Source organism: Mesorhizobium sp. M0496 (genome assembly GCF_040321205.1).
Lineage (GTDB): Bacteria > Pseudomonadota > Alphaproteobacteria > Rhizobiales > Rhizobiaceae > Mesorhizobium.
Genome location: NZ_JAMYRC010000019.1, coordinates 60,001 through 107,623 on the forward strand (window position 1 = coordinate 60,001; position 47,623 = coordinate 107,623).

At 62.7% G+C, this 47,623-nt stretch carries 41 protein-coding genes, 1 tRNA gene, 2 rRNA genes and 1 pseudogene (1 of these 45 cut by a window edge); 28 read left to right on the forward strand and 17 right to left on the reverse strand.

The window, feature by feature from the left end; genetic code table 11:
• The 12 genes from NKI73_RS17530 to NKI73_RS17585 all read left to right on the forward strand — a co-directional run.
• Window positions 1-2,751 (forward strand): 23S ribosomal RNA (locus NKI73_RS17530); it begins 70 nt to the left of the window's first position.
• 276 nt (window positions 2,752-3,027) lie between these two features.
• Window positions 3,028-3,142, forward strand: a 5S ribosomal RNA gene (gene rrf / locus NKI73_RS17535).
• 167 nt (window positions 3,143-3,309) lie between these two features.
• Window positions 3,310-3,386: transfer RNA gene (locus NKI73_RS17540), tRNA-Met, on the forward strand.
• A 563-nt stretch (window positions 3,387-3,949) separates the two neighbouring features.
• Complete coding sequence (locus NKI73_RS17545; RefSeq protein WP_352631779.1) at window positions 3,950-4,981, forward strand: substrate-binding domain-containing protein; 1,032 nt, start codon at window positions 3,950-3,952, stop codon at window positions 4,979-4,981.
• 98 nt (window positions 4,982-5,079) lie between these two features.
• Complete coding sequence (locus NKI73_RS17550; protein ID WP_352631781.1) at window positions 5,080-6,615, forward strand: sugar ABC transporter ATP-binding protein; 1,536 nt, start codon at window positions 5,080-5,082, stop codon at window positions 6,613-6,615.
• A gap of 76 nt (window positions 6,616-6,691) precedes the next feature.
• Window positions 6,692-7,615 carry an ABC transporter permease gene (locus NKI73_RS17555; RefSeq protein ID WP_352631858.1) on the forward strand — a complete coding sequence of 308 codons (924 nt, stop codon included), beginning with the start codon at window positions 6,692-6,694 and terminating at the stop codon, window positions 7,613-7,615.
• 24 nt (window positions 7,616-7,639) lie between these two features.
• Window positions 7,640-8,620 (forward strand): sugar-binding transcriptional regulator, encoded by a 981-nt coding sequence (locus NKI73_RS17560; RefSeq protein WP_352631783.1) that lies wholly within the window; start codon window positions 7,640-7,642, stop codon window positions 8,618-8,620.
• The gene (locus NKI73_RS17565) at window positions 8,617-9,612 is read left to right on the forward strand and encodes an aldo/keto reductase (RefSeq protein WP_352631785.1); all 996 of its coding nucleotides are present in this window, start codon (window positions 8,617-8,619) and stop codon (window positions 9,610-9,612) included. Before NKI73_RS17560 ends, NKI73_RS17565 begins: the two co-directional genes overlap by 4 nt.
• Before the next feature lie 19 nt (window positions 9,613-9,631).
• Complete coding sequence (locus NKI73_RS17570; protein ID WP_352631787.1) at window positions 9,632-11,329, forward strand: glycerol-3-phosphate dehydrogenase/oxidase; 1,698 nt, start codon at window positions 9,632-9,634, stop codon at window positions 11,327-11,329.
• On the forward strand, window positions 11,320-12,162 hold the full coding sequence (locus NKI73_RS17575; protein ID WP_352631789.1) for a class I fructose-bisphosphate aldolase: 843 nt from the start codon (window positions 11,320-11,322) through the stop codon (window positions 12,160-12,162). Before NKI73_RS17570 ends, NKI73_RS17575 begins: the two co-directional genes overlap by 10 nt.
• 19 nt (window positions 12,163-12,181) lie before the next feature.
• Window positions 12,182-13,696: an FGGY-family carbohydrate kinase gene (locus NKI73_RS17580; protein WP_352631791.1), complete on the forward strand. Its 1,515-nt coding sequence runs from the start codon at window positions 12,182-12,184 to the stop codon at window positions 13,694-13,696.
• The gene (locus NKI73_RS17585; RefSeq protein ID WP_352631793.1) at window positions 13,693-15,309 is read left to right on the forward strand and encodes a GMC family oxidoreductase; all 1,617 of its coding nucleotides are present in this window, start codon (window positions 13,693-13,695) and stop codon (window positions 15,307-15,309) included. The genes NKI73_RS17580 and NKI73_RS17585 overlap by 4 nt, the downstream gene beginning before the upstream one ends.
• Window positions 15,310-15,314: 5 nt before the next feature.
• On the opposite strand, the gene NKI73_RS17590 is transcribed toward NKI73_RS17585, so the two are convergent.
• A complete protein-coding gene (locus NKI73_RS17590) occupies window positions 15,315-16,232 on the reverse strand; it encodes a LysR family transcriptional regulator (RefSeq protein WP_352631795.1) in 918 nt (305 codons plus the stop codon).
• A 159-nt stretch (window positions 16,233-16,391) separates the two neighbouring features.
• Here NKI73_RS17590 and NKI73_RS17595 point away from each other — a divergent pair, with 159 nt between their 5' ends.
• Window positions 16,392-17,030, forward strand: coding sequence for a DsbA family protein (locus tag NKI73_RS17595; protein WP_352631797.1), 639 nt, complete (start codon window positions 16,392-16,394; stop codon window positions 17,028-17,030).
• Window positions 17,031-17,065: 35 nt separating this feature from the next.
• Window positions 17,066-17,677 (forward strand): NAD(P)-dependent oxidoreductase, encoded by a 612-nt coding sequence (locus NKI73_RS17600; protein ID WP_352631799.1) that lies wholly within the window; start codon window positions 17,066-17,068, stop codon window positions 17,675-17,677.
• Between the two features lie 267 nt (window positions 17,678-17,944).
• Here the strand turns inward: NKI73_RS17600 and NKI73_RS17605 are convergent, their stop codons facing one another.
• From NKI73_RS17605 to NKI73_RS17630, 6 genes are all read right to left on the reverse strand, one after another.
• On the reverse strand, window positions 17,945-18,451 hold the full coding sequence (locus NKI73_RS17605) for an L-2-amino-thiazoline-4-carboxylic acid hydrolase (RefSeq protein WP_352631801.1): 507 nt from the start codon (window positions 18,449-18,451) through the stop codon (window positions 17,945-17,947).
• Window positions 18,448-19,233 carry an ABC transporter ATP-binding protein gene (locus NKI73_RS17610; protein ID WP_352631803.1) on the reverse strand — a complete coding sequence of 262 codons (786 nt, stop codon included), beginning with the start codon at window positions 19,231-19,233 and terminating at the stop codon, window positions 18,448-18,450. Before NKI73_RS17610 ends, NKI73_RS17605 begins: the two co-directional genes overlap by 4 nt.
• A complete protein-coding gene (locus NKI73_RS17615) occupies window positions 19,230-20,249 on the reverse strand; it encodes an ABC transporter ATP-binding protein (protein ID WP_352631805.1) in 1,020 nt (339 codons plus the stop codon). The genes NKI73_RS17610 and NKI73_RS17615 overlap by 4 nt, the downstream gene beginning before the upstream one ends.
• Window positions 20,246-21,076 (reverse strand): ABC transporter permease, encoded by an 831-nt coding sequence (locus NKI73_RS17620; protein ID WP_352631807.1) that lies wholly within the window; start codon window positions 21,074-21,076, stop codon window positions 20,246-20,248. Before NKI73_RS17620 ends, NKI73_RS17615 begins: the two co-directional genes overlap by 4 nt.
• Entirely contained in the window at window positions 21,073-22,059 is a 987-nt protein-coding gene (locus NKI73_RS17625) for an ABC transporter permease (protein WP_352631809.1), read from the reverse strand. The genes NKI73_RS17620 and NKI73_RS17625 overlap by 4 nt, the downstream gene beginning before the upstream one ends.
• A gap of 135 nt (window positions 22,060-22,194) precedes the next feature.
• A complete protein-coding gene (locus NKI73_RS17630) occupies window positions 22,195-23,805 on the reverse strand; it encodes an ABC transporter substrate-binding protein (RefSeq protein WP_352631811.1) in 1,611 nt (536 codons plus the stop codon).
• Window positions 23,806-24,175: 370 nt separating this feature from the next.
• On the opposite strand from NKI73_RS17630, the gene NKI73_RS17635 reads away from it, so the two are divergent.
• Together NKI73_RS17635 and NKI73_RS17640 are read left to right on the forward strand one after the other, a co-directional pair.
• A complete protein-coding gene (locus tag NKI73_RS17635) occupies window positions 24,176-25,363 on the forward strand; it encodes a M24 family metallopeptidase (protein WP_352631813.1) in 1,188 nt (395 codons plus the stop codon).
• Window positions 25,364-25,398: 35 nt separating this feature from the next.
• The gene (locus tag NKI73_RS17640; RefSeq protein WP_352631815.1) at window positions 25,399-26,076 is read left to right on the forward strand and encodes a DUF4304 domain-containing protein; all 678 of its coding nucleotides are present in this window, start codon (window positions 25,399-25,401) and stop codon (window positions 26,074-26,076) included.
• A 2-nt stretch (window positions 26,077-26,078) separates the two neighbouring features.
• On the opposite strand, the gene NKI73_RS17645 is transcribed toward NKI73_RS17640, so the two are convergent.
• The 3 genes from NKI73_RS17645 to NKI73_RS17655 are packed head-to-tail and all read right to left on the reverse strand — an operon-like array spanning window position 26,079 to window position 28,574.
• The gene (locus tag NKI73_RS17645) at window positions 26,079-26,498 is read right to left on the reverse strand and encodes a cupin domain-containing protein (protein WP_352631817.1); all 420 of its coding nucleotides are present in this window, start codon (window positions 26,496-26,498) and stop codon (window positions 26,079-26,081) included.
• Window positions 26,495-27,367: a phosphoenolpyruvate hydrolase family protein gene (locus tag NKI73_RS17650; protein WP_352631819.1), complete on the reverse strand. Its 873-nt coding sequence runs from the start codon at window positions 27,365-27,367 to the stop codon at window positions 26,495-26,497. Before NKI73_RS17650 ends, NKI73_RS17645 begins: the two co-directional genes overlap by 4 nt.
• Before the next feature lie 10 nt (window positions 27,368-27,377).
• The gene (locus tag NKI73_RS17655) at window positions 27,378-28,574 is read right to left on the reverse strand and encodes a Tm-1-like ATP-binding domain-containing protein (protein WP_352631821.1); all 1,197 of its coding nucleotides are present in this window, start codon (window positions 28,572-28,574) and stop codon (window positions 27,378-27,380) included.
• Window positions 28,575-28,657: 83 nt separating this feature from the next.
• On the opposite strand from NKI73_RS17655, the gene NKI73_RS17660 reads away from it, so the two are divergent.
• The 7 genes from NKI73_RS17660 (at window position 28,658) to NKI73_RS17690 (ending at window position 35,383) form a co-directional block, all read left to right on the forward strand.
• Entirely contained in the window at window positions 28,658-29,347 is a 690-nt protein-coding gene (locus tag NKI73_RS17660) for a TetR/AcrR family transcriptional regulator (protein WP_352631860.1), read from the forward strand.
• Window positions 29,348-29,710: 363 nt separating this feature from the next.
• Window positions 29,711-31,027 (forward strand): ABC transporter substrate-binding protein, encoded by a 1,317-nt coding sequence (locus tag NKI73_RS17665; protein ID WP_352631823.1) that lies wholly within the window; start codon window positions 29,711-29,713, stop codon window positions 31,025-31,027.
• Between the two features lie 68 nt (window positions 31,028-31,095).
• Window positions 31,096-32,001 (forward strand): carbohydrate ABC transporter permease, encoded by a 906-nt coding sequence (locus tag NKI73_RS17670; protein WP_352631825.1) that lies wholly within the window; start codon window positions 31,096-31,098, stop codon window positions 31,999-32,001.
• 1 nt (window position 32,002) lies between these two features.
• Window positions 32,003-32,962: a carbohydrate ABC transporter permease gene (locus NKI73_RS17675; RefSeq protein ID WP_352631827.1), complete on the forward strand. Its 960-nt coding sequence runs from the start codon at window positions 32,003-32,005 to the stop codon at window positions 32,960-32,962.
• A complete protein-coding gene (locus NKI73_RS17680; RefSeq protein ID WP_352631829.1) occupies window positions 32,959-33,180 on the forward strand; it encodes a hypothetical protein in 222 nt (73 codons plus the stop codon). The genes NKI73_RS17675 and NKI73_RS17680 overlap by 4 nt, the downstream gene beginning before the upstream one ends.
• Window positions 33,177-34,280, forward strand: coding sequence for an ABC transporter ATP-binding protein (locus NKI73_RS17685; protein WP_352631831.1), 1,104 nt, complete (start codon window positions 33,177-33,179; stop codon window positions 34,278-34,280). Before NKI73_RS17680 ends, NKI73_RS17685 begins: the two co-directional genes overlap by 4 nt.
• Window positions 34,280-35,383, forward strand: coding sequence for an ABC transporter ATP-binding protein (locus NKI73_RS17690; protein ID WP_352631833.1), 1,104 nt, complete (start codon window positions 34,280-34,282; stop codon window positions 35,381-35,383). Before NKI73_RS17685 ends, NKI73_RS17690 begins: the two co-directional genes overlap by 1 nt.
• A 46-nt stretch (window positions 35,384-35,429) precedes the next feature.
• Here the strand turns inward: NKI73_RS17690 and NKI73_RS17695 are convergent, their stop codons facing one another.
• Window positions 35,430-36,413 (reverse strand): AraC family transcriptional regulator, encoded by a 984-nt coding sequence (locus NKI73_RS17695; protein ID WP_352631835.1) that lies wholly within the window; start codon window positions 36,411-36,413, stop codon window positions 35,430-35,432.
• A 91-nt stretch (window positions 36,414-36,504) separates the two neighbouring features.
• Between NKI73_RS17695 and NKI73_RS17700 the strand changes: the two are divergent.
• Window positions 36,505-37,718 (forward strand): annotated as a pseudogene (locus tag NKI73_RS17700) (MFS transporter).
• Between the two features lie 130 nt (window positions 37,719-37,848).
• On the opposite strand, the gene NKI73_RS17705 reads toward NKI73_RS17700, so the two are convergent.
• Complete coding sequence (locus NKI73_RS17705) at window positions 37,849-38,196, reverse strand: GFA family protein (protein WP_352631862.1); 348 nt, start codon at window positions 38,194-38,196, stop codon at window positions 37,849-37,851.
• Between the two features lie 106 nt (window positions 38,197-38,302).
• Here NKI73_RS17705 and NKI73_RS17710 point away from each other — a divergent pair, with 106 nt between their 5' ends.
• The gene (locus NKI73_RS17710; RefSeq protein WP_352631838.1) at window positions 38,303-39,598 is read left to right on the forward strand and encodes an amidase; all 1,296 of its coding nucleotides are present in this window, start codon (window positions 38,303-38,305) and stop codon (window positions 39,596-39,598) included.
• An 18-nt stretch (window positions 39,599-39,616) separates the two neighbouring features.
• Here the strand turns inward: NKI73_RS17710 and NKI73_RS17715 are convergent, their stop codons facing one another.
• The 5 genes from NKI73_RS17715 to NKI73_RS17735 are packed head-to-tail and all read right to left on the reverse strand — an operon-like array spanning window position 39,617 to window position 43,871.
• Complete coding sequence (locus tag NKI73_RS17715) at window positions 39,617-40,006, reverse strand: hypothetical protein (protein ID WP_352631840.1); 390 nt, start codon at window positions 40,004-40,006, stop codon at window positions 39,617-39,619.
• Window positions 40,007-40,048: 42 nt separating this feature from the next.
• Window positions 40,049-41,029 (reverse strand): hydroxyacid dehydrogenase, encoded by a 981-nt coding sequence (locus tag NKI73_RS17720; protein ID WP_352631842.1) that lies wholly within the window; start codon window positions 41,027-41,029, stop codon window positions 40,049-40,051.
• A gap of 5 nt (window positions 41,030-41,034) precedes the next feature.
• On the reverse strand, window positions 41,035-41,751 hold the full coding sequence (locus NKI73_RS17725; RefSeq protein ID WP_352631844.1) for a FadR/GntR family transcriptional regulator: 717 nt from the start codon (window positions 41,749-41,751) through the stop codon (window positions 41,035-41,037).
• Window positions 41,752-41,753: 2 nt separating this feature from the next.
• Complete coding sequence (locus NKI73_RS17730) at window positions 41,754-42,923, reverse strand: mandelate racemase/muconate lactonizing enzyme family protein (RefSeq protein WP_352631846.1); 1,170 nt, start codon at window positions 42,921-42,923, stop codon at window positions 41,754-41,756.
• Window positions 42,924-42,983: 60 nt separating this feature from the next.
• Complete coding sequence (locus tag NKI73_RS17735) at window positions 42,984-43,871, reverse strand: sugar phosphate isomerase/epimerase family protein (RefSeq protein ID WP_352631864.1); 888 nt, start codon at window positions 43,869-43,871, stop codon at window positions 42,984-42,986.
• Between the two features lie 388 nt (window positions 43,872-44,259).
• On the opposite strand from NKI73_RS17735, the gene NKI73_RS17740 reads away from it, so the two are divergent.
• From NKI73_RS17740 to NKI73_RS17750, 3 genes are all read left to right on the forward strand, one after another.
• On the forward strand, window positions 44,260-45,315 hold the full coding sequence (locus tag NKI73_RS17740; protein ID WP_352631848.1) for a sugar phosphate isomerase/epimerase family protein: 1,056 nt from the start codon (window positions 44,260-44,262) through the stop codon (window positions 45,313-45,315).
• 152 nt (window positions 45,316-45,467) lie between these two features.
• Window positions 45,468-46,655, forward strand: a complete 1,188-nt coding sequence (locus tag NKI73_RS17745) for a Gfo/Idh/MocA family protein (RefSeq protein ID WP_352631850.1) — start codon at window positions 45,468-45,470, stop codon at window positions 46,653-46,655.
• A 36-nt stretch (window positions 46,656-46,691) separates the two neighbouring features.
• Window positions 46,692-47,543 (forward strand): sugar phosphate isomerase/epimerase family protein, encoded by an 852-nt coding sequence (locus tag NKI73_RS17750; RefSeq protein WP_352631852.1) that lies wholly within the window; start codon window positions 46,692-46,694, stop codon window positions 47,541-47,543.
• The last annotated feature ends 80 nt before the right edge of the window (window positions 47,544-47,623 follow it).

The following is a 47,623-nucleotide window of genomic DNA, read 5'->3' on the forward strand; positions in this document are numbered from 1 at the left end:
GATAAGCTACGGGGAGGTGCGAATACCCTTTGATCCGTAGATTTCCGAATGGGGAAACCCACCTAAGGTACTTGGAAAATCAGAGCAGCCAGAGGTCGCAAGGCCGACTTGCTGCTGTGGTTTCCAAGTATCGATAATAGGTAACTTACCCTGAATACATAGGGGTAAAGTGGCGAACGCGGGGAACTGAAACATCTAAGTACCCGTAGGAAAGGACATCAACCGAGACTCCGGAAGTAGTGGCGAGCGAACCCGGACCAGGCCAGTGGCGATTGAGAGACAAGCGGAACCTTCTGGAAAGTAGGGCCATAGTGGGTGACAGCCCCGTACGCGTAATGCAATCAATCGTCCTCGAGTAAGGCGGGACACGTGAAATCCTGTCTGAAATTGGGGGGACCACCCTCCAAGCCTAAGTACTCGTGCATGACCGATAGCGAACTAGTACCGTGAGGGAAAGGTGAAAAGCACCCCGACAAGGGGAGTGAAAGAGTACCTGAAACCGATTGCCTACAAACAGTGGAAGCCCAAGGTTCGTCCTGGGTGACCACGTACCTTTTGTATAATGGGTCAGCGACTTAGTGTGACGAGCAAGCTTAAACCGCTAGGTGTAGGCGCAGCGAAAGCGAGTCTGAATAGGGCGTTCAGTTCGTCGCATTAGACCCGAAACCGAGTGATCTAGCCATGAGCAGGTTGAAGGTAAGGTAACACTTACTGGAGGACCGAACCCATAACTGTTGCAATAGTTCGGGATGACTTGTGGCTAGGGGTGAAAGGCCAATCAAACTCGGAAATAGCTGGTTCTCCGCGAAATCTATTTAGGTAGAGCGTCGACCGAATACCCCAGGGGGTAGAGCACTGGATGGGCTAGGGGTCCTCACCGGATTACCAAACCTAACCAAACTCCGAATACCTGGGAGTACTAGTCGGCAGACACACGGCGGGTGCTAACGTCCGTCGTGAAAAGGGAAACAACCCTGACCTACAGCTAAGGTCCCCAAGTTATGGCTAAGTGGGAAAGGATGTGAGGATCCCAAAACAACCAGGATGTTGGCTTAGAAGCAGCCATCATTTAAAGAAAGCGTAACAGCTCACTGGTCTAAATAAGGGTCTTTGCGCCGAAAATGTAACGGGGCTAAAGCCATACACCGAAGCTTAGGGTTTGGTCCGCAAGGGCCAAGCGGTAGCGGAGCGTTCTGTAAGCTGATGAAGCCATACCCGTGAGGGGTGGTGGAGGTATCAGAAGTGCGAATGCTGACATGAGTAACGTAAGGGGAGTGAGAGACTCCCCCGCCGAAAGACCAAGGGTTCCTGCTTAAAGCTAATCTGAGCAGGGTTAGCCGGCCCCTAAGACGAGGCGGAAACGCGTAGTCGATGGGAACCACGTTAATATTCGTGGGCTTGGAGGTAGTGACGGATCATTGAGGTAGTCCAATCTTATCGGATTGAACGGGCTGCTGCGTGGTTCCAGGAAATAGCTCCTCCTTATAAACCGTACCCGAAACCGACACTGGTGGTCTGGTAGAGTATACCAAGGCGCTTGAGAGAACTATGCTGAAGGAACTCGGCAAATTGCACGCGTAACTTCGGAAGAAGCGTGACCCTTTTCTACGCAAGTAGAGGAGGGTGGCACAGACCAGGGGGTAGCGACTGTTTATCAAAAACACAGGGCTCTGCGAAGTCGCAAGACGACGTATAGGGTCTGACGCCTGCCCGGTGCTGGAAGGTTAAGAGGAGGGGTGCAAGCTCTGAATCGAAGCCCCAGTAAACGGCGGCCGTAACTATAACGGTCCTAAGGTAGCGAAATTCCTTGTCGGGTAAGTTCCGACCTGCACGAATGGCGTAACGACTTCCCCGCTGTCTCCAGCATAGACTCAGTGAAATTGAATTCCCCGTGAAGATGCGGGGTTCCTGCGGTTAGACGGAAAGACCCCGTGCACCTTTACTATAGCTTTACATTGGCATTCGTAGTGGCATGTGTAGGATAGGTGGTAGGCTTTGAAACCTGGGCGCCAGCTCAGGTGGAGCCACCCTTGAAATACCACCCTTATTACTATGGATGTCTAACCGCGGCCCGTTATCCGGGTCCGGGACAATGTATGGTGGGTAGTTTGACTGGGGCGGTCGCCTCCTAAAGAGTAACGGAGGCGCGCGATGGTGGGCTCAGAACGGTCGGAAATCGTTCGCTGAGTGCAATGGCATAAGCCTGCCTGACTGCGAGACTGACAAGTCGAGCAGAGACGAAAGTCGGTCATAGTGATCCGGTGGTCCCGCGTGGAAGGGCCATCGCTCAACGGATAAAAGGTACGCCGGGGATAACAGGCTGATGACCCCCAAGAGTCCATATCGACGGGGTTGTTTGGCACCTCGATGTCGACTCATCGCATCCTGGGGCTGGAGCAGGTCCCAAGGGTATGGCTGTTCGCCATTTAAAGCGGTACGTGAGTTGGGTTCAGAACGTCGTGAGACAGTTCGGTCCCTATCTGCCGTGGGTGTAGGAATATTGAAAGGATCTGTCCCTAGTACGAGAGGACCGGGATGGACGGATCTCTGGTGGACCTGTTGTGGCGCCAGCCGCATAGCAGGGTAGCTATATCCGGACGGGATAACCGCTGAAGGCATCTAAGCGGGAAACCCACCTTAAAACGAGTATTCCCTGAGAACCGTGGAAGACGACCACGTTGATAGGCCGGGTGTGGAAGAGCGGCAACGCTTGAAGCTTACCGGTACTAATAGTTCGATCGGCTTGATCGTTCTCATTCCTTATGCCCATTTGACGAAGTCAAATGGTCCTATCAGCGCTTACGCATGAGCGGCCCTAACGGGCCTATGCTCCGCGAGGGCGCCGGAAAACCGGCGACGCGCAGTCGCGCTTGCGGGCTTATGCCCGAAGCGTCCTGTAGAAAACGTCGCCTTGGCACGGAAAGACGGGCAAATGGCGCAGGCCTATAGCGAGCGGGTATCCCCTACTCACTATTCCCTACTGCCTAATCCCTAACCCAGCTTCTCGAACAACGTGCGTTTTGCCGACCTGGTGGTTATGGCGGAGCGGCTGCACCCGATCCCATTCCGAACTCGGCCGTGAAACGCTCCAGCGCTGATGGTACTTCGTCTCAAGACGCGGGAGAGTAGGTCGCTGCCAGGTCTGCTAAACGCACGTTGATCTCACATCGGATGTGAGAGAAATCTTCTCTTTATGATTAGGCCCGCCAACGGGAACCACGGGCCGCGTAAGCGGCCCTTTCAGTTGGTGAGCCATCTACCTATTTGTAAGCCATGCTATTTGTAAGCCTCGGCTTATACCAAAGGTAACGCGGGGTGGAGCAGCCCGGTAGCTCGTCAGGCTCATAACCTGAAGGTCACAGGTTCAAATCCTGTCCCCGCAACCAACATCACAATCAGCCCGCCAGGCAAAATGCCGGCGGGCTGTTTGCGTTCGGGGGCGTCTCGGAACGAGCCGGCCGGAAAGCCTTCATGATCAATTCCCATGTCGCTGACCGGAAGCGGCTTTTGCTCGTCCGTGCGTCGCCCTGCCGCCCAACGCAGGATTCCTAACGACAGGGAGAGAGCGTCAAGCTCCAAGCCGAGCAGACGCCACCAACACTCGACCGGACGCCAGACTATGAAGGCGCTGCCGGCGATCGGCTCACCGCGAACGTCCCTCCAACATTCCATCTCCGCTTCGCCGTCAAGCGAGAAGGCCTTGCCAAAAAAGTGCGAGACCTTGGCCCCAACCGCGACCGGCCTCATCGAACCAGAACGTGTGGTGTCTTGTAGCGCGTATGGTGTGAAATATATTTCAATATGTGAATTATATTGACAGTACGAAACGGCGCTGTAATGTCCCGATCGTCGGCTTTCGGAGGAAGGTCGGCGTCATCAAATCCATACGGCAGCGCTCATTGAGCGCCTGCGACGGTCATTGAGGATGGCTTCGGCCAAGGGAGGAAACTTGCGCAAATTTCTGAGCACGCTCGCAATCGCGGCGGCTGCATCGACCTGCTTTGGGTCGATGCAAGCACGCGCCGAAACCCCCAACCCGTTCAAATGCGAGCCGGGTGAAAAATACGTCATGAACGTCATGGTCTCGGGCGTCGAATACTGGTTCCCGGTCTATGAAATGTTCAAGCAGGCCGGCCAGCAGTTCGGCTGCGAGACCGCCTATACGGGTACGCCCGAATACGACGTCAACAAGCAGATCGCGACCTTCGACCAGGCGCTGGCTCAGAAGCCGGCCGGCATACTGGTGCACCCGATGAACTCCGATCCGTTCATCGAGCCGATCAACCGCGCAATCGAGCAGGGCACAGCGGTGGTGACCTTCGCCGCCGACTCGCCGAATTCCAAGCGCGTCTCCTACATCACCTCCGATAACAATGCCGAAGGCACCTATGCCGCCGACGCCGTTGCCAAGGCGATGGACGGCAAGGGCGAATATGCGGTGCTGGAAAATCCCGGTCAGGACAATCACGACAAGCGCGTCAACGCTTTCGTTGCCCGCATGGAAGCCAAATGGCCTGACATGAAGCTGGTCGGCCGCGCCGCTTCGAACCAGGATCCGACCAAGGCCTATCAGGCGGTTCTGAGCCTGGCCCAGGCGCATCCCGATCTCGGCGCCGTGTTCATGCCGGAGGCCAATTCGGCCATCGGTGCTGCCCAGGCGGCCAAGGAAGGCGGCGGCAAGATCCGCGTCATGCTCGCCGACGTCAATGCCAAGATTCTCGACATGATCAAGGCCGGCGAGATCTTCGGCTCGGTCAATCCCAATCAGGGCATGCAAGGCTATATGGGCTTCATGCTGTTGTGGATGGCCAAGCATCCTGGCCTGATCGATCCGATGAACGACGCCCAGCGTTCGGGCTTCAACCCGATGAGCGTGCCCTTCGTCGACAATGGTTTCTCCATCGTCTCCAAGGACAATGCGGACGACTTCTACTGGGACAAGTATCTCAAGCGTCGCGGCACCAAGGGCATCGAGGAATAGTCTCGATCTTTCGTTCCCGACCCTTGCAGAGTCGGACCAAATCGGAAGGAGGCTTCGGCCTCCTTCCTCCTCAGCAATCGCCTTCGCAGGAGCATGGCGTGACCCTGGCGCCCATTCTTGAAATCCGTGGCCTGTCCAAGGCGTTCGGCCCGGTCAAGGCGCTGAGCGACGTGAAGTTCGAGCTGCGGCGCGGCGAAATCCATGCGCTGTGCGGCGAGAACGGCGCCGGCAAGTCGACGTTGATGAACATGATCGCCGGTGTGCTGCAGCCCGACGAGGGCGACATCCTGATCGACGGCGAGCCGCTCTCGATCCTCTCACCCGCGGCCGCCCAACGTCTCGGCATCGCGCTCGTCCACCAGGAGATCGCGCTCTGCCAGGATGCGACGGTCGCCGAAAACATCTACATGGCCGCGATCAACAGCCGGCGCGCGCCGCTGATGAATTTCCAGAAGCTCTATGCCGATGCCCAGAAGGTCATGAACCTGCTCGCGCCCATTCCGGTGCGCACCAGGGTCGCCGACCTTTCCATTTCCAACCAGCAGCTCGTCGAGATCGTCAAGGCGCTGACGCTCGACTGCAAGGTGCTGATGCTCGACGAGCCGACCGCGGCGCTCACCGAAAGCGAAGCGCAGCGCCTGTTTTCGATCGTGCGCGGGCTCAAGCACCGCAGCATCTCGGTGGTCTATATCAGCCATCGCATGGCCGAGATCTTCTCACTGTGCGACCGCGTCACCGTCTTCCGCGATGGCCGCTACGTGGCGACCGATGCGATTGCCGCCGTTTCCCCCGATGACGTCGTGCGCAAGATGGTCGGCCGCGAAATCACTCAGCTCTACCCCGACAAGCTGGCGCCGCAAGAGCCCGGGCGCCTGCTCCTCTCGGTGGAGGGGCTTTCCGACGGCCGTCGTTTCGCCGGCGTCGATCTTCAGCTCCGCGCCGGTGAAATTCTGGGCATAGGCGGCCTGATCGGCGCCGGCCGCAGCGAGATCGCGCAAACGGTCTGCGGTCTCAGGCCAATGACGTCAGGAACCGTTGCACTCGACGGAAAGCAGCTGCGGCTGCGCGGCTATGGCGATGCGGTCAAGGCGGGGCTGGTCTACCTTTCGGAAGACCGCAAAGGCTCCGGCGTGTTCCTCGATCTGCCGATCGCGGCGAACATCTCGGCGCTTGACCTTGGCAGGGTGACCGGGCCACTCGGCCTGCTCGATCGCAAGGCCGAGGATCGTCAGGCGAGGGAACTGACCGGCAGGCTCGGCGTGCGCATGGCCGGCATCGAGGCTGCCGTCTCGACGCTGAGCGGCGGCAACCAGCAGAAGGTCGCCATAGCCAAGCAGCTGTCCGTCAGCCCCAAGGTCATCATCATGGACGAACCGACACGCGGCATCGATGTCGGCGCCAAGGTGGAGATCCATCGGCTGCTGCGCCAGCTTGCCGGCAGCGGTGTCGGCGTCGTCGTCATCTCGTCGGAACTGCCGGAACTGATCGGCTTGTGCGACCGCGTCCTGGTGGTGCGCGAAGGCAGGATCGCCGGCGAACTCACAGCCGGCGAGCTCGGCGAGGAAGCCATCATCATGCTCGCCTCGGGCGTTCAGGACAGTTCAACTCAAAGGCAGGCTCAGAATGTCGCCTAGGGAATCAGGAGAAGCGCTCGTGCACGCCGAGATCAAGGCCGCCGGGCGGCGCATCAATTTCGCTCAGCTCGCATCGATGCGCGAGGCCGGGCTGATCGTCATCATCCTGGCGCTGTGCATCGCCATGAGCTTCGCCTCGCCGCATTTCCTGACATGGGGCAATTTCCGCGCCATGATGATGAGCTTTTCCATCGAAGGCATCGTTGTCGTCGGCATGACCATCCTGCTCATTGTCGGCGGCATCGACCTTTCCGTCGGCTCGGTCGTGTGTTTCTCAATGGTCGTCTCCGGCGCGCTGTTCCTCGCCGGCCTCGATCCCTGGACGGCAAGCCTGATCGGCATTGGCGTTAGTGCACTGATCGGCGCGGCGATGGGCTTCTTCGTCACGGTGATAGGCCTCAATCATTTCATCACGTCGCTGGCGGCCATGGTCATCGTGCGCGGCATGTGCCTGGTCGTCACCAAGGGCACGCCGCTTTCGCTGTTCACCCTGCCGCCGGCCTTCAAGGCCATCGGTCAGGGCAGCTTCAACAACATCCCCTATGTCATCCTGATCTTCGTTGTGGTGGTGGCGATCTTCGACTACCTGCTGCGCCGCGCCACGGCCTTCCGCAAGGTTTTCTACACCGGCTCCAACGAGAAGGCCGCGCAGTTCTCCGGCATCAGAACCAATCAGGTGAAGTTCTGGGTCACGGTGCTGTGCTCGACCCTCGCCGGACTGGCCGGCGTCATCTACATGGCGCGCTTCGGCGCGGCGACGCCGACCTTCGGCGCCGGCATGGAACTCAACATCATTGCCGCGGCCGTCATCGGCGGCGCCTCGCTGAATGGCGGCTCGGGCACCATCTTCGGAGCGATCCTCGGCATGGCGCTGCTCTCGGTGGTGACGAGTTCGCTTATCCTGCTCGATATCTCAGTCTATTGGCAGGACATGATCAAGGGATGCATCCTGCTGGCAGCCGTATCGATCGATCACTTCCTGCACCGCAAGAAGTCCTGAACTCCAAAGGCACCGAACAAGGCCATGGCCCCACCCAACACCCGCGACGACATTGCCGCTGTCCGCCAGATGCACCAGGCGCTTGTCCTGCATTATGTCGAAGGCAAAACCCAGGCCGAGATCGCCGGGGAACTCGGCATCTCGCATGCCACCGTCAACCGGCTGATCAAGCGCGGCCACCAGCTCGGCCTCGTCGAGATCAAGATCAAGTCACCGATCGACCACCTGGTCGACCTCGAAGCGCGGCTGGTGGCGCTTGGCGGTATCGAGCGGGCGGTGGTCGTGCCGTCGGTCTCCGAAAACCCTCACACAGCCCTGCAGCGGGTCGGCGAGGCGGCGGCGCGACTGCTGCTCGATACCATCAAGGATGGCGACACCATCTCGATCACCGGCGGCAAGGGCGTCAGCGCGCTGGTAGCCGGCCTCAAGCCGGGACGCCGATACGATGTCGAGATCATCCCGGCCACCGGGCTGGTGCAGGGCAAGCACTATACCGACGTCAATCACGTTGCCTCGCTTATGGCCGACAAGCTCGGCGGCCGCGCCTATCAGATCCATGCGCCGCTGTTTGCCGATACCGCGCAGCAGCGCGAGATGCTGATGGGGATCAGCTCCGTCGCAGACGTGTTTCGCAAGGCGCGCGAGGCCGACGTCGCGGTGGTGGGCGTCGGCTCCATCCTGACCGACGATTCCAGCTACTACGATCTGCATCCGTCCTCGAACGCCGATCGCCAGGCGATCGAGAAGTCCGGGGCGACAGGCGAACTACTCGCTCATCTCATCGATCGCCAGGGCAAGCTCTGCAACTACTCGCTCAACCGTTCGCTGGTCTCGCTGACGCTTGACGAGTTCGCGACCATCCCACGCTCGATCGGCATCGCCAGCGGCCCCAGCAAGGTCGCGCCGATCCTGAGCGCCATGCGCGGAAATCATCTCGACACCATCGTCACGGACGAGGCCACCGGGCTCCAGATCCTCGAGCTGGCCGAACAGGAGGCAGCATGAATTCTCGACAGATCCAGCGACAGATCGGCAAGTCCGGCATATCGGCGTCGGCTGTAGGCCTGGGCACGTGGGCGATTGGCGGCTGGATGTGGGGCGGCACCGACGAGAAGGAGTCCGTGCGGGCGATAGAGGCCTCGATCGACGCCGGCCTCAGCCTGATCGACACCGCACCGGCCTACGGCCTTGGCCGCAGCGAGGCGATCGTCGGTACCGCCATCAAGGGCAAGCGCGACAAAGTGGTGATCGCGACCAAATGCGGGCTGAACTGGCATTCGGGCAAGGGCGGCTATTTCTTCGACCAGGACGACAAGCCGGTGCATCGCTATCTCGGCGCCGACGGCATTGCCTATGAGGTCGAGCAGAGCCTGCGGCGTCTCGGCACCGATCATATCGACCTCTACATCACCCATTGGCAGGACCCGACGACGCCTATCGCCGAGACGATGGCGGTGCTGGAAAGACTGAAGACGGCCGGTAAGATCCGCGCCATCGGCGCCAGCAATATCAGCGCCGAGGATCTCGGCCATTATATCGATGCCGGCCAGCTCGATGCGATCCAGGAACGCTATTCGATGATTGACCGCGACATCGAGAACAGCCTGCTGCCGATCACCCGCCGCCATGACATCGCCACCCTCAGCTACTCCTCCCTGGCGCTCGGCCTGCTCACCGGCACGGTCGACCCCGGCCGCACATTCGGCGGCGACGACCAGCGCAAGGACAATCCGCGCTTCTCCACAGCCAACCGGCAGAAGGTCGCAAAGCTGAAGCAGGCCATCGCCCCGATTGCCGCCCACCACCAGGCCTCGATGGCTCAGATCGTCATTGCCTGGACGCTGGCCCAGCCGGGCATCACTTTCGCCCTGTGCGGCGCGCGCAATCCCGAACAGGCGCTCGACAATGCACGGGCCGGCGCGATCACGCTTGCGGCAAGCGAGCTTGCGGCGATCGACGCGGCGGCAGCCGCGCATCTCACGGCGATGGTTGCCTGAGCAAAAAGGCAACAGTCCAATGAACCGTAGCCAAACAACAGCCGCTCTGCGCGACCGGCCGGACATTGCCGTGCTCGTCATCGGCGGCGGCATCAACGGCATCAGCGTCTTTCGCGAACTGGCCTTGCAAGGGGTCGATGTCGTGCTGGCGGAAAAGGGCGATTTTTGCGGCGGTGCCAGTGCCGCGCTTTCGCGCATGGTGCATGGCGGCCTGCGCTACCTCGAAAACGGCGAATTCAAACTGGTGCGCGAATCGCTGCTCGAACGCGACCGCCTGCTGAGGAATGCGCCGCACTATGTGGCCCCGTTGCCAACGACGGTGCCGATCTTCGATATGTTTTCGGGTCTTGCCAACGGCGCGGTGCGTTTCCTCGGGCTGACGCGGCGGCCCAGCCGGCGCGGCGCGCTGGTCATCAAGACCGGCCTTGCCATGTATGATCTGTTCACCTCCGCGCGGCGATTGATGCCGACGCACAGGTTCAGGGGGCGAGCCGAGACCCTGAAGACATGGCCGGCGATCAATCCGGCGATCCGCAACTCGGCGACCTACTACGACGCCTGGGTGAGCCGGCCCGAACGCCTCGGCCTGGAGATGCTGCTGGATGCCACGGCAAGCGGGGCGAACGCGCGCGCCTTGAACTATGCGTTGGTGTCGTCGACGGGCGCCGGCCTTGCCATTACCGACACGCTGACCGGCGAAGAACTGCCGGTGCGGGCGCAACTGGTCATCAACGCCACAGGCGGCTGGATCGACCTGACCAACAAGGCCATCGGGGCCGCGGCCCCAAAGATGATGGGCGGCACCAAGGGCTCGCATCTCATCGTCGACAATGCAGAACTCTACACCGCACTCGGCGGCCACATGGTCTATTACGAGAACGAGGACGGCCGCATCTGCATCCTGTTTCCCTATCTAGGCAAGGTGCTGATCGGCTCGACCGACATCCGGGTCGATGATCCGGACCTAGTCCGCTGCGAGGAGGACGAGCAGCGCTACATCCTGCAGTCGCTCGCTTTCGTCTTCCCCTCGATCAAGGTTACCGACGACCAGATCGTGTTCCGCTTCGCGGGGGTACGTCCCTTGCCCGCCAGCGAAGACAGTTTTACGAGCCGCATACCGCGCGATCATTTTTGCGAGTTCGTCGAAGCGAGCGGGCATCTGCCGGCGACGCTTTGTATGATCGGCGGCAAGTGGACCACTTTCCGTTCATTTGGAGCGCTGGCAGCCGATATGGCGTTGAAGCGATTGGGGCTCGCGCGCAGCAAGGAAACGCAGGACATGGCTGTCGGTGGCGGCCGTGACTTTCCGGCCGACCCGGAGGCCTGGTGCGCGTCATTCGCCGCCGAGCACGGCCTGCAGGTCGAGCGCGCGCACACGCTTCTGCAGCGCTACGGCACCTCGGCCAGCGACTTCGTTTCGCACCCGGCGGGCGAACAGATGCTGCCGCAGTCGGACTATTCGGCAAGCGAGATCGGGCACATCATCGAGCGTGAGCATGTCGAGTGCCTTGCCGATCTGTTCCTGCGCCGCACCACCATTGCCATTTCGGGCGGCCTCAGCTTCGACCTCGTCAACGCCGTTCTCGACATGCTAGCGGCGCACAAAGGCTGGAATGCCGACCAGGCTGCCGCCGAATGCTCGACCTTCCTCGCCTTGCTGGCCGACCGGCACGGCATCGATCTCCAGACGCACCAAAGGAGCGCCCTATGCGCGTGAACAAGAAAGTCCGCATGAACCGGCTGTTCGGCGGTGGCCGCTGCCTCGACGTGGCTATCGATCATGGCGTCTGCAACGAACCGAGCTTCCTGGCCGGTCTCGAAGACATGGCTGGGGTCGTCAATCAGCTGGTCAAGGCCGGCCCCGACGCCATTCAGATGAACTACGGCCAGGCCGATCTGCTGCAGTCCGTACCAGGCAAGGATAAGCCGGCGCTGGTCATGCGCATCGACATGGGCAATCCTTACAACAGGATACGCCACCGGGCGATGTGGGCGGTGTTGCAGAACGAGGCCGAGCCCTTGCTTGGCGCCATCGAAATGGATGCGGCTTGCGTCGTCGTCAATCTGTTCATGCTGCCCGACGAGCCCGACCTGTTCCGGCAATGCGTGCAGAACATTGCCCGTGTGCGTGCCGACTGCGAGAAATACGGCCTGCCGCTGATGATCGAGCCGCTGGCCATGCTGCCGGTTGCCGAACATGGCGGCTACATGGTCGACGGCGACGCCGAAAAGATCGTCACCTTGACCCGGCTTGCCCGCGAGATGGGCGCCGATATCATCAAGGCCGATCCGACCACCGACCCCAACGATTTCCACCGTGTCGTCGAGGCCGCGCGCTGCCCGGTACTGGTGCGCGGCGGCGGTAAGGAGGATCTGCGCGCCGTGTTCGACAAGTCGGCTGCCTTGATGGCACAGGGTGCGCTTGGCATGGTCTATGGCCGCAACATCTACCAACATGCCGATCCGAGCGCGGTCGTGCGGGGGCTGATGGCGATCATCCACGATGATGCCGATGGTGCCGTCGCCTGGGACCTGTACAAGCAGGCATAGGCGGCGTCGGGAGGAGCCAATGGGTAAGTATATTCTCGGCCTCGATGCCGGCAACACCGTCATCAAGGCCGTCCTCTTCGACCTGTCGGGACGCGAGCTGGCGCTTGCCGCCCGCGACGGCCGCTCGTCCATGCCAAAGCCCGGACATGTCGAGCGCGACCTCGACGAACTCTGGCGCAACGCGGTTTCGGTCATTGGTCAATGTATCGCTGAAGCCGGCATCGACGCCGGCGAGATCGTCGCCATCGGCTGCGCCGGCCATGGCAACGGGCTCTACGCGCTCGATCGTGAGGGTGCGCCGCTGATCGGCATTCAGTCGCTCGACACGCGCGCGGTCGGCATCGTTGCCGAATGGGCCGAACAAAATGTCGGCGACCGCACCTATGCACACTGCCTGCAACGGCCGTGGGCGGCGCAGACGCCAACCCTGCTTGCCTGGCTCAAGCGCTTCTCTCCGGCCCTGTTCGCCAAAATAGGCACGGTTTTCCTGTGCAAGGATTTCGTCGTCAACCGCCTGACAGGCGCGCGCAGCAGCGATACATCAGACATGTCAGGTTGCGGCCTGCTGCAGATGCGGGACCGGCGCTACGAGCCGGATCTGCTTGCCGCCTATGGGCTCGATGATTGCATGGATCTGCTGCCGCCGGTGCTGGAATCGGCCGACATTGCCGGCCATGTCAGCAAGGAGGTGGCGACCCTGACGGGACTGCGCGCCGGCACGCCGGTAATCGCCGGGCTGTTCGACGTCGTCGCCAGCGCGGTCGGCTCGGGCGTGACCAGAACCGGTGCCGCCTCGGTCATCGCCGGAACCTGGAGCATCAACCAGGTGATCACCGACGAACCGATCCGCGACCCTTCGATTTTCATGCTGTCGACTTTCGATCGCCAGCGCTATCTGGCGATCGAATCCAGCGCGACCTCGGCCGCCAACCTCGAATGGATCGTTCGCGAATTCCTCGAGCATGGCGGCGAAGCCGGCAAGTCGCCGTTCGAATTGTGCAGCGAACTCGTCGCTTCCGTCGATCCGAACAGCGACATCCCGATCTATCATCCCTTCCTCTACGGCTCGCAGCAGAATGGCCATGCGCGCGCCGGCTTCTACGGTATCGCCGGCTGGCACAGCCGGGCCCATCTGCTGCGCGCGCTGTTCGAGGGCGTCGCCTTCGAGCACAAGCGCCATGTCGAGACCTTGCACAAAGCGGGCGCCGACTTCGACGCGGTGGTGCTGTCCGGCGGCGGCTCGCGCAGCACGGTCTGGCCGCAGATATTCGCCGATGTGCTCGGCGTACCCGTTACCGTGGCGCGCAGCCGCGAGACCGGCGCCCTGGGAGCGGCAATTGCGGCGGGCACCGGCGTCGGTATCTTCGCCGACTACAGCACGGGCGCCGCGGCCATGACGGCCGCCGCCCGGCACCTTGTACCCAACGAGGCGGTTGCCGACGCATACGCACGGCGGTATCGACTGTACGGCGAGATCAACCAGGCGATGACCCCGATGTGGGAGCGCATCGCCGCACAGCAGGCACGCACGTGAGCGAACCTTCACCGTCCCCGTTCGGCGACTACGACTATGTCATTGTCGGCGCCGGCTCCGCCGGCTGCGTGCTCGCCAACCGGCTCTCCGCCGATCCGCGCAACAGTGTGCTGCTTCTAGAAGCCGGCGGCAGCGACCGTTATCACTGGGTCGATATCCCGATCGGCTACCTCTTCTGCATGGGCAACCCGCGCACCGACTGGATGATGAAGACCGAGCCGGAAGCCGGTCTCAACGGGCGCAGCCTCAACTATCCGCGCGGCAAGGTTCTTGGCGGCTGTTCATCGATCAACGGCATGATCTACATGCGCGGCCAGGCAGCCGACTATGACGGCTGGCGGCAGGCCGGCAATGCCGGCTGGGGCTGGGACGATGTCTTGCCTTATTTCCTCAAATCGGAAGATTATCACGGCGGCAAGGGCGCCATGCACGGAAGCGGCGGCGAGTGGCGGGTCGAACGGCAGCGATTGTCATGGCCGATCCTCGACGCCTTCCGGGACGCGGCCGAGGAACTCGGCATTCCGCGCACCGACGACTTCAACACCGGCACCAATGAAGGCTCCGGCTATTTCGAGGTCAACCAGAGGAAGGGCGTGCGCTGGAACACCTCGAAGGCGTTCCTGCGCGGTATTGCGGCGCGCGAGAACCTGCGCGTGGTGCTCGGCGCGGAGACGGAACGGCTCGAATTCGACGGCCGGCGCGCAACCGGACTGGTGTTCCGAAAAGACGGTGGCCTGCACAGCGTGTCAGCCGGCCAGACCATTCTCGCTGCCGGCGCCATCAACTCGCCGAAGCTGCTCGAACTGTCGGGGGTGGGCCGCCCGGACCTGCTTTCGAGCCTTGGCGTGGATGTCCGCCACGCCTTGCCGGGCGTTGGTGAAAATCTGCAGGACCATCTGCAGATCCGCACCGTCTTCAAGGTCGCCAACACCGCGACGCTCAACCAGCGCTATCACAATCTGTTCAGCCGTGCGTCGATGGGGCTCGAATACGCGCTCAGGCGCAGCGGGCCGCTGTCGATGGCGCCGAGCCAGCTCGGCATCTTCGCCAGGAGCGATCCACGCCTCGAAACACCTGATCTCGAATACCATGTGCAACCGCTGAGCACCGACCGCCTGGGCGAGCCGCTGCATCGGTTTCCAGCAGTGACGGTATCGGTCTGCAATCTGCGCCCGGAAAGCCGAGGTACCGTGCATATAGGATCGTCCGACCCGCATGAGGCGGCGAAAATCCGGCCGAACTATCTTTCCACCGAGGGAGACCGCAGCGTGGCCATCGCTTCGCTGCGCCATGTCCGCCGTTTGATGAAGGCCCGGGCCGTGGCGCGCTTTGCGCCGGAAGAGATGCTGCCCGGCGCGCAGTACGACAGCGACGAAGACCTCATCCGCAAGGCCGGCGATATCGGCACGACGATCTTCCACCCCGTCGGTACCTGCAAGATGGGTTCGGACCCGATGGCGGTGGTCGACGACGGCCTGCGTGTTCACGGGCTTGCTGACCTGCGCGTGGTCGATGCCTCGATCATGCCGACAATCGTTTCGGGCAACACCAACTCTCCGGTCGTCATGATCGCGGAGAAGGCAGCCGAGATGATCCTGCAAGAGGCCCGCTGACGGCGTCACGCCATGGCGACGCCGCGCGATCGCCTCTTCTCGGCAGCCGCGAGCAGGTCGACGAAGGCGCGCACCTTGGCGGGCCGGAACCGGGCTGGTGGAAACACGGCATGGATGCCGCCGGTCGGCAAGGTCCAGTCGGCAAACACCGGCACCAGCCGTCCCTCAGTGATATCGTCGCTGACGCTGTAATCCGGAAACACGCCGAGCCCGATGCCGGCAAGCACGCAAGCCAGGGCAGCCGGGCTCTTGTCGCACATGATGACCGGGTTGAGCTCGGTCAGCACCGTTTCACCATCCCTAGAAAACAGCCATTGGCCGATGCCGCGCAGCTGGGCGTTGCCGACCCAGGCCAGGGATCTTGCCTGGCGCGGCGTCACGTCGGGCGGCAGGCTTGCCGCGAAGCCAGGGCTCGCCACCACGACCTGCCGTATCGTGCCCAGGCGCCGCGCCTGGTTCGAGGAATCCGTGAGCCAGCCGACACGGATGCCGAGATCGATCTGCTCGTCCACCAGATTGCTCACCGCGTCGTCGAAGATCGCCTCGACGCGCATATGCGGATAGGCCCTGAGATAGGCCGCCATGACCGGGGCCACCATCTTGGTGCCGTAGTCGAGCGGTGCGGTCAATCTCAGCGTTCCACTCGGTTCGACGGTTCCGCGCGAGATTTCGCCATAGGCCGCCTCCGCTTCCCGCAAGATGATCATCGCGCGGTCATAGAACAGGCGGCCCTCTTCGGTCGGCGTGACACGCCGTGTCGTGCGCTGCAGCAGCGTTGCGCCCAGTTCCTCCTCAAGCTTGCCGATCTGATGGCTGACCACAGCCTTGGCGACGCCAAGCCGGTCGGCCGCGGCGGTGAACGAGCCGGTCTCCATTACCGTGGTGAAGTAGGCGAGCCGATTGAGGTTCAGAAGTTCGGCCAAGGCGGCACCATTTGTATGATTGGATCAGACAGTTTGTATTATTGAGTGCTATTTTTCGCAAGAACGCCATTTGCCATATATCGGCCAACACGCTGGACAGGCGCAGCAGCCCAATATCCCGAACCAAGCCGGTGTCCCACACCAAGGATGGCAGCGATCATGAGCAATTCAGAAGTGACCTATCTTTTCGATCCGCTCTGCGGCTGGTGCTATGGCGCCACCCCGATGCTCGACAGACTGTTGGCCAGCGGCCTGCGCGTCGAGCTGCTGCCGACCGGCCTGTTCTCCGGCGCCGGCGCGCGTCCGATGGATGAGGGGTTTGCCGCCCATGCCTGGGCGAACGACCAGCGCATCGAGCGCCTGACCGGACAAGTGTTCACACCGGCCTACCGGCACAATGTCCTTGGCGTCCGCGGAACCCTGCTCGATTCGCATGCCGCCACGCTCGGTATCAGTGCCGCCGGTCTGGAAGATCCCAGCCGCCGGCTTGCCGCGCTGAAGACGATCCAACGGGCGCGCTACGTGGATGGACGCGATGTCGTGACGATCGGCGGTGTGGCCGAGGTGCTCGCCGCCGCCGGCATGGCGGACGCCGCCGAGATGCTCAAGGCGCCGACCGAAACATTGCTGACGGCCCACCGCGAGCTGGTCGGCCGTGGCCGCTCGCTGTTCCAGCGCCTGCAGGCCGATGGCGTGCCTTCGCTGGCGGTCATCCGCAACGACGCGCCCCGGCTCATCGGTTCGAACGCACTGTTCGGCAGCTTCGACAATCTCGTCGCCCATATCGCGGCGGCGTGATCCCCAGAAAATCTTCAACAAGGGAACTGAAAGACATGGCAAAAGTCGCTCTCATTGGTGCATCCGGCGCAGTTGGTTCGCGCCTTCTCAAAGAACTCTCCGATCGCGGCCACACCGTCACCGGCATTGCGCGCAACCCGGAAAAGATCGCGGCGCTGCCACGCGTGACGGCCAGGAAGGGCGACGTCTTCGACGAGCAGGGTCTTGCCGATCTGATCCGCGGCCATGATGTGGTGATCAGCACGGTGCATTTTCTGGACAGCGACGCCGACACGCTGATTGCCGCTGTGCGGGCCTCCGGCGTGAAGCGCTATCTCATCGTTGGCGGCGCCGGCAGTCTCGAAGTCGCGCCCGGCAAGCGGCTGGTCGATACCCCCGAATTCCCTGATATCTACAAGGCCGAAGCGCAGAAAGGCGCCGACTTCCTGGACAAGTTGAAGACGGTCGGCGACCTCGATTGGACGTTCCTGTCGCCATCCGCCATGTTCGTCCCGGGCGAGCGCACCGGAAAATTCCGCCTCGGCAAGGACACGCTTCTCGCCTCGGACAAGGGCAGCAGCATTTCGTTCGAGGACTACGCCATCGTCATGGTCGACGAGATCGAGAAGCCTGCCCATATCCGGCAGCGCTTCACCGTCGGCTATTGATCGAACAGGCGTCGGCCGGGTGTCAAAAGAGGCCGGCCCGCGCCCCGCGCGCCAAGGCTTCGCGGACGCCGACGCGCCGGTAGGTCTCGGTGACGAGGCCGTCTTGTCTCAGCGCCTCGCGGCGGCGTTCAACGAAGGCGCGTTCCTCGCTGGTCAGGTCGTGCTCGCGCTTGCGGAGCCACTCCTGATAGGACGGATCGACTTCCTTGACCGGCTTAGCCGCCGTCGAAACCGAAGCCGGCCGTTGTCGGTATGGCGAGTACTGAGCTATCCGGCATCCTGGTCTGTCAATGCGATGTGACAGCAGCCGGAGCCGTGGCCTGGTGTCCAGGTGACATTGTCGAAACGCACGCCGGTCGCCTCGAACAGGCCGCGGTCGAAGGCGCCGGCAATACGGCAGAGCGTTGCGAGTTTTTCGTCATTAAGCCCAGCCTCGACCCAGGCATCTTTCAGCGGGCAGCGTTTCACCTTGAAGGCGATGCGATCATCGCTGCGTTCGACATCGGTCGGGTACATCAGGCCGCCATCCGGGCTGACGGCCAGGAAGGCCTCGCCGATCGCGCGTGCGTCATTGGGGCCGAAGCCGGCGAAGGCGGCTGCGGCCACTTCCTTGCCGCGCTGTTCGATGGCGCGGGTCATGACCGCTTCGGCCCTTTCAGCGCCCAGTTCTCCGGTCAGTTCCTCGAGGAACAGGCGGTACAGATCGGCTCGGTTGCGAAAGGCGGAATCGAGTTCGCGCGACAGCTTCTCGGCTCTGGCTTCGGGATCGGTCATGATGCGTCCTGTGTGGTCCGGTTCAATCTCGGTGCGGCCGCCACCAGCGCCTTGCCGACGGCCGATTGCGGTGCGCCGATGACGGTTCGGGCATCGCCGCTCTCGGCAATCCGCCCGGCGTCGAGAAGGACGACGCGGTGGGCGATGGCGCTGATAACGCCGAGATCATGTGAAATGAAGAGATAGGCAATCTGTTCCTGGCGTTGCAGGTCAAGCAACAGGTCGAGGATCTGTCCGCGCACGGAAACGTCGAGCGCCGACACCGCTTCGTCGAGCACGATCAGCGACGGTTTCGTCGCGATGGCGCGCGCGATGGCGACGCGCTGCCGCTGGCCACCGGAGATTTCATGGATGGCGCGGGTGGCGAGGTCGGCCGTCAGCCCGACACGCTCCAGCAAGGCGGCGATGCGGCGCGGGCGCTCGGCGCGGGAGGCGATGCCATGGATGCGCAAGGGATCGTCGAGGACACGTGCCACCGTGGCGCGCGGATTGAAGGCGGCCAACGGGTCCTGGAACACCATTTGCAGGCGTGCGCGACGCGCTCGCAGCGCAGCCCCGCTCAAGGCCAGAAAATCATTGCCTTCGAAGTCGATGCGGCCAGCGTCCGGCTCGTTCAGCCGCAGCACCAGCCGCGCGATGGTCGACTTGCCGCTGCCGGAGGGCCCGGCCAACGCCAGCGTCTCGCCGGGGTCGATGTGAAAGGAGACATCGTCGATGGCAGCGATGGCCTTTTTGTCGCGACGGTAGCGTTTGGTGAGGTTGGATACGGTCAGCAGGCTCATGCGTGGAGCTCGGCTCGGTTCAGCAACGGCTTGGCGTCGAGGCCGATATGGGCGTCGAGCAGCGCGCGTGTGTAGGCCTGGCCAGGTGCATTGATGATCTGCGCCGTCGTGCCAAGCTCGACCAGCTGGCCATAACGGAAAACGGCGATGCGCTCGGCAAGCTCGGCCGCCAGCGCGATGTCGTGGCTGATGAACAGCAGTGTCATGCCGTCCTCGGCCACCAGGCGCCGGATCAAGGCGACGATCTCGGCCTGCACGATGGTATCGAGCGCGCTGGTCGCCTCGTCGGCGATCAGCAATTTCGGACCGGCCGCAATGGCCGCAGCGATCGCTACACGCTGCTTCTGGCCGCCGGAGAGCTGATGCGGGAAGGCGCGCAAGGCGGCATCCGGATCGGGCAGGCGGACACGCTCCAGCAAGTTTTTTGCTTTCGCATACGCCTCTGCCCATGTGAGGCCGAGATGGGTGCGCGCGACTTCGGCGATTTGTTTGCCGACCGTCATGACGGGGTCGAGGCTGGCTGAGGGATCCTGGAAGACGAAGCCGATGTCGCGGCCGAGGACGGGCGTGCAGCTGGGCGCGGTGTTGAATTTGAGAGGCTGGCGTTCCGTCACACCCCCCTCTGTCCTGCCGGACATCTCCCCCGCAAGGGGGGAGATTACGCCATCATCTCCGCTTTCGCCAATCATTGAGATCGCACGCAAGGAGCCACCCGCGACACCGCCAATCTCCCCCCTTGCGGGGGAGATGTCCGGCAGGACAGAGGGGGGTGCCTTGGCGCCCAACCTTGGCGGCGGTCGGAAGAACCAATCGATGCGCCCATCAACCCTGGACGCAGCCGGCAGCAGCCCGGCAATGGCCAGTGCCAGCGTGCTCTTGCCCGAGCCGCTTTCGCCGATGATGGCGAGGCGTTCGCCAGCGGCGATGTCGAGGCTGACGCTCTTCAGTGCCGCCACCTCGCTGCCGTCGCGGCGGTAAGTCACCGTCAGGTCGCGGATCGTAGCCAGGGCGGTCACGAAAGGCCTCTCCTGACTGCCGTCGTCTCGACGATGCCTTCACCAGCGAGATAGACGCCGAGCACGGTCAGAACCAACGCTATGCCCGGAACGATCGACAGGAAGGGTGCGGTGCGCAAAACAGTGCGGCCTTCGGCGATCATGCCGCCCCAGGTGACCCGGTTGGGGTCGCCCAAGCCGAGGAAGGACAAGGCCGCTTCGGTGAGGATCGCGGCGGCGACGATCACCGACGACATCGCCAGCACCGGCGGCAAGGCGTTGGGCAGCACCTCGCGAAAGGCGATCGCCAGCGGGTGCATGCCGATGACCCTGGCCCCGGCGACATAATCGCGTTCGCGGATGGAGAGGACTTCCGCGCGGGCCACTCTGGCAGGTCCGGTCCAGGTGCCGAGCGCGATGGCAATCGCGACGACGCCGAGCGACGGTCCGACGACGCTGACGAAGGCCAACGCCAGCAGGAAGCTCGGGACGGTCTGAAAGGCGTCGGTGACGCGCATCAGCACCTCGTCGACGAGGCCGCCGGCAAAACCGGCCAATGTGCCGACCACCGCGCCGACGACAAGTGCCGCCGCCGCGGCCGCGAGCCCGACGGCCAGCGACGTGCGGGCGCCATGAAAAAGCTCGGCCAGCACGTCGCGGCCAAGCCGGTCGGTGCCGAGCGGCAGCGACCAGTCCTGGAACGGCGGCAGCAGTGCGGGGCCAGCGATGGCTTGGGGATCGCCTGGGAACAGCAGCGACGCCGACAGCGCCATGGCAATCAGCGCCGCGAGGAGGATGGCACCGGCAACCGCCTCAGGCGCGCGCAGAAAGCGGCGGAGCGGGCTCATGCGCGGGCCTCGCTCGCGCCGACGCGCGGATCGAGGAAGGCATAGGCGATGTCGACGAGAAGGTTGATGACAATGACCAGGACGGCGCTGGTGAGGATAATGCCAAGCAGAAGCGGCGTGTCGCGGGAGGCGACTGCCTCCTGCGCCAGCCGGCCGAGGCCGGGTACGGAAAAGACGCTCTCGATGACGACGCTGCCGCCGAGCATCTGCGCCGATTGCAGGCCGAGCATGGTGACCAGCGGCAGTAGTGCGTTGCGGGCGACGTGGGCGAGAACGATGCGCCGGCGGGATAGCCCCTTGGCGCGGGCGGCCAGGACGAAATCTTGCCGCCAGACCTCGGCCATGCCGGCGCGCATCATGCGCAGATAAAGCGCCAGATAGATGAAGCCGAGGGCAGAAACCGGCAAGACGAGATGGATGGCGATGTCGGCTGCACGGTCGAGCCCTGTCCTGTCCGAGGCCAGGGTTTCGATGCCGCCGATCGGCAGCCAGCGCAGGTCGACGGCAAAGACGACGATCAGCACCAGGCCGAGCCAGAAACCCGGCACGGCATAGAGCGCCAGAGAGCCGATCGACAGGAAGCGGTCACGGAAACTGCCCGGCCGTGCACCGGCATATATGCCAAGTGCCGAGCCAAGCCCGAAGGAGAGCGCGGTGGCGCTGACCATCAACAGCAGCGTGTTGGGCAGGCGCTCGAGGATGACGTCGCGGATCGGTCGGGAGAACGTCACCGACTGGCCGAGATCGAGATGCAGCAGCGCCCAGAGATAGTTGGCGAGCCGCGTCAGCTCCGACTGGTCGAGGCCCCAGCGATGGCGCAACAGCTCGATCATGCCGGCATCGCCGCCAGTCGAGACGATATAGGCATCGACCGCGTCGCCGGGGGCCGCTTCGAGCAGCAGGAAGGTGCCGACGACGACGATCAGCAGCACGAAGACGCTGCCGACGAGGCGACGGCGAAGGAGGGTGAGGGCGCGGGTCATGGGAGCGTCGAGGGGGCGCGACGATCAAAAGAAAGGTCGCGCGCGTACACCCCCCTTTGTCCTGCCGGACAGAGAGGGGCCTCGTAGAACGCAACCTCTACGATCATTCCGCGAACTCTCATCCGCGCAATTGTGTCACGATTCCAAATACGTGTCCGCCCAGTTCGACACCGCCCAACGCGGGTTGTTGGCAATATTCCCAACGGTGTCGCGGGCGACGCTGATAAAACTCCATTCGGCGACGTTGATCAGCGGCAGGTCGGCGGCCACCTCTTTCTGGAACTCCTTGTAGAGGTCGGTGCGGGCAGTGGTGTCGAGCGTCTCGGATGCCTTGGCGATGAGGGCATCGAGCGCGTCGTTCTTGTAGCCGCCCTGGTTGGAGAACGGCACGCCGTCGGGAATACCGCTCTGCACCAGGATGGTGGTGGAGATCGCCGGGTCGCCACGGAACACCGGCGGGCCGACGGCGAGATCGAAGGCATGATCGGTGTAGACGGCCTTGATGTGGGCGGCCGAGTCGTTGTTGACCAGCTCTGCGTCGATGCCGATGGCGGCCAGCGCCTGGCGCAGATAGTCGCCGAACTGCTTGGTCTCGTTGAAATAGGGCGCGGGCAAAAGCTTCAGCGAGAAGCGGTTGCCGTCGGCGCCTTTCTTGTAGCCGGCCTCGTCGAGCAGCGCGTTGGCCTTGGCGACGTCGAAGGCGTAGGTGGGAACGTCGGCGGTGTAGAATTGCGGATCGTTCTTCGGCACCGGGCCGGTGGCGGCGGCGGCATAGCCGAGGAACACCGTCTTGACGACGAAATCCTTGTCGATGGCATGCGCGATCGCCTGGCGCACCTTCAGGTCGGCGAGTTCCTTGCGGCGATGGTTGATCTCGACGACGAGCTGGTAGGTGAGCCCCTCATAGCCCTTGGAGATCACCTTCAGGCCCGGCACCTTGGAGATGCGGTCGAGATCGGCCAGCGGCACGGCGGAGAAGGCTGCAAGCTGGATCTCTCCAGCCTCCAGCGCGCTCGCCGCGGACGTGCGATCCGGCAGCACCTGGTAGATGATCTCGTCGAGATAGGGCTCGTCCTTGTCCCAGTAATCGGTGTTCTTCGTCAGCCGGTAGTACTGGCCGGCCTTGTACTCGCCGAATTTGAACGGCCCGGTGCCGATCGGCGCGTTGTTGGCCGGGTTGTCCTCGATCTTGCCGACCTCGTAAATGTGCTTTGGCACCACGCTGCTCAGCGCCGGCAGCGCGTTGCGGATCAATTGGAAGGGTGTCGGCTTGGCGAATTTGAATACGGCGGTGAGATCGTCCGGAGTTTCGACGCTGGCCAGATCCTTGAACACGGTGCGGCCAAGATTCTGCAGCGGCTTCCAGATCTGCAGCGCCGAGAAGGCGACGTCGGCCGAGGTGAATGGCTTGCCGTCATGCCACTTGACGCCGTCGCGCAGTTTGAACGTTGCCGAGAGCCCGTCGGCGGCACCTTCCCAGCTCAGTGCCAGCCGTGGCGCGAGCCCGTCCTTGCCGTCGAATGAGGCTTCGGCCAGCGTTTCCACGATCTTGCTGGAGATGAAGAAGACGCCGTTGGAGGCGACAATCGCCGGGTTGAGGTTGCGCGGCTCGGAATCGGCGGCAAGCACCAGCCGGCCACCCTTCTTCGGCGTCTGCGCCCAGCCTGATATCGGCATGGCGGTGGAGGCCAGCAGCATCGCCGAACCGGCAAGCATCGTGCGTCTCGAAATCGTGAAATCTGACATGATCGAACTCCGTCCTCTCCGCGACCCGACCGGGTGCGCCATACCCCTCGAACGCTGGCGAGCCGCCAGCATCCGCGGCGGCGATTATGAGCCTTGCCGAGGGTTTCGCCAGAGACGGAATTGGCGCATGCTCGCTTGGCTTTGAAATTTTCATCCGCTGGACCAGTTTGGAGGAAGCGGTTCTATCAGACCATTCTGGTAGGACCAGATTGACCTGATATGCGACGGATGACGACGTGGTGACGTCGAGTTGTGCTATTTCGCCTCTTTCTGGATGGACCAGCACGGGCAAAATGGTGCAGATTTGATCCAAAGCCAAGGGATCGGGAGCGGAACAGGCGGCGATCCGAGGCAATTCAGGGAGAGAGAGATGAACATTGCTCCGGGCAAGAATGCGGTCGGCAATATCCCGTTCGACCACGCAAGGGTCGACCGGTTGATGGAGGAGGCCGGCATCGATGTGCTGCTCGCCACCTCCAAGCACAACACGCAGTATCTGCTGGGCGGCTACAAGTTCATCTTCTTTGCCGCCATGGATGCGATCGGCCACAGCCGTTACCTGCCGATCGTCGTGTACGAAAAGGGCGGGCCGGACCATGCCGCCTATATCGGCAACCGCATGGAGGGCGGCGAGCATCAGAACAACCCGTTCTGGACGCCGACGCTGCACGCCGCCTGCTGGGGCACGCTCGATGCCGCCAATCTCGCGGTCGAACACCTACGGAAGATCGGCAAGACGGGTGCCCGCATCGGCATCGAGCCCGGCTTCCTGCCGTCGGACGCCTATACGCTGATCCGCAAGGCGTTGCCGGACGCCAAGCTGATCGATGCGACCGACATGCTGGAGCGCATGCGCGCCATCAAGACCGATGCCGAGTTGGAGAAGCTGCGCACCGCCTCTGAACTGATCACCGATTCCATGCTGGCGACCATCGCCTGGGCGCGCGAAGGCACGACCAAGAGCGAGATGATCGAGCGGCTGCGGCGCGAGGAAACCAATCGCGGTGCGCATTTCGAATATTGCCTGCTGACACTGGGCTCCAGCCACAACCGCGCCGCCTCGCCGCAAGCGTGGAAGAAGGGCGAGGTGCTGTCGATCGATTCCGGCGGCAATTATCACGGCTATATCGGCGACCTCTGCCGCATGGGCATTCTCGGCGAACCGGATGCCGAACTCGAAGATCTGCTGGCCGAGGTCGAGACGGTGCAGCAGGCAGCCTTTTCAAAGGTCAAGGCAGGCACGCTGGGCGGCGACATGATTTCGCATGCCGAGGGTGTGCTGAAAGCGTCGAAGGTCGCGGCCTATACGGACTTCTTCGCCCATGGCATGGGCCTGATCACGCACGAGGCACCGTTCCTGATGACCAACCACCCGGTGACCTATGAGGGCACCTATGCGGCAAAGCCGCTGGAGAAGAACATGGTGCTGTCGGTCGAGACGACCATGCTCCACCCGACGCGCGGCTTCATCAAGCTGGAGGACACGCTAGCGGTGACGGATGCTGGTTATGTGATGTTCGGGGATCGGGGCAGGGGGTGGAACAGGGGTGGGGCGTAATGGATGCTGGTTTGACCGCCTGAGCATTCACTAAGATGGATCAGGAACCGCCAAGGCAAGTCTTTCTCGACGCATGTAGCGAGATTTCTTCTCGGCTTGAACTTGGATTTCGCTTTGCAAAAAGCGGTCCTCATGCAAGTCGCCGAGTTGGCGACTGGACATTCAAAATTTCCTTTCAGTCAAACTATCTGAATACCGGTGGCGAGTTTGTCGAACTCGTCGTGCATGCGTCGGTCTACAACAAGGCAATAAGGGAATGGGATGAACGCAACGGTTGGCCGGCCAACGCCAGCGATTGGATAGCCGGAGGAGGGCTCGGCAATCTGCGAACCCCGCATCACTGGCGGACATGGAACATCGCAAACCTGCTTACTCGTCAGGCTGAAATCGAGAACATCGTTGCCAACGTTCAGACGACAGTCCTGCCTTTCTTTGAGCGTTTTGGTGCCCCACGCAAACTGGCTGAACAACTCGCGCATTCTGAAATCCCAGGTTTCATGTTCCCACAAAATGCTGTTCGATTTGTATTCTGGCAGCTTGGTCCAGAGGCAGCGGAAAACTGTATGTCCTATTGGGTCGCGCGCCTACTTTCACCGGATGTCTTCCGATCTGAGCGCGACGTCCCCACCCTGCCGGATAGGCTCGCTGCTGGGAGCGATGCCAACAACCTAGCAAGGGTCGCTCGTGCGATGAAGATTGGCCTCAGCCTCTGACGTTAGTCCTGCTCCGCCGGAATCAGCCTGAAATCCGGCAGCTCGCGCAGGACCAGCTCCGGGCCGGCCGGCGAATAGACGACGAAGAGCTGCATCGGTCCGTCGCCGGTATTGAGCGTCGAATGAAAGCGGCTTTCCGGCACATAGATGGTGCAGCCGGGGCCGACTTTTTCGACCACCGGATTGCCCTTCTCGTCCTCGACCATCTGCTCACCATGGCCTGATATGACGAAGATGATTTCCTCCGCACCCGGATGGTTGTGGCGCGTATGGCCCTTGCCGGATGGCAGGTCGACGACGCCGCCGGAAAAGCGCGTTGCTCCGTTCACTTCCGGAGCGACCGTCAGCGCCAGTCTGCCCCAGTCGAAGCCGAAGGCACTGACATCCTTCGGGTAGACAAACACCTTGCTCTTGTCGGTCATCTCATCACCCCTTCTTTTTTCTTCGTATTCCCGTCGCCGCCAAGCGTCACGGCCTTGAAATCCGCCGTCTGTCTTGCGATCGCCGCCTCGGCCGGCAGCCGTTCCATCGAGCTGGCGCCATAGAAGCCATGCAGGCCCTTGCAGCGGTCGAGAATGTAGCGGGCGTCGTCCGGCATCGAGATTGGGCCGCCATGGCAAAGCAGGATGATATCCTTGCGCACCGAGCGCGCCGCATTGGCGATGGCGTCGATCTCTACGACGCAATCATCAAGCGACTTGGCTGATGTGGCGCCGATCGAGCCGCCGGTGGTCACGCCCATATGGGCGACGACGATGTCGGCTCCGGCCTTGGTCATGGCGCGGGCCTCGTCCGGGTTGAAAACATAGGGCGTGGTCAACAGGTCGAGCTTGTGCGCCTCGGCGATCATGTCGACCTCGAGCCCGAAGCCCATGCCGGTCTCCTCGAAGCTTTGCCGCATCTGGCCGTCGAACAGGCCGATGGTCGGAAAATTCTGCACGCCGGAAAAGCCCATGGTCTTCAGCTCGGCCAAGAGCAGCGGCATGATGACGAAGGGATCGGTGCCGTTGACGCCGGCCAGCACCGGCGTCTTCTTGACCACCGGCAGCACCTCGTAGGCCATCTCCTTGACGATCTCGTTGGCATTGCCATAGGCGAGCAGGCCGGCGGCCGAGCCGCGGCCGGCCATGCGGTAGCGGCCGGAATTGTAGATGATGATGAGGTCGATGCCGCCGGCCTCCTCGGCCTTGGCCGACAGGCCGGTACCGGCGCCGCCGCCGACGATCGGCACGCCCTTGTCGATCATTCCCCTGAATCTCTTCAGTATGTCCTTGCGCGGTATGGCGGGCATGATTTGGATCTCACTGTCTGGCGATGTCGAGGAAGGCTGATGTTGCCGCCTTGGCGAATTCAGGGTCGTTGATGTGCAGCGGCAGGCGTGTGACGCGACGTCTGCCATTCGGCTTGATGGTGCGCTCGACGGCTTCGAACAGGACGGCGTCGGCTTCCGGATCAAAGAAGGCGCCGCCTTCGATGTCGAGCGCCGAGACGCCCTTTTCAGGGATGAGGAAATGCACCGGCCCCTCGCAGCGGGCGAGCCTGCCGCCGATCCATTCGCCGATCGCGCGGCATTCCTGCGCCGTGGTGCGCATCAGCGTGACGTTGGGATTGTGTTCGTAGAACAGTCGACCGCGATAGCGCTCCGGAATGGTCGAAGGCGCCCAGAAATTCACCATGTCGAGCGCGCCGACCGAACCGACATAGGGCAGCCCGGTGCGGGCGATCGCTCCGAAACGATCCTCCGTCGCCGGCAGCACGCCGCCAAACAAGAGATCGCAGACTTCCGTGGTGGTGATGTCGACGACGCCGGACAGCAGGCCGCTGTCTGCCAGCTTCTCCATGCTGCGACCGCCGGTGCCGGTGGCGTGGAAGACCATGCAGTCATATCTAGAACGAAGCTGGTCGGCGATCGCGGTCACGCAAGGGGTGGTGACGCCGAACATGGTGAGGCCGATCGACGGCTTGCCGTCGGGCGGTGGCGCCGGCGTTGCCGCCATGCCCGATATCGCCTGGGCGGCATTGTGCAGGATGACGCGGGACAGCCGGTTTAGTCCGGCCATGTCGGTCACCGCAGGCATCATGATGATGTCGGAAACGTCGACGTAAGGCGCGGTATCGCCGGAGGCGAGCGTCGAAACCATGATTTTGGGCAGGCCGAGCGGCAGGGCACGCATGCCCGACGTGATGATCGAGGTGCCGCCGCCACCGCCAATGCCGATCATGGCGGCAATATCGTTTCGCGATTGGGCAAAGCGGGCAAAGGCGATGCCCATCGCGGCGACCGCGGCGCCACGGTCATTGCCGCCGAGCACGGCGTCGCGGCCGTCGGGATGATGGCGGGCAATTTCCTTTGCGGTGATGTCGACGGGGATAGTTGCTTCGCGCGTTCCGACATCGACGCGGGACACGGCGGCACCGGTGGCGGCGATCGCATCGGCCAGGAAGGCGAGTTCCTCACCCTTGGTGTCGGCGGTGCCCACCGCATAGATGCGCTTCATCGCGTTTCCCCGCCGGCTGCTTGCCCGACCTTCCGGCAAGCGAAGGCCATTGCAAATTTGTGAGACGCGCGTATCGTATTGATATGGATGTCTCACGTCAACAATCCACAGCGAGCGACAGCACTGAGCTGGGAAACGGCCAGGCGATAGAGCGCGGGCCGCGCGCGCGTACGAAACGACTGATGCTGGAGACGGCGACGAGGCTGATGCAGGCGGGCGTCACGCCGTCGGTCAGCGAGATCGCCGAGGCGGCACAGGTTTCCCGTGCCACTGCCTACCGGTATTTCCCAAGCCAGGCGGCACTGGTGCAAGCGGTAGTCGACGAGGGGCTAGGGCCGATCCTCACCTGGCAATCGACCTCCGCGGATGCGGAGCGCCGGGTCGCCGAGCTGTTCGACACGGCCATGCCGCGCATCGAGGCTTTCGAAGCGACGTTCAAGGCGGCGCTGAAGCTGTCGCTCGATCAGTGGGCGCGGCGGCAGGCCGGCACGCTGGACGGCGAGCCGGCTTTCACGCGTGGTCACCGCATCGACTTGCTGAAAGAGGCGATCGCGCCGCTCAAGGGCCGTTTGCCGCCGCGCGACTTCAAGCGGCTGGCGCAGGCGCTGTCGCTGATGTTCGGCGTCGAGGTGCTGATCGTGCTCAAGGATATCTGGGGACTGGACAGTCGCCGGACGATGTCGGTCGCGCAATGGGCGGCCGGGGCGCTGGTGCGTGCGGCGGTCGCGGAATCGATCGGTGAGGGAGACAGCATCGATCCGCGGCAATCGTGAAATAGCTCTATCTGGTTCGACCAGATTTGCATGCCGACTATCGATATTAACCGCAGTGCGGGGTGCCGGGCAATGCCTGTTTGTATCACTGAGTAGGAAAATCTTGGTAAAACAGGCAGATAAAGCCGAAATCCGATAGCAAAGCGCAAGTCGAACTGCCAAGAAAGGGCTTGACGTGCATGCAAAATTGGTAATACCAGATTAGATCAGAAAAGCGGATCGAAAGTGAGGGCTGCGATCCATTTTCCGGCAGGGCGAGGAGGCCCAGAACCGGAAAGGTGCGATCACGGGAGGGACTACCAGGGCCGGCCCCGTTGCCGGCTCGCATGACAAGGTAGAATGCGCACAAGGGAGGAAATCATTATGCGCAAGTTAGTGACCAGCGTACTTGCTGGTATCGGCTTAACGCTTGCCTGCGGGACATCCGTCTACGCGCAGGAAAAGTCACTCACCATCTTCTGGGCCGAATGGGATCCGGCCAATTATCTGCAGGAACTCGGCAACGAGTACGAGAAAGAAACCGGCGTTAAGATCACTGTGGAGACCACGCCCTGGCCAGACTTCCAGACCAAGGCCTTCACCGAGTTCAACGCCCATGGCGACGCCTATGATATGGTCGTCGGCGACTCGCAATGGCTCGGTGCCGGCTCGACCGGTGGCCATTATGTCGACCTGACCGACTTCTTTAACAAGCACAAGGTCGGCGACGTGATGGCACCGGCGACGGTGAAGTACTACGCCGAATATCCGGGCGGCAGCAGCAAATACTGGGCCATCCCGCTTGAAGGCGACGCCGTCGGCTGGTCCTATCGCAAGGACTGGTTCGAGGATCCGAAGGAAAAGGAAGCCTTCAAGGCCAAGTATGGTTACGATCTCGACGTGCCGAAGGATTTCAAGGCGCTGCGCGACATCGCCGAGTTCTTCTACCGGCCGGACCAAAAGAAATACGGCATCGCCATCTACACCGACAATTCCTACGACGCGATGGCGATGGGCTTCGAGAACGCGCTGTTCTCCTACGGTGGCGAACTGGGTGATTATTCGACCTACAAGGTCGATGGCTTCATCAACTCCGACAAGGCGGTCGCAGCGCTCGACGCCTACAAGGAGCTTTACAAGTTCACGCCTCCAGGCTGGGCCAAGTCGTTCTTCGTCGAAGACAACCAGGCGATCACCGAAGGCCTGGCCGCGATGAGCATGAACTACTTTGCGTTCTTCCCGTCGCTGATCAACGAAGCGTCGAACCCGAACGCCAAGAACACCGGCTTCTTCGCCAATCCTCCCGGCCCGAACGGCGACCAGTTCGCCGCACTCGGTGGGCAAGGCATCTCGATCGTGTCCTACTCGCAGAAGCAGGAAGAGGCGACGAAGTTCCTTGAATGGTTCATCAAGGACGAGACCCAGAAGAAGTGGGCGGCACTTGGCGGTTACACCTGCAGTGCTGCCGTGCTGAAGTCGCCTGAATTCCAGAACGCCACACCCTACAACAAGGCCTTCTATGAGACCATGTTCAAGGTGAAGGATTTCTGGGCGGTGCCGGAATATGCCGAACTGCTGCAGCAGCTCAACCAGCGCGTCTATCCCTACATGATCGGCGGCGAAGGCACCGCCAAGGAAACGCTGGACGCTTTGGCGTCCGACTGGAACGCGACTTTCAAGAAGTACGGCCGCGGTCAGTAACTATCATAGCTCACGGAGGGGGCGTTGGTGCCTCCTCCGTTTCCTTTTCTGCAAACGGGAGCAGGGTCTTGGCGACCACGATGATCACAACGCTCGACAGGTCTTCAAGGGCGGCCGTGCGCGGCCTTAGCGACATTTCGATCCGCAACCTCTTCATCATTCCGACGGTCCTGTTCCTGATCGTCTTCAACATCTTTCCGCTGATCTACTCGCTCGGCTATTCCTTCACCGACTTTCGCGCGTCGACCAATGCGCCGGCGAATTTCGTCGGGCTGCAGAACTATCGCGATCTGCTCAACGATCCCTATGTCTGGTCCAACTTCGCCATCACCGCGAAGTACGTCATCATCTCGGTCGCTGGGCAGCTGTTCGTCGGCTTCGGCGTGGCGATGCTGCTCAATCGCGACATTCCGCTGAAGGGACTGCTGACGACGCTGCTGCTCTTGCCGATGATGCTGTCGATGGCCGTCGTTGGCCTGTTCTGGAAGCTGCTCTACGATCCTTCCTTCGGCATCATCAACTATGCGCTTGGCCTCGGCACCTTCGAATGGCTGTCGGACCCGAAGATGGCGCTCTACGCCGTTGCGCTGACCGACATCTGGATGTGGTCACCCTTCGTCATGCTGTTGTCGCTGGCCGGCCTGTCGGCGGTGCCGAAGCATCTCTACGAAGCCGCCGCGATCGATCGCGCCGGACCGTTCTACACCTTCTTTCGCATCACGCTGCCGCTGGTCGCGCCGATCCTGATGATCGCGGTCATCTTCCGCACCATGGAGGCATTCAAGACCTTCGATCTCGCCTACATCCTGACCAGTCAGCCGACGGCCGAACTGATTTCGATCCGGCTTTACAAGATGGCATTCCAGGAATGGCAGACCGGGCGCTCCTGCGCGCTCGCCTACATCGTGCTGATCATGGTGCTGGCCATCACCAACATCTATGTCAAATACCTCAACAAGGTGAAGGAGCGCTGAGATGGCTGCCGTCCGCACTTCTTCCGAAATCGGCTTCAACCGTGTCGCCATCGTCGCCGTCCTGTTGGTGACGATCATCTTCCTGGCGCCGATCTACTGGATTGCCTCGACGGCTTTCAAGCCGCGCAATCTGGCCACCACCATTCCGCCGACGGTCGTCTTCCAGCCGGAAATTTCGCCCTTCGTCAAGCTGTTCGCCAAGCGCTCTCAGATGCGCAACCCGGCGTCGCCGGAAGAGTACGCCGCAGCCCCGTGGTGGGAGCGTGTCGTTTTCGACGGTGGCGAGAAGATCGTGCGCGACGGCAAGGGCCAGGTGCAATGGTCGGGATATCCGAGCCGCTTCCTGAACTCGTTGATCGTGGCCATAACCTCGACGGTGCTGGCGGTCGGCATGGGCACCTTCACCGCCTACGGCTTCTCGCGCTTCAAGGTGAAAGGGGAGGCGGACCTGCTCTTCTTCATCCTGTCGACGCGGATGCTCCCGCCGGTGGTCGTCGCTATTCCAATGTTCCTGATGTACCGGGTGGTCGGGCTCAACGATACCCATGTCGGCCTGATCATTCTCTACACCGCCTTCAACCTGTCCTTCTCGGTGTGGCTGATGAAGGGCTTCATGGACGAGATTCCGAAAGAGTATGAAGAGGCAGCCCTCGTCGATGGGTACACGCGCATGGAGGCATTCTTCAAGATCGTACTGCCCGAGGCCGCGACCGGCATCGCCGCTACCGCCGTCTTCTGCTTCATCACGGCATGGAACGAATATGCCTTCGCACTGATCATGACCAGCCGCCGTGCCCAGACAGCACCGCCGTTCATCCCCAGCCAGGTCGGCTCCGGTCTGCCGGACTGGTCGGTGATTGCCGCTGGAACCTTCTTATTCCTGCTGCCGGTCGCCATCTTCACCTTCCTGCTCCGCAACCATCTGTTGCGCGGCATGTCCTTCGGAGCGATCCGTAAATGAGCTTTCGCGCCATCAATCAGAAATATCTGGAGCCCGGCAGCCAGGTGCTGATGGTGCTCGGCATCATCGCTCTGTGCCAACCCTGGAACATGCTGCTGCACACCTATGGCCTGACCATCATCCTGATCGGGTTGATCGGCTTCAACGTCACGTCGAAGATCGCGCCGGAAGAAGAGGCCGGCACCGGCCAGGTGCGAAATCCGGGAGCACAGCATTGACCCAGATCGAGCTTCGCGGCGTCCAGAAATTCTTCGGCGCCGTCCAGGTCATCAAGGACCTCAACCTGAAGATCAGCGACAACGAGTTCATCGTTCTGCTCGGCCAGTCGGGCTGCGGCAAGACGACGACGCTGCGCGCCATCGCCGGACTGGAAACGATCGACGAGGGCGACATCCTCATCGACGGCAAACCGATCCAGCATCTGAAGGCCGCCGACCGTGACATCGCCATGGTCTTCCAGTCGTTCTCGCTCTACCCGCATATGAGCGTCTACGAGAACATCGCCTTCCCTTTGCGCGCAACGCGCAAGAGCAAGGCGGAGATCGACTCGGAAGTGCGCTCGGTCGCCAAGACCCTGCAGATCCTGGACCTGCTCGACAAGAAGCCGTCGGCGCTTTCGGGCGGGGACATGCAGCGTGTGGCCATCGGCCGGGCGCTGGTGCGGCGGCCGAAAGCGATGCTGATGGACGAACCGATCGGTGCGCTCGACGCCAAGCTGCGCGAGGAGATGCGCGCCGAGATCAAGCGGCTGCACATCAAGCAGGGCTCGACCACCATCTATGTCACGCACGACCAGATTGAGGCGATGAGCCTCGCCGACCGCATCGTCATCATGCATGAAGGCGTGCTGCAGCAGGTCGGCTCGCCGGACGAGGTCTATTCGCACCCGGCAAACCTGTTCGTGGCGCAATTCGTCGGCAGTCCGGTGATGAATGTCGCCGATGCGGCGGTGGCAGAGACTGCATCCTCGGTCTCGGTGACGGTCGGTGGGGCTGCCGCCGGCTTCGAGTTTCCGTGGGCGCTGCTGTCGAAGCTCAACGGTCATGCCGGCGGTCAGCTGGCGCTCGGCATCCGGCCGGAAGGTGTCCTGATCCGGCACGATGCGGCCGAGGGGTTCCTGCCGGTCGAGACGCAGATCGTCGAGCCGCTCGGCTCCTTCGACATCGTCGACCTCAAGGTCGGCTCCAAGATGCTGCGCGCACGTACCAAGAGCGGCTTCGTCAGCGGGCCCGGCGAGAAGGTGTTCGCCAGAATCGATCCGGCCCAGGCGCATTTCTTCGACACGGCAAGCGGCAAGTCGCTGGAAGTGAGATTGTGATGGCCCATATCCAGCTCAAGAATATCTCAAAGACCTTCGGCAACCACACCGCCTTGACCGGGCTCGATCTCGACATCGCCGATGGCGAGTTCTTCGTACTGCTCGGCGAAACCGGCGCCGGCAAGACGACGACGCTGCGGCTGATCGCCGGGCTGGAAAAGCCGAGCGAAGGCCAGGTCTTCATCGACGGTGTCGACGTTGCCGACTGGGGTGCGGCTGAGCGCGACGTGGCGCTGGTGCTGCAGCAATACTCGCTCTATCCGCGCTATACGGTGCGCGAGAATCTCGAATTCCCGCTGAAGCCGAAGATCCGCCGGCTGCCCGATGCCGAGATCAAGGATCGCGTCGACCGTGCCGCCCGCACGCTGCGGATCGAGCATCTGCTTGACCGCAAGACCGACCGTCTTTCGGGCGGCGAGATGCAGCGCGTATCGATCGGCCGCGCCATCGTGCGCAAGCCGCGTGTGTTCCTGATGGACGAGCCGCTGTCGGCGCTCGACGCCAAGCTGCGCGAGGCGTTGCGCACGGAACTGAAGAACCTGCAGATGCAGCTCGGCGCCACCTTCCTGTTCGTCACCCACGACCAGATCGAGGCGATGTCGATGGGCGACAAAGTCGGCGTGCTCAACCATGGCCGCATCGTCCAGACCGGCACACCGCACGAGATCTACAACAATCCGCGCGACACCTACGTGGCGAGCTTCGTCGGTTCACCGCCGATGAACCTCATCGACGGCAAGCTTGTGAACGGCCGCGCGGTGATGGCGCCGCTGAACTTCGAACTGCCTTTTTCGGGGGGTGCCAAGACTTTTGGAGGGCTAAAGGCGGGTGCGGCAACCGACGGTCGTCCGCTCGTCTTCGGCATTCGTCCCGAGGACGTCTATCTCGAGAGCGGCGCGCCGGTCGAGGCGCGTGTCCATGACGTCGAGAACCACGGCGTCGAAAAGATCCTGACGCTGCGCGTCGGCGACGCGACACTGCGTGCCACCGTGCCGGCCAGGACCGACGTCGCCATCGAGCAGGCGGTGCGCTTTGCCTGGAACCCAGACAAGGTGGTGCTGTTCGACAAGGGCAGCGGCATCAGCCTGCGGCACGCCGGGTAAATGCACCGCTTCTCAGCCCAGGCAAGCACGCGGCACAAGCATCGGCTCAGCTGGCTTGGCGGATATCCGCCTGTTCCTCGGCCCGCAGATGGCTGGGCGCCGAGCCGATGACGCGCTTGAAGGCACGGCTGAAGGCGGCATCCGATTCATAGCCGAGACGCGCGGCAACGACGGAGATCTTCATCCTGTCGCGGACCAGCCACTGTCTCGCCTGATGCATTCTGACCTGGGTGACATATTTCGCCGGCGTTTCGCCGACGATGGTGGCGAAGCGCTCGGCAAATCCCGATCGCGAGGCGCCCATCATCCGGGCCAGCGACTCCACCGTCCAGTCGTGGTTCGGCTCAAGATGGATGGCGGCCAGCACGCGGCCGATTTCGTGGTCCCTGACCGCGGCGATCCAGCCGGACGAGTCGCCGCAGCCGCGTTCGACCCATGAGCGGATGACGGTGGCGGCAAGCACGTCGGCCAGCCGCGCCAGGATGCCGCCGGAGCCGACACGCTCCATCGTCACTTCACGCGCCATCGACTCCAGCAGATGCGGAATGCCGGGCTCGTAGGCCTCCAGCTCATGCGTGCGCATCACATCCGGCATCATGCCGAGCAGGGGATGCAGGCCGTCGAGATTGAAGTACATGCTGGCGCAAAACAGCAGGGTTCCCGGCCGGCAACATTCCGACATGCCCTCGTTCGACATGCAGTAGACGTCCTTGCAGACCTCCTCGACTTCGTAGCCGTGGATCGGCCAGGCCTGGGCGCCGGGCTCGCTGGCCAGCACATGCGCCGCACCGCGCGGCAGCAACACCGCGTCGCCGGTCTTAAGCTCTACCCACTCGCCGGATGGCTGCTTTAGCCAGCAACCTCTGCGGCCGACGAAATGAAACCGCGCCGCCGGCTGCGCTGGGAACTGGATACCCCAGGGCTCCTTAAGTTCGAAGCGGCCATACTCGACGCCATCGAGCCGCAAGCCGCGCAAGATGTCCGTCAACGGGTCGCCGGTGATTGGAATTTTGGACGAATGGTCAAGCATGATGGGGTTTCTAGCATGGAAACTCCAGGTGGTCACTCCCTATGTTGCGTTGCAGCCAAATGCTGCGCTGCAAACAAATCGGAGACTGACCATGGCCGAACCCGCGACAGGCGTCATCGACACCACACTTTTGAACCCTGCAGACTCCGACGAACGAGCCGAACCGGCCTGGGGTGCCGTGGTCTCGCTGGCACTAGCCGTTTTTGGGCTCGTCACCGCGGAATTCTTGCCCGCCAGCCTGCTGACGCCGATGGCGCGCGACCTCGGCGTCAGCGAAGGCGTGGCCGGACAAGCGGTGACCGCGACCGCGATCGTTGGCGCCATTGCCGCCCCCACCATGGCGATCATCACCAGGCGTATGGACCGCAGGCTGGTGATGTGGATGCTGACGGTGTTCCTGATCCTGTCCAACCTTCTGGCCACTTTTGCCTCATCCCTGCCCGTGCTTCTGCTTGCCCGCGTCGTGCTCGGCGTTGCGCTCGGCGGCTTCTGGGCAATGTCGGCCGCCATGGCGCTGAGATTGGTGCCGATGCGGCTGATGCCGCGAGCCATGTCGATCATCCTGACCGGCGTTTCCCTGGCGACCGTCTGCGCGGCGCCGGTCGGCGCCTATGTCGGTGACATCTGGGGCTGGCGCACGGCCTTCATGATCGCGACTCTCGTTGCCGCCCTGGCGCTGCTGGTGCAACTGGCCACCATTCCGAAATTGCCGCCCGTGGGCGTAGCGAGCTTCCGCACCTTGCTGGGCGTGCTGGAGCGCCCCTCCATCAGGATCGCACTGCTCGTCGTGCTGCTGGTCGCCTCGGGACACTTTGCCGGCTTCACCTATGTCCGTCCCTTCCTCGAGAAGGTGCCTGTGCTCGACATCGAGACGATCTCGCTGGTGCTGCTGGCCTACGGCATTGGCGGCTTCTTCGGCAATGTCGCCGGTGGCATTCTGGCCGAACGCAGCCTCAAGGCAGCCGTCGCTCTGGCGCCCTTGCTGATTGCGCTGGCCGCCGCCTCGATGCTGGTTTTCGGAGCTTCGCCCACAATCGCCGCCGCTGCCGTTGCGGTCTGGGGCTTTGCCTTCGGCGCGGTTCCGGTCGGGCTGCAGAGCTGGCTGGTGCGGGCTGCTCCGACCAGGCCGAAAGCGCCGGAGGGCTGATGGTGGCGACCTTCCAGGTGGCGATTGCGCTCGGCGCCGTCTTCGGCGGCCTGCTGGTCGACCATGCCGGCGTGGCCAGCGCCTTTGTCTATTGCGGCGCAGCGACACTGCTGGCGGCCCTCGTGGTGTTCCTGCGCGGCCCGAAGCGGGCCGAGTAGCCTGCCCATTGGCAGGACTAAGCTTCCCCTGACACAGCGCATCGGCCCGGGAACCGTCACGGTTTTCGGGCCGCTGCCGCTACGATGGCAGTGATGAAGCTGCCCTCGACATAGGCCACCATCGGCCGGCTCAGGCGGCGCGCCCGTCGAAGTCGAAAATCGCCAAGGTGGACGGGTCGAGATCGGCGACGCAGTTGAGGTTGATATAGGCGCTGCGTTCAGCGCCTTCGCGAACATCTTCCGCGAAGGGATGGATGCCGCAGGCCCGGCAGAAGCGGTGCGCGATGGCATGGTTGCCGAATGTGTAAGTGCCGAGATCGTCGCCCCAGGCCAGGACCTGCAAGGTCCCGTGCGGGATGGCACACAACAGGGCGCCCTTGCGCGAGCAGATCGAGCAATTGCACCGCACGGCGCCGGTCAGTTCGGCCTCGAACTCGAAGGCGGCCTTGCCGCAGTGGCAGCTGCCTTTGTAGAGCATCGGATTTTCCTCGTATTCGACAGGGTGCAAAACCGCCTGCGCCGGGTTAAGTCTCGGCAAGCCATGTCCCAAGGACGTTCAAGGCGTCTGGAGTCCGACACCGAAAATGCAATCAGTCCGTGATCAACTGGAAATTATCCTTGCGCGCCTTGCCGCCCGTGCCGGTGAAGAGCGCGTGTTCACGAAGCTCTATACCGAAGCCGCACGGGCCGCGGCTGATGCCAGCGATGCCCGCAAGCGGGCAGGGGTGAAGCTCGGACCACTCGACGGCACTATTGTCTCGATCAAGGATCTGTTCGATGTCACCGGTGAACCAACCACGGCCGGTTCGCTGATGCGCAGGACCGCCGCGCCCGCCTCGCACGATGCCGCCATTGTCAGTCGGCTGCGGCAGGCTGGCGCGGTCATCATCGGCAAGACCAACATGACCGAATTTGCCTTCACCGCGATCGGCGACAACCAGCACTTTGGCACGCCCGGCAATGCCGTGGACGCCATTCGCATTCCGGGCGGCTCATCTTCTGGCGCCGGCGTTTCGGTCGGCGAGGCGACGAGCGAAATATCCATCGGTTCCGATACCGGCGGTTCGATACGCATTCCGGCTTCGCTCAATGGCGTCGTCGGCTTCAAGCCTACAGCGCGACGTTTGCCGCTCGCCGGCGCGTTCCCACTGTCCGCCACGCTGGACTCGATCGGTCCGCTTGCCCGGACCGTCGCCCAGTGTGCTGCTGCCGATGCTGTGATGGCCGGCGAGGTGCCGACCGCGCTGGCGCCGATTGCCCTTGCAGGGCTTCGAATTGGCATCCCGCGCGGTGTTCTTTTCGAGGAGACGGAAGGTGAGGTCGCTGAGGCGTTCGAGCGCTGTATCGGCAAGGCCGAACGGGCCGGCGCGCGGGTCGCGGAGATGTCGATCGATGATCTGCTTGCCGACATGCACGCGGCGACCAAGCGTGGTTCGATCGCCGCGATGGAAGGGGCCGAAGTGCATGCCGACTGGCTGGCGACGGGAGCCTCGGTGCCGGTCGACCCGCATGTCAGCGGGCCTTTGGCGCGGGCAGCAATGCTGCCTACGCCGGTCTATATCAGGGCGATACGCCGCCGTGCTGCACTCGCTGCCGCCATGGATGAGCGGCTGGCATCGGTCGATGTGCTGGTCTTGCCGACCACACCTGTGATGGCGCCGACCATCGTTTCGCTGACTGAAGATGCCGAGTTGCGCGACCGCATCGAAGGCCTGCTGCTGCGCAACACGCAGGTCGCCAACCAGTTCGATCTTTGTGCAATTTCGCTGCCGATGCCAGGCACGGCACTGCCTGCCGGATTGATGCTGGTGGCGCGCAACGGGCATGACCGGCGCCTGCTGCGGATTGCTGCTGAAATTGAGTCGCTGCTTGGCTCGTGACCGGGGCTGGACCGACGATCAGTGCGACGAACAGTGCCTGCGTTCGCTATCCTTGGCGGTCCGTACGATGCGGGTCGCGACCAGCCAGGGAAGGTTGTATTCCTTGCCGGCAATGGTCTGGGTGCGGTGCTCGATCGATCCCCTGACAACGATCTTTCCGGCATAAAGCGCGTCGGAGAGATCTGTTATCGCCTTGTCGGCTTGGGGCAATCCACTGGGGTCGATCGACACGTCCTTGATGATCGTGCCGGTGCCAAGGTCGAGCGCGCTGTTCGATGGGCAGGGCGCCTTGAAGCAGCGCAGCCCGTTGTCGCAATAGACATAACTGCTCTGGGCCTCAGCAATTGACGGCAAGGCGCAGAGCGAAGATGCGGCAACAGTCAGACATTTGAGGCGAAGACCGAACATGGTGCTCAACGTCGCGGAGAATTGGGGCGAAACCGCGATGCTTTAGCTATCGGCCGGAAACCGCCGACGGTAATGCTCGACCACTTCTGGATTGCGCAGGTTGACCGGCAGTTTGCCCGCCAGCACGAGCAGGGCCTCGCCTGCCGCGCCAACGCCCATACGCATCATCGATTCCTCGGTGATGCCGGCCATGTGCGGGGTGATGATGACATTGTCGAAGCCGAAATAAGGATGATTTGACGGCAGCGGCTGCGTCGAAAACACGTCGAGCGCGGCACCGCCGATCCGGCGCTTCCGCAAGGCTTCGATCAGTGCGTCGTCGTCGACGACCGGCCCGCGCGACACGTTGATCAGCAACGCATGCGGCTTCATGCGCGCGATCCGCTCGCGGTTGATCAGGCCGCGCGTCTCCGGTGTCAGCGGGCAGCACAGAACGATGATGTCGCTCTGCTCGACCAGGGCGTCGATCGACAGGAAGCCGACCTTCTCCGGCGCCGGCTGCATGCTGCGTGTGGTTGCCACCACCTTCAGGTCGAAGCCGTGCGCGGCGATATGGCCGACAGCCTGGCCAACGGCACCGAGGCCGACGATGCCGATCGTCTTGCCGGCAAGCTCGCTGTTGGCGTTGGCGTGCTCGCGGCCGGCGAGCCAGCCTTTTGCCCGCAAGTCACGGTCGACGACGCGGAAGTTGCGCAGCAAGGCAAGGGCCGCGAACATGACGTGTTCCGCCACCGAGCGCGCATTGACCGCCGGCACATTGGCCACCAGCACGCCGGCGGTGGTCGCCGCCTCCATCGGGATCATGTCGAGTCCGGCGCCATGGCGGATGGCCGCCCGCAGTTTCGCGGCACCCTCGAACAGCGCCGGCGGCAGCGGCGCGCGGACGATGACGATGTCGGCATACCTTGCCTCGGCGGCCAGCGTGGCCGGATCGATGGCGGAAGCGACGACGAGTTCGCCGGCGCCGGCCAGCATGGCCGAGGCGCGCGGGTGTAGCGGGTGTGTCGTGAGGATACGGGCCATGTCGGTCAGGCTTTTTCGAGCGCCGGGCTTTGCGGTTCCTCGCCATGGCCTTCGATCAGGCCCTTCCAGTAGCTCTCGGCACCTTGCAGATGAGCGCTCATCAGCGCCTGGGCGAGATTGCCGTCGCGGCGCAGCAGCGCCTCATAGATCTGGATGTGCTCGGCATGCGAGCGCACATTGCGCTCCGGGTCGTTGAAATAGATGGGCAGGCGCTGTTCGCCCATCATGTAATAGACGCTGCAGACATTGTGGAAGACGCTGTTTTTGGTGGCGCGTACGATCTCGAGGTGGAATTCGCGGTCCTCCCTGGCCAGGCCTTCGCCCGCCGCGATGCGCTCTTCCGAAGCTTTCAGGATTTCGCGCAGCCGCTCGAAATTCTCCTCGGTGGCGCGCGAACAGGCAAGCTCGGCCGCCTTGATCTCGTGGATCTTGCGCAGTTCGACCGTCTCGTAGATCTGGATCGGATCGAGCGGGAGGCCCGCGCGGGCAAAAAGCGCCATGGCTTCCACGCTGGCCTGCTTGGTGTCGATGTAGATGCCCGACTTGGCACGGCGCTCGACGATGCGCATGGCCTCGAGGATGGCGAGCGCCTCGCGAAGCTGGCCGCGACTGACGCCGAAATGTTCCGCCAGCTCGCGTTCCGACGGCGTTCGGCCGGTCTCCTTGTCCGAATGGGAGAACAGGTAGGCGGCGAGTTCCGCGAGAAGGTTCTTTTCTTTCATTGTCAACCGCGTTGCGCGTGCGCCTCTAGGAACCGCTCCGAAATGGTGAATCCCAGCCCCGGTCTTTCGGGGATCGCTATCATACCGTCCCTGGCTTCGACAGTCTCCTCAACCAGATCGTGGATCATCGGGTTGGCGCCGAGCGAATATTCGACGGTAAAACTCGACGGCGAGGCAGCGCAGACATGCAAGCCGGCGAAGAAACAGGGCGCGCCGGCCCACAGATGCGGCGCAAAGCGCAGGTTGAAGGCGCTGGCGATGGTGCCGATCTTCATCGCCTCGCTGATGCCGCCGCAGAAGGCCGGATCGGGCTGGAAGATGTCGGCCGCCTTGAGCACGGCGAGGTCGCGGAAGGCATAGCGTGTCGACTCGCTTTCGCCGGTGGCGATCGGAACGGCGCCTGATGCCCGCACTTCAGCCATGCCGGGCTTATCATCGGCAATAACAGGCTCCTCGAACCAAGCGAGGTCGAGGTCGTTGACGAGGTGGATGAAGCGCTTGGCTTCGGCCACGGTGTAGGTGCCATGCGCGTCGACCATCAACTCGATATCGGGACCGAGCGCCTGCCGTGCGGCGCGCACGCGGGTGGCGGAAATGTGTGCCGCGCCGTCCATGGCGCCAACCCGCATCTTCAGCGCCTTGAAACCGCCCTTGGCGATATAGGATTTCAACTGCTCGCCGATGGCGTCGGCGGATGCCCAGCCACCGGAGGCATAGGCCGGCATGCGATCGAGCTTGCGGCCACCCAGCAGCCGCCAGACCGGTACGCCAAGCGATTTGCCCAGGATGTCCCACAGGGCGATGTCGACGGCGCTGATGGCAGCGATGCTCATGCCGCGCCGCGCCAGCTGCGGCATAGCGTGGCCGGTGCGCGCGGCGCTGTCGTGGCGCACGCCGTTGTAGAGCATCTCCCAGATGACGCCAATGTCGGCCGGATCGCGGCCGATCAGCTGCGGTCCGACCTCATGGTTCAGCATGTGGACGAGTGCGCCGTAGCTACCGGCACTGCCGGCGGCGTTCTTGCCTTCACCCCAGCCGACCAGACCGTCATCGGTTTCGATGCGCAGGATGGCGGCGTCGAAGGTCGTCACCTGGCCGAAATCGCTGCGGTGTTGCCGAGCGGCTTCGATCGGGATGCGGACCCACCAGGCTTGGACGGTCTTGATGCGCATATTCTTTCCCAGCCCTGCCGCCGGTCAGGGCGAAAGAGCAATTTTCCCAGAGGCAGTCGGCTACTTGATCAGCGGCAGCAACGTTTCGGCGGTGATGCGCATCTGGTCGGTGTAGAACTTTTCCGTCAGCACGCTGGAGCCGTGGTCCTGGATGAACTTCAGCTGCTCGGGTGAGATATCGACCGGGTGGCGCTCGACCATATCGGGATAAGGGGCGGCCGGCGTCCGGTCGACGGGCGCAACGAACTCGTTGGTCAGCGCGCCGTCGTAACCGATCTCTCTCAGCGTGGCGACGATCTTCGGCCAGTCGATCTGGCCAAGGCCGGCGGCAAAGCGGTTGTTGTCGGCGACATGGAAGTCGAACAGGCGCTTGCCGACCTGGCGGATCGCGTCGTGAACGTTAAACTCCTCCATATGGATGTGGTAGGCGTCGAGGCAGACGCCGCATTCGGGGCTGACCGCGTCGGCCAGCGCGAGCGCCTGGGCGCCGCGATTGAACAGATAGGTTTCGAAGCGGTTGAGCGGTTCGACCGCAATCTTGACGCCGACCTTCTTGGCGTGGGTGAAGCATTCACGGGTGGCGTCGACAACCCACTTCCATTCCTCTTCCTCGGTGCCGTCGGGCACGACCTTGCCGACCGTTGCCGGCACCAGCGTGATGATCTCGCCATTGAGTTCGCTGACCATGGTCAGCACGTCCTTGACATACTGAACGGAGCGCTCGCGCTGGCCCTGGTTCCTGGCGGCAAGGTTGCGCTCGCCCAGCATCAAGGTCACCGCGCCCCAGCAGCGGATGCCATGCTCTTTCAGCAGCGCCCGCGTCTCCTTGGTCTTGTATTGCTCGGGCTCGCCGGAAATCTCGATCGACTCATAGCCGAATTTCTTGATGCGCTTGAGCGTCGTCTCCAAGGGTTCCGCGCGCATCCAGTTGTGCGTCGAAAGATGCATGGTCTGTCCTTCCCAATTCGTCTCAGCGGCATGCACCGCCGAAAGGCGACGCAAGGGTTCCTCCCCAAGGCATCCCCAGCCTTTTCCTGCAAACTGGTTCGACCAATTGGGCCTGAATGGAGGTCTACAGCAAATTCTTCTGGACGGCAAGAAGCGCGGGAAGGCTAGTTCCGGCCTGGATTATTCCATTGATTATATTGATGTATGTTCCTGTATTTCGCCTTTCCAAAGGGCTCCGGCAATGCATTGCGAGGCTTGACCAAATTCCCTCATTTGGTAATACCAGAATAGCGGCGCACACGATGCGCCCGATGTGAAGAGACCAAAGTGGCTGGCCCTGCTTCCAATCGGCGCTATGCTCGGTCGCGAGAAAATGAGGGAGATGCCGATGCCGACGACAATGAAGGGCCCTGGACTGTTTCTGGCGCAGTTTGCGGGCGATGCCGCGCCGTTCAACTCGCTGGCGTCGATCACCAAATGGGCGGCCGGTCTCGGCTACAAGGGCGTGCAAATTCCGACCTGGGACGCGCGGTTGTTCGATCTCAAGAAGGCGGCCTCTTCCAAGGCCTATTGCGACGAAGTGAAGGGCATCTGCGCGGATGCCGGTGTCGAGATCACCGAACTGTCGACGCATCTGCAGGGCCAATTGGTGGCGGTGCATCCGGCCTATGACGCGCAGTTCGACGGCTTTGCGCCGGCTTCGGTGCACAACAATCCGAAAGCGCGGCAGGAATGGGCGGTCGAACAGATGAAGTTCGGTGCCAAGGCGTCGAAGAACCTTGGCCTGAAGGCCTCGGTAAGCTTCTCCGGAGCGTTGGCCTTTCCCTACCTCTACCCCTGGCCGCAGCGTCCGGCCGGGCTGATCGAAGAAGCCTTCGCCGAACTCGGCAAGCGCTGGAAGCCGATCCTTGATGTCTATGAGGATAATGGCGTCGATGTCGGCTACGAAATCCATCCCGGTGAGGACGTGTTCGACGGTGCGACCTTCGAGATGTTCCTCGACGCGGTCGGCGGCCACAGACGCTGCAATATCAATTACGATCCGTCGCACTTCCTGCTGCAGCAACTCGACTATCTCGAATTCATCGACATCTATCACGAGCGCATCAAGGCGTTCCACGTCAAGGACGCCGAGTTCAATCCGACCGGCCGGCAAGGCGTTTATTCCGGCTATCAGAGCTGGACGAACCGCGCCGGCCGCTTCCGGTCGCTGGGCGACGGGCAAGTGGATTTCGGCGGCATCTTTTCCAAGCTGACGCAGTACAATTATGATTCCTGGGCGGTGCTCGAGTGGGAGTGCTGTCTGAAGCATCCGGAAGACGGCGCGGCCGAGGGTGCGCCCTTCATCCAGCAGCACATCATCCGGGTGACAGAAAAGGCATTCGACGATTTCGCCGGTGGCGCTACGGACAAGAAAGTACTGCGCGGCATGATGGGAATTTAACGCTGATTTCCCTCCCCCTTGAGGGGAGGGTGGCCCGAAGGGCCGGGTGGGGTCGGTCCATGCCGCGCCCTACGCCCGGCAATCCCACCCGATCCGCTACGCGGATCGACCTCCCCTCAAGGGGGAGGTACGCAACAGCTAGGAGAAGAAACATGGTCGGCGCATCGAAGTCGGAAACGGGAGGCGGCCCGATCCGCTATGGCATGGTCGGTGGCGGGCAAGGCGCCTTCATCGGCGCGGTGCACCGGATCGCGGCGCGCCTGGACAATGATTTCGTACTGGTCGCCGGCGCTTTGTCGTCCGACCCGGCGCGTGCAAAAGCCTCGGGCGCTGAACTCGGGCTCGACCCCGATCGCAGCTATGCGTCCTATGCCGAGATGGCCAAAGCCGAAGCCAAGCGCCCCGACGGCATCGAGGCGGTGGCCATCGTCACCCCGAACAATGTGCATGTGCCGGCCGCGAAAGCTTTCCTAGAGGCTGGCATCCACGTTATCTGCGACAAACCGCTGGCAACGACGCTGGCCGAAGCCAAGAAGCTGGCGGCGATAGTCGAGAAGACCGGCAAGGTGTTCGTGCTCACCCACAACTATACCGCCTATCCGATGATCCGGCAGGCGCGCGAGATGGTGGCCAAGGGCGTGCTCGGCGACATTCGCATCGTGCAGTCCGAATATCCGCAGGACTGGCTGACAGAGGACCTTGCCGCCACTGGCCAGAAGCAGGCGTCGTGGCGCGGCGACCCGAAACAGGCAGGCGCCGGCGGTGCGCTGGGCGACATCGGCACGCATGCCTACAATCTCGCCCGCTTCGTTTCCGGGCTGGAGCTGGATTCCCTTTCAGCCGATCTCGATGCCTTCGTGCCGGGACGGCTGCTCGACGACAACGTCAACGTCATGCTGCGCTTCAAGCCCGCGGGCAAGACGCATCCGGCCAAGGGTATGATCTGGGCAAGCCAGGTGGCGCCGGGCCATGAGAACGGGCTGAAGCTGCGCATCTATGGCTCCAAGGGCGGGCTGGAATGGGTGCAGGCCGACCCGAACTATCTCTGGTACACGCCGTTCGGCCAGCCCAAGCAACTGCTCACCCGCAATGGCGCTGGCTCGTTGCCGGTGGCGGGCCGGGTCAGCCGCGTGCCGTCAGGCCATCCCGAGGGCTATCTCGAAGGTTTCGCCAACATCTACCAGGAGGCCGCACGCGCCATCCGCGCTGCCCGCAAGAAAGGAGGCAAGCCGGCAAAGGATGTCGTCTTTCCGACCATTCACGACGGTGTCGAAGGCATGGCTTTCATCGAGGCCTGTGTGAAGTCGTCGAAGAAGAATGGGGCATGGACGAAACTCTAAATAAAAATCAGGGGGATCCAAGGGGAGGGGGCGTCGATGAAAATCGGCATGTGCATGTTCTTGTGGACGACGGCTGTGTCGAAGAAACACGAGCCGTTGCTCAGGGATATCAAGGCAACCGGCTTCGATGGCGTTGAGATACCGATCTTCGCCGGCACGCCCGACGACTACAAAAAACTCGGCGAACTGCTCGACCGCATCGGACTGGAGCGGACCGCGGTTTCAGCGATGGGCGATCCGGCGATGAATTTGATCTCGGCCGATGCGGCAACGCGCAAGGCCGGTGTCGATTATATGAAATGGGCGATCGACTGCGCCGATGCGCTTGGCGCCAGCACGCTGAGCGGCCCGTTGCATTCGACGCTCGGCGCCTTTTCCGGCTCCGGGCCGACGGCCGCCGAGAAGAAGCGTTCCGTCGCCTCGCAGCGCGCTATCGGCGACCATGCCGGCAAGAGGAACGTCACCATCGGGCTTGAGGCGCTCAATCGCTTCGAATGCTATCTCCTCAACACGATGGCCGACCTGTCGGAGCATATCGATGCCGTCGACCGGCCACACATCAAGGCGATGTACGACACCTTCCACGCCAATATCGAGGAGGCCGACCCGATCGACGCCTACACGAAACACCGCCGGAATGTCGTGCATATCCATATTTCGGAGAACGATCGCGGCGTGCCGGGGCGCGGTCACCTTCCGTGGAAGGAAACATTCTCCGCCATCCGCAAGAGCGGCTACGACGACTGGCTGACGATCGAGGCGTTCGGGCGTTCGCTGAAGGACCTGGCGGCAGCGACCAAGGTGTGGCGCGATTTTTCCGAAACGCCGGAAGCGGTCTATCGGGAAGGGTACAAGCATATCAGGAACGGGTGGAAGAGGGCGGTTTAGGCTCCTTCGTCATGGTGGGACGGAGCAAAGCCGTCCAACAGCTGCCGCCGCGTTCCTTCACACCCCCCTCTGTCCTGCCG

Coding starts and splice junctions, on each gene's coding strand:
- NKI73_RS17555 (WP_352631858.1), top strand. CDS start 6,692: ATGCGCGAGGCCGGGCTGATCGTCATCATCCTGGCGCTGTGCATCGCC.
- NKI73_RS17560 (WP_352631783.1), top strand. CDS start 7,640: ATGGCCCCACCCAACACCCGCGACGACATTGCCGCTGTCCGCCAGATG.
- NKI73_RS17565 (WP_352631785.1), top strand. CDS start 8,617: ATGAATTCTCGACAGATCCAGCGACAGATCGGCAAGTCCGGCATATCG.
- NKI73_RS17570 (WP_352631787.1), top strand. CDS start 9,632: ATGAACCGTAGCCAAACAACAGCCGCTCTGCGCGACCGGCCGGACATT.
- NKI73_RS17575 (WP_352631789.1), top strand. CDS start 11,320: ATGCGCGTGAACAAGAAAGTCCGCATGAACCGGCTGTTCGGCGGTGGC.
- NKI73_RS17580 (WP_352631791.1), top strand. CDS start 12,182: ATGGGTAAGTATATTCTCGGCCTCGATGCCGGCAACACCGTCATCAAG.
- NKI73_RS17595 (WP_352631797.1), top strand. CDS start 16,392: ATGAGCAATTCAGAAGTGACCTATCTTTTCGATCCGCTCTGCGGCTGG.
- NKI73_RS17600 (WP_352631799.1), top strand. CDS start 17,066: ATGGCAAAAGTCGCTCTCATTGGTGCATCCGGCGCAGTTGGTTCGCGC.
- NKI73_RS17605 (WP_352631801.1), bottom strand. CDS start 18,451: ATGACCGATCCCGAAGCCAGAGCCGAGAAGCTGTCGCGCGAACTCGAT.
- NKI73_RS17610 (WP_352631803.1), bottom strand. CDS start 19,233: ATGAGCCTGCTGACCGTATCCAACCTCACCAAACGCTACCGTCGCGAC.
- NKI73_RS17620 (WP_352631807.1), bottom strand. CDS start 21,076: ATGAGCCCGCTCCGCCGCTTTCTGCGCGCGCCTGAGGCGGTTGCCGGT.
- NKI73_RS17625 (WP_352631809.1), bottom strand. CDS start 22,059: ATGACCCGCGCCCTCACCCTCCTTCGCCGTCGCCTCGTCGGCAGCGTC.
- NKI73_RS17630 (WP_352631811.1), bottom strand. CDS start 23,805: ATGTCAGATTTCACGATTTCGAGACGCACGATGCTTGCCGGTTCGGCG.
- NKI73_RS17635 (WP_352631813.1), top strand. CDS start 24,176: ATGAACATTGCTCCGGGCAAGAATGCGGTCGGCAATATCCCGTTCGAC.
- NKI73_RS17640 (WP_352631815.1), top strand. CDS start 25,399: ATGGATCAGGAACCGCCAAGGCAAGTCTTTCTCGACGCATGTAGCGAG.
- NKI73_RS17645 (WP_352631817.1), bottom strand. CDS start 26,498: ATGACCGACAAGAGCAAGGTGTTTGTCTACCCGAAGGATGTCAGTGCC.
- NKI73_RS17650 (WP_352631819.1), bottom strand. CDS start 27,367: ATGCCCGCCATACCGCGCAAGGACATACTGAAGAGATTCAGGGGAATG.
- NKI73_RS17655 (WP_352631821.1), bottom strand. CDS start 28,574: ATGAAGCGCATCTATGCGGTGGGCACCGCCGACACCAAGGGTGAGGAA.
- NKI73_RS17660 (WP_352631860.1), top strand. CDS start 28,658: ATGGATGTCTCACGTCAACAATCCACAGCGAGCGACAGCACTGAGCTG.
- NKI73_RS17665 (WP_352631823.1), top strand. CDS start 29,711: ATGCGCAAGTTAGTGACCAGCGTACTTGCTGGTATCGGCTTAACGCTT.
- NKI73_RS17675 (WP_352631827.1), top strand. CDS start 32,003: ATGGCTGCCGTCCGCACTTCTTCCGAAATCGGCTTCAACCGTGTCGCC.
- NKI73_RS17680 (WP_352631829.1), top strand. CDS start 32,959: ATGAGCTTTCGCGCCATCAATCAGAAATATCTGGAGCCCGGCAGCCAG.
- NKI73_RS17690 (WP_352631833.1), top strand. CDS start 34,280: ATGGCCCATATCCAGCTCAAGAATATCTCAAAGACCTTCGGCAACCAC.
- NKI73_RS17695 (WP_352631835.1), bottom strand. CDS start 36,413: ATGCTTGACCATTCGTCCAAAATTCCAATCACCGGCGACCCGTTGACG.
- NKI73_RS17705 (WP_352631862.1), bottom strand. CDS start 38,196: ATGCTCTACAAAGGCAGCTGCCACTGCGGCAAGGCCGCCTTCGAGTTC.
- NKI73_RS17710 (WP_352631838.1), top strand. CDS start 38,303: ATGCAATCAGTCCGTGATCAACTGGAAATTATCCTTGCGCGCCTTGCC.
- NKI73_RS17715 (WP_352631840.1), bottom strand. CDS start 40,006: ATGTTCGGTCTTCGCCTCAAATGTCTGACTGTTGCCGCATCTTCGCTC.
- NKI73_RS17720 (WP_352631842.1), bottom strand. CDS start 41,029: ATGGCCCGTATCCTCACGACACACCCGCTACACCCGCGCGCCTCGGCC.
- NKI73_RS17725 (WP_352631844.1), bottom strand. CDS start 41,751: ATGAAAGAAAAGAACCTTCTCGCGGAACTCGCCGCCTACCTGTTCTCC.
- NKI73_RS17730 (WP_352631846.1), bottom strand. CDS start 42,923: ATGCGCATCAAGACCGTCCAAGCCTGGTGGGTCCGCATCCCGATCGAA.
- NKI73_RS17735 (WP_352631864.1), bottom strand. CDS start 43,871: ATGCATCTTTCGACGCACAACTGGATGCGCGCGGAACCCTTGGAGACG.
- NKI73_RS17740 (WP_352631848.1), top strand. CDS start 44,260: ATGCCGACGACAATGAAGGGCCCTGGACTGTTTCTGGCGCAGTTTGCG.
- NKI73_RS17745 (WP_352631850.1), top strand. CDS start 45,468: ATGGTCGGCGCATCGAAGTCGGAAACGGGAGGCGGCCCGATCCGCTAT.
- NKI73_RS17750 (WP_352631852.1), top strand. CDS start 46,692: ATGAAAATCGGCATGTGCATGTTCTTGTGGACGACGGCTGTGTCGAAG.